This is a genomic window from Phytomonospora sp. NPDC050363 (assembly GCF_040655735.1).
Classification (GTDB): Bacteria; Actinomycetota; Actinomycetes; order Mycobacteriales; family Micromonosporaceae; genus Phytomonospora.
On record NZ_JBFAKK010000002.1, the window covers coordinates 295,734 to 350,581 of the forward strand.

The 54,848-nt window shown below is 72.0% G+C and carries 56 protein-coding genes and 1 pseudogene (1 of these 57 only partly in view); 38 read left to right on the plus strand and 19 right to left on the minus strand.

Translation table 11 applies throughout. From position 1 onward, the window contains the following. Window positions 1-706: pseudogene (locus AB0I28_RS05815) on the minus strand (hypothetical protein); the annotation flags it as partial. Between the two features lie 67 nt (window positions 707-773). Here AB0I28_RS05815 and AB0I28_RS05820 point away from each other — a divergent pair. After that, the gene (locus AB0I28_RS05820; RefSeq protein ID WP_357489894.1) at window positions 774-1,382 is read left to right on the plus strand and encodes a CGNR zinc finger domain-containing protein; all 609 of its coding nucleotides are present in this window, start codon (window positions 774-776) and stop codon (window positions 1,380-1,382) included. A gap of 24 nt (window positions 1,383-1,406) precedes the next feature. On the opposite strand, the gene AB0I28_RS05825 is transcribed toward AB0I28_RS05820, so the two are convergent. Further along, window positions 1,407-2,531 (minus strand): hypothetical protein, encoded by a 1,125-nt coding sequence (locus tag AB0I28_RS05825; protein ID WP_357489896.1) that lies wholly within the window; start codon window positions 2,529-2,531, stop codon window positions 1,407-1,409. Window positions 2,532-2,792: 261 nt separating this feature from the next. Beyond that, window positions 2,793-3,557, minus strand: a complete 765-nt coding sequence (locus AB0I28_RS05830) for a VTT domain-containing protein (protein WP_357489898.1) — start codon at window positions 3,555-3,557, stop codon at window positions 2,793-2,795. A gap of 115 nt (window positions 3,558-3,672) precedes the next feature. On the opposite strand from AB0I28_RS05830, the gene AB0I28_RS05835 reads away from it, so the two are divergent. Beyond that, window positions 3,673-4,551, plus strand: a complete 879-nt coding sequence (locus AB0I28_RS05835; RefSeq protein WP_357489900.1) for a 3-hydroxyacyl-CoA dehydrogenase family protein — start codon at window positions 3,673-3,675, stop codon at window positions 4,549-4,551. Further along, window positions 4,548-5,285 (plus strand): enoyl-CoA hydratase/isomerase family protein, encoded by a 738-nt coding sequence (locus AB0I28_RS05840; RefSeq protein WP_357490844.1) that lies wholly within the window; start codon window positions 4,548-4,550, stop codon window positions 5,283-5,285. The genes AB0I28_RS05835 and AB0I28_RS05840 overlap by 4 nt, the downstream gene beginning before the upstream one ends. Before the next feature lie 224 nt (window positions 5,286-5,509). On the opposite strand, the gene AB0I28_RS05845 is transcribed toward AB0I28_RS05840, so the two are convergent. Next, the gene (locus AB0I28_RS05845; RefSeq protein WP_357489902.1) at window positions 5,510-5,851 is read right to left on the minus strand and encodes a VOC family protein; all 342 of its coding nucleotides are present in this window, start codon (window positions 5,849-5,851) and stop codon (window positions 5,510-5,512) included. A 70-nt stretch (window positions 5,852-5,921) separates the two neighbouring features. Here AB0I28_RS05845 and AB0I28_RS05850 point away from each other — a divergent pair, with 70 nt between their 5' ends. From AB0I28_RS05850 to AB0I28_RS05865, 4 genes are all read left to right on the plus strand, one after another. Further along, window positions 5,922-6,704, plus strand: coding sequence for an SDR family oxidoreductase (locus AB0I28_RS05850; RefSeq protein WP_357489904.1), 783 nt, complete (start codon window positions 5,922-5,924; stop codon window positions 6,702-6,704). A gap of 84 nt (window positions 6,705-6,788) precedes the next feature. Then, entirely contained in the window at window positions 6,789-8,159 is a 1,371-nt protein-coding gene (locus AB0I28_RS05855) for an MFS transporter (RefSeq protein WP_357489906.1), read from the plus strand. 14 nt (window positions 8,160-8,173) lie between these two features. Continuing rightward, window positions 8,174-8,515, plus strand: coding sequence for a YciI family protein (locus tag AB0I28_RS05860; RefSeq protein WP_357489908.1), 342 nt, complete (start codon window positions 8,174-8,176; stop codon window positions 8,513-8,515). Beyond that, a complete protein-coding gene (locus AB0I28_RS05865) occupies window positions 8,497-9,708 on the plus strand; it encodes a DUF6596 domain-containing protein (protein ID WP_357489910.1) in 1,212 nt (403 codons plus the stop codon). Before AB0I28_RS05860 ends, AB0I28_RS05865 begins: the two co-directional genes overlap by 19 nt. On the opposite strand, the gene AB0I28_RS05870 is transcribed toward AB0I28_RS05865, so the two are convergent. The 3 genes from AB0I28_RS05870 to AB0I28_RS05880 form a co-directional block, all read right to left on the minus strand. Then, window positions 9,702-10,292, minus strand: coding sequence for a DUF1707 domain-containing protein (locus AB0I28_RS05870; protein WP_357489912.1), 591 nt, complete (start codon window positions 10,290-10,292; stop codon window positions 9,702-9,704). The genes AB0I28_RS05865 and AB0I28_RS05870 overlap by 7 nt on opposite strands. A 75-nt stretch (window positions 10,293-10,367) precedes the next feature. Beyond that, window positions 10,368-10,661, minus strand: a complete 294-nt coding sequence (locus tag AB0I28_RS05875) for a hypothetical protein (RefSeq protein WP_357489913.1) — start codon at window positions 10,659-10,661, stop codon at window positions 10,368-10,370. 129 nt (window positions 10,662-10,790) lie between these two features. After that, window positions 10,791-11,213, minus strand: coding sequence for a hypothetical protein (locus AB0I28_RS05880; protein WP_357489915.1), 423 nt, complete (start codon window positions 11,211-11,213; stop codon window positions 10,791-10,793). Between the two features lie 459 nt (window positions 11,214-11,672). On the opposite strand from AB0I28_RS05880, the gene AB0I28_RS05885 reads away from it, so the two are divergent. Further along, complete coding sequence (locus AB0I28_RS05885; RefSeq protein ID WP_357490846.1) at window positions 11,673-12,686, plus strand: magnesium and cobalt transport protein CorA; 1,014 nt, start codon at window positions 11,673-11,675, stop codon at window positions 12,684-12,686. A gap of 72 nt (window positions 12,687-12,758) precedes the next feature. Here the strand turns inward: AB0I28_RS05885 and AB0I28_RS05890 are convergent, their stop codons facing one another. After that, window positions 12,759-13,400, minus strand: a complete 642-nt coding sequence (locus AB0I28_RS05890) for an NAD(P)H-dependent oxidoreductase (protein WP_357489917.1) — start codon at window positions 13,398-13,400, stop codon at window positions 12,759-12,761. Window positions 13,401-13,529: 129 nt separating this feature from the next. Here AB0I28_RS05890 and AB0I28_RS05895 point away from each other — a divergent pair, with 129 nt between their 5' ends. Continuing rightward, the gene (locus AB0I28_RS05895) at window positions 13,530-14,042 is read left to right on the plus strand and encodes a MarR family winged helix-turn-helix transcriptional regulator (RefSeq protein ID WP_357489919.1); all 513 of its coding nucleotides are present in this window, start codon (window positions 13,530-13,532) and stop codon (window positions 14,040-14,042) included. Next, the gene (locus AB0I28_RS05900; RefSeq protein WP_357489921.1) at window positions 14,039-14,938 is read left to right on the plus strand and encodes a carbohydrate kinase family protein; all 900 of its coding nucleotides are present in this window, start codon (window positions 14,039-14,041) and stop codon (window positions 14,936-14,938) included. The genes AB0I28_RS05895 and AB0I28_RS05900 overlap by 4 nt, the downstream gene beginning before the upstream one ends. Before the next feature lie 6 nt (window positions 14,939-14,944). Here AB0I28_RS05900 and AB0I28_RS05905 read toward each other — a convergent pair whose 3' ends face one another. Continuing rightward, window positions 14,945-15,490, minus strand: coding sequence for a hypothetical protein (locus AB0I28_RS05905; protein WP_357489923.1), 546 nt, complete (start codon window positions 15,488-15,490; stop codon window positions 14,945-14,947). Between the two features lie 185 nt (window positions 15,491-15,675). Between AB0I28_RS05905 and AB0I28_RS05910 the strand changes: the two genes are divergently transcribed. The 5 genes from AB0I28_RS05910 to AB0I28_RS05930 all read left to right on the plus strand — a co-directional run bounded on the left by AB0I28_RS05910 (window position 15,676) and on the right by AB0I28_RS05930 (window position 21,291). After that, window positions 15,676-16,449, plus strand: coding sequence for a DUF4097 family beta strand repeat-containing protein (locus AB0I28_RS05910; protein ID WP_357489924.1), 774 nt, complete (start codon window positions 15,676-15,678; stop codon window positions 16,447-16,449). A gap of 144 nt (window positions 16,450-16,593) precedes the next feature. Further along, window positions 16,594-18,003: a 3' terminal RNA ribose 2'-O-methyltransferase Hen1 gene (locus AB0I28_RS05915; RefSeq protein WP_357489926.1), complete on the plus strand. Its 1,410-nt coding sequence runs from the start codon at window positions 16,594-16,596 to the stop codon at window positions 18,001-18,003. Beyond that, window positions 18,000-20,504, plus strand: a complete 2,505-nt coding sequence (locus AB0I28_RS05920) for a polynucleotide kinase-phosphatase (protein ID WP_357489928.1) — start codon at window positions 18,000-18,002, stop codon at window positions 20,502-20,504. The genes AB0I28_RS05915 and AB0I28_RS05920 overlap by 4 nt, the downstream gene beginning before the upstream one ends. Window positions 20,505-20,702: 198 nt before the next feature. Next, window positions 20,703-21,062: a hypothetical protein gene (locus AB0I28_RS05925; RefSeq protein WP_357489930.1), complete on the plus strand. Its 360-nt coding sequence runs from the start codon at window positions 20,703-20,705 to the stop codon at window positions 21,060-21,062. Between the two features lie 79 nt (window positions 21,063-21,141). Then, a complete protein-coding gene (locus tag AB0I28_RS05930) occupies window positions 21,142-21,291 on the plus strand; it encodes a hypothetical protein (RefSeq protein ID WP_357489932.1) in 150 nt (49 codons plus the stop codon). Between the two features lie 4 nt (window positions 21,292-21,295). Here the strand turns inward: AB0I28_RS05930 and AB0I28_RS05935 are convergent, their stop codons facing one another. Continuing rightward, window positions 21,296-22,087, minus strand: coding sequence for a PaaX family transcriptional regulator C-terminal domain-containing protein (locus tag AB0I28_RS05935; protein WP_357489933.1), 792 nt, complete (start codon window positions 22,085-22,087; stop codon window positions 21,296-21,298). A 181-nt stretch (window positions 22,088-22,268) separates the two neighbouring features. Between AB0I28_RS05935 and AB0I28_RS05940 the strand changes: the two genes are divergently transcribed. From AB0I28_RS05940 to AB0I28_RS05960, 5 genes are all read left to right on the plus strand, one after another. Then, window positions 22,269-23,837: an AMP-binding protein gene (locus tag AB0I28_RS05940; protein ID WP_357489935.1), complete on the plus strand. Its 1,569-nt coding sequence runs from the start codon at window positions 22,269-22,271 to the stop codon at window positions 23,835-23,837. Between the two features lie 239 nt (window positions 23,838-24,076). Continuing rightward, a complete protein-coding gene (locus AB0I28_RS05945) occupies window positions 24,077-26,122 on the plus strand; it encodes a tetratricopeptide repeat protein (protein WP_357489937.1) in 2,046 nt (681 codons plus the stop codon). A gap of 9 nt (window positions 26,123-26,131) precedes the next feature. Then, window positions 26,132-26,908 (plus strand): DUF4253 domain-containing protein, encoded by a 777-nt coding sequence (locus AB0I28_RS05950; RefSeq protein WP_357489939.1) that lies wholly within the window; start codon window positions 26,132-26,134, stop codon window positions 26,906-26,908. A 34-nt stretch (window positions 26,909-26,942) separates the two neighbouring features. Continuing rightward, complete coding sequence (locus AB0I28_RS05955; protein ID WP_357489941.1) at window positions 26,943-27,557, plus strand: TetR family transcriptional regulator C-terminal domain-containing protein; 615 nt, start codon at window positions 26,943-26,945, stop codon at window positions 27,555-27,557. A 100-nt stretch (window positions 27,558-27,657) separates the two neighbouring features. Continuing rightward, window positions 27,658-29,163, plus strand: coding sequence for a carboxylesterase family protein (locus AB0I28_RS05960; protein WP_357489943.1), 1,506 nt, complete (start codon window positions 27,658-27,660; stop codon window positions 29,161-29,163). A gap of 75 nt (window positions 29,164-29,238) precedes the next feature. Here the strand turns inward: AB0I28_RS05960 and AB0I28_RS05965 are convergent, their stop codons facing one another. Beyond that, window positions 29,239-30,204, minus strand: coding sequence for a hypothetical protein (locus AB0I28_RS05965; protein ID WP_357489945.1), 966 nt, complete (start codon window positions 30,202-30,204; stop codon window positions 29,239-29,241). Window positions 30,205-30,439: 235 nt separating this feature from the next. Here AB0I28_RS05965 and AB0I28_RS05970 point away from each other — a divergent pair, with 235 nt between their 5' ends. From AB0I28_RS05970 to AB0I28_RS05990, 5 genes are all read left to right on the plus strand, one after another. Beyond that, on the plus strand, window positions 30,440-30,778 hold the full coding sequence (locus tag AB0I28_RS05970) for a hypothetical protein (RefSeq protein ID WP_357489947.1): 339 nt from the start codon (window positions 30,440-30,442) through the stop codon (window positions 30,776-30,778). After that, window positions 30,778-31,926, plus strand: coding sequence for a hypothetical protein (locus tag AB0I28_RS05975; RefSeq protein WP_357489949.1), 1,149 nt, complete (start codon window positions 30,778-30,780; stop codon window positions 31,924-31,926). The genes AB0I28_RS05970 and AB0I28_RS05975 overlap by 1 nt, the downstream gene beginning before the upstream one ends. Further along, entirely contained in the window at window positions 31,923-32,375 is a 453-nt protein-coding gene (locus AB0I28_RS05980) for a hypothetical protein (RefSeq protein ID WP_357489951.1), read from the plus strand. The genes AB0I28_RS05975 and AB0I28_RS05980 overlap by 4 nt, the downstream gene beginning before the upstream one ends. Before the next feature lie 82 nt (window positions 32,376-32,457). Beyond that, window positions 32,458-33,273 carry an SDR family oxidoreductase gene (locus tag AB0I28_RS05985; protein ID WP_357489953.1) on the plus strand — a complete coding sequence of 272 codons (816 nt, stop codon included), beginning with the start codon at window positions 32,458-32,460 and terminating at the stop codon, window positions 33,271-33,273. Then, window positions 33,270-33,668: a RidA family protein gene (locus AB0I28_RS05990; RefSeq protein WP_357489955.1), complete on the plus strand. Its 399-nt coding sequence runs from the start codon at window positions 33,270-33,272 to the stop codon at window positions 33,666-33,668. Before AB0I28_RS05985 ends, AB0I28_RS05990 begins: the two co-directional genes overlap by 4 nt. Window positions 33,669-33,843: 175 nt before the next feature. Here AB0I28_RS05990 and AB0I28_RS05995 read toward each other — a convergent pair whose 3' ends face one another. Further along, a complete protein-coding gene (locus AB0I28_RS05995) occupies window positions 33,844-35,775 on the minus strand; it encodes a thiamine pyrophosphate-binding protein (protein ID WP_357489957.1) in 1,932 nt (643 codons plus the stop codon). 294 nt (window positions 35,776-36,069) lie between these two features. On the opposite strand from AB0I28_RS05995, the gene AB0I28_RS06000 reads away from it, so the two are divergent. Beyond that, complete coding sequence (locus AB0I28_RS06000) at window positions 36,070-36,879, plus strand: class I SAM-dependent methyltransferase (RefSeq protein WP_357489959.1); 810 nt, start codon at window positions 36,070-36,072, stop codon at window positions 36,877-36,879. On the opposite strand, the gene AB0I28_RS06005 is transcribed toward AB0I28_RS06000, so the two are convergent. The 5 genes from AB0I28_RS06005 to clpB all read right to left on the minus strand — a co-directional run bounded on the left by AB0I28_RS06005 (window position 36,869) and on the right by clpB (window position 42,449). Then, entirely contained in the window at window positions 36,869-37,363 is a 495-nt protein-coding gene (locus AB0I28_RS06005; protein WP_357489961.1) for a hypothetical protein, read from the minus strand. The genes AB0I28_RS06000 and AB0I28_RS06005 overlap by 11 nt on opposite strands. Before the next feature lie 56 nt (window positions 37,364-37,419). Further along, window positions 37,420-38,040 (minus strand): hypothetical protein, encoded by a 621-nt coding sequence (locus tag AB0I28_RS06010; RefSeq protein ID WP_357489963.1) that lies wholly within the window; start codon window positions 38,038-38,040, stop codon window positions 37,420-37,422. Between the two features lie 169 nt (window positions 38,041-38,209). Continuing rightward, complete coding sequence (locus tag AB0I28_RS06015; RefSeq protein WP_357489965.1) at window positions 38,210-38,905, minus strand: hypothetical protein; 696 nt, start codon at window positions 38,903-38,905, stop codon at window positions 38,210-38,212. A 76-nt stretch (window positions 38,906-38,981) separates the two neighbouring features. Further along, window positions 38,982-39,782: a hypothetical protein gene (locus tag AB0I28_RS06020; RefSeq protein ID WP_357489967.1), complete on the minus strand. Its 801-nt coding sequence runs from the start codon at window positions 39,780-39,782 to the stop codon at window positions 38,982-38,984. Between the two features lie 81 nt (window positions 39,783-39,863). After that, window positions 39,864-42,449, minus strand: coding sequence for an ATP-dependent chaperone ClpB (gene clpB, locus AB0I28_RS06025; RefSeq protein WP_357489968.1), 2,586 nt, complete (start codon window positions 42,447-42,449; stop codon window positions 39,864-39,866). Window positions 42,450-42,585: 136 nt separating this feature from the next. Here clpB and AB0I28_RS06030 point away from each other — a divergent pair, with 136 nt between their 5' ends. From AB0I28_RS06030 to AB0I28_RS06065, 8 genes are all read left to right on the plus strand, one after another. Then, window positions 42,586-43,113, plus strand: coding sequence for a hypothetical protein (locus AB0I28_RS06030; RefSeq protein WP_357489970.1), 528 nt, complete (start codon window positions 42,586-42,588; stop codon window positions 43,111-43,113). A 63-nt stretch (window positions 43,114-43,176) separates the two neighbouring features. Continuing rightward, window positions 43,177-43,743, plus strand: a complete 567-nt coding sequence (locus tag AB0I28_RS06035) for a hypothetical protein (protein ID WP_357489972.1) — start codon at window positions 43,177-43,179, stop codon at window positions 43,741-43,743. A gap of 54 nt (window positions 43,744-43,797) precedes the next feature. After that, window positions 43,798-44,313, plus strand: coding sequence for a hypothetical protein (locus tag AB0I28_RS06040; protein ID WP_357489974.1), 516 nt, complete (start codon window positions 43,798-43,800; stop codon window positions 44,311-44,313). 50 nt (window positions 44,314-44,363) lie between these two features. Next, window positions 44,364-44,987: a DUF4178 domain-containing protein gene (locus tag AB0I28_RS06045; RefSeq protein WP_357489976.1), complete on the plus strand. Its 624-nt coding sequence runs from the start codon at window positions 44,364-44,366 to the stop codon at window positions 44,985-44,987. Between the two features lie 11 nt (window positions 44,988-44,998). After that, a complete protein-coding gene (locus AB0I28_RS06050; RefSeq protein WP_357489978.1) occupies window positions 44,999-45,526 on the plus strand; it encodes a DUF2617 family protein in 528 nt (175 codons plus the stop codon). Next, window positions 45,523-45,984: a DUF4247 domain-containing protein gene (locus tag AB0I28_RS06055; protein ID WP_357489980.1), complete on the plus strand. Its 462-nt coding sequence runs from the start codon at window positions 45,523-45,525 to the stop codon at window positions 45,982-45,984. The genes AB0I28_RS06050 and AB0I28_RS06055 overlap by 4 nt, the downstream gene beginning before the upstream one ends. 36 nt (window positions 45,985-46,020) lie before the next feature. Beyond that, window positions 46,021-46,446 (plus strand): DUF350 domain-containing protein, encoded by a 426-nt coding sequence (locus AB0I28_RS06060; protein ID WP_357489982.1) that lies wholly within the window; start codon window positions 46,021-46,023, stop codon window positions 46,444-46,446. A gap of 71 nt (window positions 46,447-46,517) precedes the next feature. Beyond that, window positions 46,518-48,068: a polyamine aminopropyltransferase gene (locus tag AB0I28_RS06065; protein WP_357490848.1), complete on the plus strand. Its 1,551-nt coding sequence runs from the start codon at window positions 46,518-46,520 to the stop codon at window positions 48,066-48,068. A gap of 108 nt (window positions 48,069-48,176) precedes the next feature. On the opposite strand, the gene AB0I28_RS06070 is transcribed toward AB0I28_RS06065, so the two are convergent. Then, the gene (locus tag AB0I28_RS06070; protein ID WP_357489984.1) at window positions 48,177-50,975 is read right to left on the minus strand and encodes an AAA family ATPase; all 2,799 of its coding nucleotides are present in this window, start codon (window positions 50,973-50,975) and stop codon (window positions 48,177-48,179) included. A gap of 82 nt (window positions 50,976-51,057) precedes the next feature. Between AB0I28_RS06070 and AB0I28_RS06075 the strand changes: the two genes are divergently transcribed. Continuing rightward, window positions 51,058-52,191 carry an epoxide hydrolase family protein gene (locus AB0I28_RS06075; protein WP_357489986.1) on the plus strand — a complete coding sequence of 378 codons (1,134 nt, stop codon included), beginning with the start codon at window positions 51,058-51,060 and terminating at the stop codon, window positions 52,189-52,191. 49 nt (window positions 52,192-52,240) lie between these two features. On the opposite strand, the gene AB0I28_RS06080 is transcribed toward AB0I28_RS06075, so the two are convergent. Then, the gene (locus AB0I28_RS06080) at window positions 52,241-53,116 is read right to left on the minus strand and encodes an aldo/keto reductase (RefSeq protein WP_357489988.1); all 876 of its coding nucleotides are present in this window, start codon (window positions 53,114-53,116) and stop codon (window positions 52,241-52,243) included. A 41-nt stretch (window positions 53,117-53,157) separates the two neighbouring features. On the opposite strand from AB0I28_RS06080, the gene AB0I28_RS06085 reads away from it, so the two are divergent. The 3 genes from AB0I28_RS06085 to AB0I28_RS06095 form a co-directional block, all read left to right on the plus strand. After that, window positions 53,158-53,547, plus strand: a complete 390-nt coding sequence (locus AB0I28_RS06085; RefSeq protein ID WP_357489990.1) for a MerR family transcriptional regulator — start codon at window positions 53,158-53,160, stop codon at window positions 53,545-53,547. Window positions 53,548-53,609: 62 nt separating this feature from the next. After that, window positions 53,610-54,425, plus strand: coding sequence for a dihydropteroate synthase (folP, locus tag AB0I28_RS06090; RefSeq protein WP_357490850.1), 816 nt, complete (start codon window positions 53,610-53,612; stop codon window positions 54,423-54,425). Continuing rightward, window positions 54,422-54,848, plus strand: the 5' portion of a protein-coding gene (locus tag AB0I28_RS06095) for a hypothetical protein (RefSeq protein WP_357489992.1). Its footprint extends 506 nt past the window's final position; only the first 427 of its 933 coding nucleotides appear in the window; its start codon is at window positions 54,422-54,424; its stop codon lies off the right edge, out of view. Before folP ends, AB0I28_RS06095 begins: the two co-directional genes overlap by 4 nt.

A 54,848-nucleotide genomic window follows, 5' to 3' on the forward strand; every position in this document is an offset into this window, starting at 1 on the left:
AGATGGTTCGGCCGTCAGCCGCTCGCGGGATGGTGCGGGCGTCGGCCGCGCACGAGATGGTTCGGCCGTCAGCCGCTCGCGGGATGGTGCGGGCGTCGGCCGCGCACGAGATGGTTCGGCCGTCAGCCGCTCGCGGGATGGTGCGGGCGTCAGCCGCGCACGAGTCGGTTTGGCTGTCAGCCCGCGCACGAGACGGTTCCACCGTCGGCCGCGCAGCGTTGGGGTCGGTTCGAGCGGCGCGGCACACGACCCCCCCCCACACACACCACTGCGCCCAGCCCAGCAGTCGGTCCCCCCGCACCCACCCCCTTCTCACAACCCCGCCACCACCGCCCCCATGACCCCGCGCCAGTACTCCCGCTGCGTCTCCCTCTCCCCGCTCCCCGCCAGCCGCTCCTGGTGGAACCTCACCACCGCCCGTCCGTCCCCCGCCGACGTCACCGCCACTTGCACGGTCGTGTCGTGGTCCCCGCCAGGTCAGCCGTACGCGATCGTGCTCCCGGACGCTCCTCAACTCCCCGCGCACGCCCTCGTCGGTCTCGTACTCCCCGCCCTTCTCGGGCAGCTCGTCGACGCCCTTGCCGAGCCAGCAGGCGAGCCCTTCCGCCGAGGTCAGGTACTCCCAGACCTCCTCGACTCCCCGCTCGACCGTCTTCGACACGCCGATGTTCCAGCCTGCGTCCTTGGTCTTCCCGACCTCGCTCATCGTGACCTCCCAAGAGGACAACTACTAACCCTTTAAACCGGTGTCGGACACCAACTATAGTGGTTACATGACGGTGACCGCCAGACTCCTCACCAACCAGTGGGGCGAAAGCTTCCGCTTCGATCCGGGCAACTTCTGCCTTGAACTGCTCCTCACCGGCGGTCCGCCCCCGTATGACGTCTACGAGATCCTCACCGACCCCGCTCATGTGGCCGTGTGGATCACCGAGTCCCGCCTGACGGTCGGCAATCCGCTCGATCCCGCCGACGTCCTTCTCGACGAGGCCGGTCTCGACCTGATCCGCGACTTCCGCAACGTCATGTGGCGGGTGGCGCCGGCGGTCGCGAGTAGTGACCGGCCGGCCGGGGCGGACCTGGAGTTCATCAACGAGGCTGTGGGCGATCCGCCGCATACGCGCCTCGACCCTGGCAGCGGTGTGCTTCGGTGGGCTCCGCCGGTGACGGCGGCCCAGGTGGTGGCCGCGGCGGCGCGCGACGCTGTCGAGATGATCGGCACTGATGCGCGCGAGCGCGTCCGCCAGTGTCAGGGGAACAACTGCAAGCTGCTGTTCCTCGACACCTCGCGGCCGGGGAACCGTCGCTGGTGTTCGATGCAGCGGTGCGGCAACCGGCACAAGGTCAGCACCTACCGCCATCGGCGGCAGCCGCCCGGCTAGCCGGGCGCGGCCGGGGCCGTCCGGTCAGGAAGTCTGGGTGTAGATGTCGTTCACGCTGCGCTCGACCATCTCCACGACGTCGTCGTCCGACGCCTTCCCGACGACGTGCACCGTCCAGAACTCCGACGGGCGCTCCTTCGTCGCGAAGAAGTGGACCATCGAGACCTCGTAGGGTTGCGAGGGCTCCGACATCGCGTACCAGGTGTCGTAGTCGACGCGGCTGCTCTCCAGCGTGCCCATCTCCATGCGGGTCTTGTCGTCGCACTCGCCCGGGCAGCGTTCGAGGCTCACGATGAGGCTCGCGCCGCCGGCTTCGGGTTTGGCCGCGTCGGTCCCGCCGAAGAGGCAGGTGGCCTGCGCTTCGCCGCCCTCGCATTCCATCCGCTCGTCATTTCGCCAGGCGAAAGGCCATCCCGGCGGCGAGTAGGCCTTCGACTCCGCGGAGTTGGAGGCGTTCCAGTGCGCGGTGGTGTCGGGCAGCGTCTTGGGCGGCAGGTCCTCGTCGACGGTCTCCTGCTCGGTGGGCTGCGCCGCGCCGGGCTCCTGGTCCTCGTTGCCGGGCTGGCCGGTCGCGGAGTTGCCGTCGGAGCCTTCGGGGTCCTGCGCGATCCAGACGGCCAGGGCGCCGCCGCCGAACACGATCAGCGTCAGGATCGCCACGACCGACGCGATGAAGGGGGCGCTCGTCCGGCGTACCCTGCGCATCGCCGAAGGCGCCATCGCGGGGGAGACCGGGGGCGCGACGATCGGACCCGAGACGGGGGCCTGCGGGCGCATCAGGTGCGGGGGGACCTGCGCGGTGATCCGCTGCAGCGGTCCGGTCGAGGGGCCCATGCGCAGCAGCCAGTCGAGCACCCGGCCGATCCCGCGTAGCCGCTCGTCGTGCAGCGCCACGACGTAGGGCTGCTCGGCCTCCAGCTCGATCGTCACGATCGGGGCATCGGCGGGCGTATGGGTACTGTTCGCCCAGTTCACGGCGTCGGCGAGGAGACGGCGGCGGCTGGGATCCTTCGAGGACGTCGTCCCCAACGTGAGGATCTCCACGCGGCGGCCCTCGTCGTCGGTGCCGAGGCAGATCTCGTAGGCACCCTCGACACGCTCGGTGGACACGTCGGCGAAGGGGCCGAGCGCGCGTCCTGTCGATGGCATTATGGTCTCCGCGAACTCACCCGGATTTAACACGGCACAGCCAGTATCCACTGCCCGCGCCACTCGGTCGCCTTGCGCTGATCGCACCTGGCCCGGACAAGTATCCACTGCCCGCGCCATCGTCTTCTTCGGCCCAGTGTCCCGGGATCCGGGCCGATTCGGCGACCTCCGGCGCAGTACTTATGCCGGATTTAATCCCCCGTGCGCCACTCGGGCGGCGTGACGGCCTCAGCCGCCGACGCCGCCCGTCGGTGTCGGTCGCTAGCGGGGCTGGCTCCAGTGGTCGTGCACCGGGGGGCGCGCGGCCGCGGCGAGGGCGGCGTCACGTGCGGCCGCCTCCTCCGCCTTGAGGAGCTTGCGCGCCTTGAGGCCGCGGAAGACCTCGATGAAGATCGGCGTCATCGAGATCAGCACGATGAGCGCCACGACCGGCAGCAGGTACTTGTCGATCGCCGCGGCCGGGATCGAGTCGGCGAGGAAGTGACCGGCGAGGATGATCCCGTCGGTCCACAGGATCCCGCCGATGACGTTCCACAGGAAGAAGGTCCGGGCCGGCATCTCCAGCATCCCGGCGACCGGGTTGAGGAAGGTGCGCACGATCGGGATGAAGCGCGCCAGCACGACGGCCTTGGCGGGCCCGAACTTCTGGAAGTAGTACTCGGCCTTCTCGACGTACTCGCGTTTGAAGATCTTCGAGTCCGGCCGGTCGAACATCTTGGACCCGTAGCGGGCACCGAGGAAGTGTCCGAGCTGGGCACCGGCGATGGCGCAGATCGGCGCGCCGATCAGCAGGGTCCACAGGCTCAGGCGAGCGCCGATGGCGGCTTCGAGAACGTCGGTGGTGGCCACGCCCGCCATGAACAGCAGCGAGTCACCGGGCAGGAAGAACCCGATGAGCAGGCCGGTCTCGGCGAACATGATCGCGAGAACACCGATCGCCCCGAAGGTTTCGAGCCAGAACGTGGGATCGAGAGGATTGAATGAGGCGGTCTGGGACAGCGACTGCAGCTGGGTGACGGTATCCATGGCAGGGCAAGGTTACCGAACCGAGATTGGGACGCCGATCACACACCGGCGACGTCGGCGGTGCGCCGCGCGCCGGACGGGCCCGTCGCGGTCTGCCACCCGCTACCCTCACCCCGTGACTTCCGCGTCCCCTTCCTCCCGCCTGGCCGTGATCGGCGCGGGCACCATGGGTTCCGGCATCGCCTACGTCGCGGCGACCGCCGGCCACACCGTCGCCGTCGTCGAGCCCGACGAGACCCGTCGCACCGACGCCGCCGCCGACCTGCGCGCCACCTTCGACAAGGCCGTCGCGAGGGGCCGTGTCAGCGTCACCGAGGCCGACGCCGCCTACGCGCGGCTGACCTTCCTCGCCGCGATCGCCGAGGTCGCCGACGGGCTCGACCTCATCGTCGAGGCCGTTCCCGAGCGCCTCGACCTCAAGCGCGCGGTCCTCGCCGGCGCGGCGGCGAAGAACCCGCGGCTGCTGGCCAGCAACACCTCGTCGATCCCGATCGGCTCGCTCGCCGAGGGACTGCCGCGCCCGGAGGACTTCCTGGGCCTGCACTTCTTCAACCCCGTGTACGCGATGCCGCTGCTGGAGATCGTGACCGGCGCGCGCACGTCCAGCGAGTCGCACGAACTGGCGCTGGCCTTCGCGCACTCGCTCGGCAAGGACCCGATCTCGGTCGCCGACTTCCCCGGCTTCGCGACCTCCCGCCTCGGCGTCGCCCTCGGTCTTGAGGCGATCCGCATGCTGGAGGACGGCGTCGCCGACGCCGAGGACATCGACAAGGCCATGGTCCTGGGCTACCGGCACCCCATGGGGCCGCTGGAGCTGACCGACGTCGTCGGCCTCGACGTGCGTCTCGACATCGCGCGCACCCTCCAGGCCGCCTACGGTGACCGCTTCGCGCCGCCGAAGCTGCTGGAGGACCTCGTCGCGGCCGGGAAGCTCGGGAAGAAGACGCGCGAGGGCTTCCACCACTGGACCGCCGACGGGAAGAGGGTCCGCTGATGGCCGTGCGCATCGAGGAGCTCGGCGACCGGGTCGTGGCGACCCTCGACCGGCCGGAGCGGCGCAACGCGATCGACGCCGAGACCGTCGCCGAACTGCACGACCTGTGCGCCCGACTCGAACGCGATCCCCGGCTGCTGCTGCTCACCGGCGGCGCCGACGGGATCTTCGCGGCCGGCGCCGACATCGCCCAGCTGCGCGACCGCGACGCCGGCGACGCCCTGCGCGGCATCAACCAGTCGCTGTTCACGCGGATCCTCAAGCTCCCGCTGCCGACCGTCGCCGCCGTCGACGGCCCCGCCCTCGGTGGCGGCGCCGAACTCGCCTATGCCTGCGACGTGCGGATCTGCACCGACCGTGCCTTCTTCGGGCAGCCCGAGGTCCGGCTGGGCATCATCGCCGGCGCCGGCGCGACCTGGCGACTCCCGCGGCTCGTGGGGGAGTCGCTGGCCAAGGAGCTGCTGTTCACCGGCCGCCGCATGCCCGCCGAGGAGGCCCTCGCCACCCGGCTCGTCTCGCGCGTCGTGGAGCCCGCGGCGCTGCTCGACACCGCCCACGGGATCCTCGACGACATGGCGAAGGCCTCGCCGATGGCGCTGCGGCTGACGAAGCTCGCCGTCGACGCGCCGGAGGGCGCCCACCCGGGCGTCGAGCTGGCGGCGCAGGCGGTGCTGTTCGACAGCGAGGACAAGCGGGAGCGGATGACGGCGTTCCTGGAGAAGCGCGGGGGGTAGGGGAGGGTTCGCAGCCGGCGGGCCGTTGTCCACAACCGGGCGGTTGTCCACAGCGAGCGCCGCTCGCGTTCGCCGGCCACGCCTGGCGCCCCTCTACTGTCAGAAGTGGGAGGCGGCATGGGCGGCCCCGCGGTTGCGGGCCGGGCGGCGGTGTCGATCAGCTGCCCGTCGCTCCCTGGGCGCGTCTGGCCGTGACGGCGGGGCGCGGCCGACACCCACCCCGCCTACACCGGCGCTCCCCCCAGCCCGAACTCGTTCCCGTCGGGGTCGCGGTAGGTCGCCTTGCGCATTCCGTTCCCGTAGGTCTCGTTCGTCGCCGGCTCGATGCCGCGCTCGGCGATGGCCGCGACGCGCTCGTCGAAGTCGCCGACGATGATGGTGATCATCGCGTGGCCGGCGTGTTCTGGGGACAGCAGGACGTACACCGAGCGGCCGTCGGCCAGCTCCCACACGACCTCGGTCTCGTGCGCCTCGAAGCTCGGCGGCGCGCCGAAGAACCGCTCGTACCAGACCAGCGCCGCCGGATAGTCGCGCACGGGGATTCCCGCGAAAAGGTTCAATGCCATGGCTCGACCCTAGGCTCGGAAACCGACAAAACCGCGTGCCACACACCGCCGGATCGGCCAGACTCCACCGATGCGGACCAATCAGCCACGACCCCTCGCCCTTGTCACCGGTGTCGGCCGGCGCGCCGGGATCGGCGCCGCCGTCGCCGACAAGCTCGCCGCGACCGGCTACGACGTCGCCTTCACCTACTGGTCTCCCTACGACGACCGGATGGACTGGACCAGCGTCGACGCCGAGGCCCGCGACGCCATCGGCGAGCGCCTGACCTCGCACGGTGCCCGCTGGCACGCCGTCGAGGCGGACCTGTCGCGGCCGGAGGCGCCGGGGGAGGTCTTCGCCGACGTGGTCGCGGCGATGGACCGTCCGGTGACGGCGCTGGTGATGGTGCATTGCGAAGGAGTCGACTCCGGTATCCGCGACACCACCGTCGAGGCCTTCGACCGGCACTTCGCCGTCAACAGCCGCGCGATCTGGCTGCTGATCAAGGAGTACGCGCAGCGCCACGACGTCCCGCACGGCACCGGCCGGATCATCTCCTTCACCAGCGACCACGTCGCCCACAACCTCCCCTACGGCGCCAGCAAGGGCTCCCTCGACCGCATCACGCTCGCCGCCGCCGAGGAGCTCGCCGAGCTCGGCGTGACCGCCAACGTCATCAACCCCGGCCCGGTCGACACCGGGTGGATGACGCCCGAGCTGGCCGAGCGGGTCCTCGCCGCGACGCCGCTGGGCCGCGCGGGGCGGCCCGAGGACGCGGCGAACCTGGTCGGGTTCCTCTGTTCGGCCGAGGGCGGCTGGATCAACTCCCAGCTGATCACCAGCAACGGTGGATTCACCTGGAATAGGCCGTAGGGGCTGTCGAAAACGGGGGTCCCCGTTTGTCGTGTGGGTGAGAGGCCGGTCCACCCGGCCGCCGACGACATGGGAGACCCTTCGATGAATCGACGCCGAAGCTCCTTGGCGCTGCTGTGCGTGGCGAACTTCATGGTCATCCTCGACGCCCAGATCGTGCTGCTGGCCGTCCCCTCCATCACCGCCGGGCTGGGGTCGGGCCCGGCCGGCGCGCAGTGGGTGCTCAGCGGTTACATGCTCGCCTTCGGCGGGCTGCTCCTGCTGGGCGGCCGGACCGCCGACACCTTCGGCCGCCGGCGGGTGTTCATGGCCGGGACGGCGGTGTTCCTGCTGTCGTCGCTGCTGTGCGGGCTGGCGTGGAGCCTGCCGGTGCTCGTCGCCGCCCGCGTCGGGCAGGGCGTGAGCGCGGCGATGATGACGCCGAGCGCGTTGGCGCTGCTCATGGCGGCCTTCCCGGAGGGCCGCGACCGCAACCGCGCGCTGGCGGTGTGGGGGAGCACGGGCGCGTTCGGCGCGACGGCCGCGCTGCTCATCGGCGGTGGGCTGACGGGCCTGTTCGGCTGGGAGGCGATCTTCCTGCTCAACGTTCCGGTGGCGCTGCTGATGATCGTGGGCGCGGCGCGGCTGCTGCCCGCCGACGGCCCCTCGGGCGTCCGGCGCTCCTTCGACGTGGCCGGCGCCCTCACCTCCACGGGTGCCCTCACCGCGCTGATCTGGGCGGTGACCGGCGCGCCGGCGGCGGGCTGGGCGTCGCCGGCGACGCTCGTGCCGCTCACGGCGGGCGTCGTCCTCGCGGCGGCCTTCCTGGTCGTGGAGTCGCGGGCGGCCGACCCGCTCGTCCCACTGCGGCTGTTCGCCGGCCGCGCGTTCAGCGGCGGGAACCTGCTCACCCTCGCCGTGGGGCTGACGGCCTTCGGCACGTCCTTCGCCGTGAGCGAGTACGCGCAGCGGACCCTCGGCTATACGCCGCTGATCTTCGGGCTGGCCACGGCCGTGCTGCCGCTGGCGGCCGTCGGCGGCTCCTCGATCGGCCAGGCCGCGGTCACCAGGGCGGGTTCGCGGCCGGTCGGGTCGGCGGGCATGGCGCTGATGGCCGCGGGTGCGGTGTGGTTGTGGGTGGCCCCGACCGCCGGCGACTTCGTCACCGGCCTGCTGCCCGCCTTGGCGCTGTTCGGGACCGGTCTTGGCGCCACGAGCGTCGCGTCGGCCTCGGCGGCGCTGTCCGGGGTCGCCCCGGCCGACGCGGGCGTCGCCTCCGGCCTCAACACCGCCGCCTTCCAGATCGGCGGGGCGCTCGGCGTCGCCGCCGCGGCGAGCGTCATGGCCTCGGATGTGGACGCGCCGGTCACCGGCTTCGCCGCCGCGACCGCCTGCGCGCTGTTCGGTCTGGCCGTCGCCGCGTTCGCGCTCCCCGGTACGAAGCGCTCCCTCGCGCGCAGCGGTGCGCGAGGATGACCCCGGGAGGATCCATGCGCTACATGCTGCTCATCTGCGGAACCGAACCCGAGGGCCCGCCGCCCGACCGCCCCCTCGACGAGGAGACCCTCGCCTGGGCGCAAGACCTCAAGACCGAGGGCGTGCGCGTCTTCGGCTCCCGCCTGCGCCACACGTCGACCGCCTCGACCGTCCGCGTGCGCGGTGACGACGCGCTGGTCTCCGACGGACCCTTCGCCGAGACGAAGGAGCAGATCCTGGGCTTCGACATCATCGAGTGCGCCGACCTCGACGAGGCCCTCGCCGTGGCCGCGAGCCATCCGGCGGCCCGGACCGGGACGATCGAGGTGAGGCCGGTGTGGCCGACCCCGATCTGAGTGCCGTGTTCGCCGAGGAATGGGGCCGTGTCGTGGCCACCCTCATCGGTGTCACCGGCGACTGGGACCTCGCCGAGGAGGCCGCCGCCGAGGCCGTCGCGCGGGCACTGGCCGCCTGGCCGCGCGACGGCGCTCCCCGCAGTCCCGGGGCGTGGCTGACCACCGCCGCCCGCAATCATGCGTTCAACGTGCTGCGCCGCCGGCGGGCAGAGGCGGGCAAACTGCGGGAACTCGCCGCGACCCCGGTCCGCACGGACAATCCCGACGAGCGCCTGGCGCTCATGTTCACCTGCTGCCACCCGGCCCTGCCCATGGAGGGCCGGGTGGCGCTGACCCTGCGGACCCTGACCGGGATGAGCACCGCCGACATCGCCGCGGCCTTCCTGGTCGGGGAGCCGGCGCTGGCGCAGCGGATCGTGCGCGCCAAGCGCAAGATCACCGAGGCGGGCATCCCCTACCGCGTCCCGCCCGAGCACCTGATGCCCGAGCGGCTCCCGGCGGTCCTGGCCGTGCTGTACCTGCTGTTCAACGAGGGCTACTCCGCCTCCTGCGGGCCGGGTCCGCTGCGGCCCGACCTCACCGGCGAGGCCGTCCACCTCGCGCGGATGCTCGCCCGCCTGATGCCCGACGAGCCCGAGGTCCTCGGCCTGCTCGCGCTTATGCTCCTGCACGACTCCCGCCGCGACGCGCGCGTGGATGCGCGAGGCCGTCTCGTATCGCTCGAAGACCAGGACCGGTCGCGCTGGCGGGCCGGCGACATCGCCGAAGGGCTCGCGCTGGTCGAGACCGCCCTGCGCCGCCGATCGCCCGGGCCGTACCAGATCCAGGCCGCCATCGCCGCCTGTCACGCCGGGCCCGCTACGGCCGCCGGCACCGACTGGGCGCAGATCGCCGCCCTCTACGGGGTTCTGGAGGGCATGGCGCCCTCACCGGTGGTGGCGCTGAACCGGGCCGTCGCGGTGGCCATGGCCGAAGGGCCGGAGGCGGGGCTGGCGCTGCTCGGCGAGCTCGACGGCGACGAGCGGCTCGGCGGCTACCATCTGCTGCCCGCAACGCGGGCGGATCTGCTGCGCAGGCTGGGCCGTGACCGCGAGGCCGCCGACGCCTACCGTCGCGCGCTCGGCCTGGCCGCCACCCGGGCCGACCGGGAGTTCCTGCGCGCGCGTCTGTCCGAAGTGGACCCGCCTCAGTAGGTCCACCACAGGAAGCGACGCTTGTGGCGGACCGTGAGGGAGCTGCCCTTGAGTTTGCCGTGGAAGACGAAGTGCAGGGGTGTCCCGGTGCCCTCGAAGCCGTCCGCGCGGGCGTGGTTCTTGGCCGAGGAGCCGATCATGCTGATGTCGGCGTCGTCGGCGGTGGCGTGCTTGGGCAGCACCACCGAGACCGAACTGCCCCAGGTGTCGATGCCGACGTCGACGACGGTGTGCGGGATGACCGCCTCGGTCAGGTCGAGTTTGATGGAGGCGCCTTTCCCGCTGATGTTCAGCCGGCGCGGCACCAGCCAGCGTCCGCCGCGTTTGAGCGCGGAGCCGGTGGTCTTGATGTCGAGCGTTCCGGTGCTCACCGGAGTGGTGTCGGGGGTGTCGAGCCGGGGCAGGTCGGCGGTCACCGGTTCGAGGTCGCCGAAGGTGCGGGCGGCGTAGACGGCGTCGACGCGCTGGGCGAACTCGTCGAGGTCGAGGCGGCCGTCGCCGGTGCACGCCTGGAGGTGCTCGATGACGCGCTCGCGGTCGGCGTTGGAGATCCGCAGATCGCGCCGGGCCAGTTCACCGTTCACAGGGGGCTCCTCCACTCGCGCCGGGCTACTGACATCTTAGTGACGTCGCAGTGCTGGCGCCAGTGGAGGGCGGGGTCAGGAAGCGGTGAACACGGCCCGCGCGGCCTCAAGGACGGCGTCCTCGGACACCGAGGGCTCGAAGTCGCCCCCGCTCCAGGCCCAGGTGACGTGGACGTAGAGGTTGGCGTCGCGGGCGATAACACCGGTCCTGACGTCAGACTCGCCTTCGGCGCCTGCGCCCACGAGGAGGACGAACACGGCCGTCGAGGCCAGCGCGATCCACAGCCCGGTGCGGCTCTTCTTCGGCGGTAAACCCCGCGGCGGCCCGAAGGCGCCCTGCGGGTGAGGCGGAAATCCTTGCGGGGGCACGGGTCCGTACGGCTGTGGGCCGGGGTTCGCGCCGTAGGGTCCTGGGGGAGATCCTGGCTGGCTCATCCGGGCACCTCACGACTCGACGGCGATCCCGACACGTTATCCCATAAGGGATACAGCCCCGGGTCACACGATCCGCCGGGGCCTGCGGGCCAGCCCTCCGTCGCACCACTCGGAATAGTCGAACAGTTTCGGGTCGGCGATCAGCGCCTTGGTGTTGTAGACCCACAGGCTCACCCACGGGTCGCCCTTGCCCGCCGCGAGGTCGAGGAGCTTTTGCACCTTGCGCCTGGGGTGCGCGCGGAAACCGGTGCGCACGGAGTCGCCGGCATAGATGTAGAGGCAGTGCAGCGCGAAGGTCCGCTTGGGGCAGACCGGGTCGCAGGCCAGTTCGAGCAGCGCCGGGGCGATCTCGTCGTCGGCGACCATCAGGTCCCAGTCCTGGCCGACGGGGATCCCGGCGACCGGGTCGTACGCCCAGCCGACGATCTCCTCGCGGGTCGGGTTGACCGGGTCGGCGAACCCCGTGAACGCGGCACGTTCCACCATCGCGCCTCCCCATCCGGTGTCGTCACGCGTGGCGCCAAAGTAGCCGAGCGGAGTCCTCGCCCGCCAGCGCCGTGACCGAACTGCGACCGTAAGGGCGGGAGTGGGCGCGGGCGCCGATTGGCCCTCCCGACACGCGCCTTGCTACGCTTTTCGGCGGTCCGCGCAAATGGTGCGCCGACCCACAAGAACAGGAAGGCAGGTGAGCGGCACATGGCCAGTGGCAGTCTTGGTCGAACCCGTTGGCCGCTTGCCGCACCTGTTCCGGCCCTGATCTGACGAGGCCGTGACGCGCGGCGGGCGGCTGCGCGAGTGACCGAGATCTACCCAGCGGTGTGAGACCGCTTCGTGGTGTCTTTTGCATGGGTCCGGCGTTTCGCCGTGCCCTGTCCGAGCGCCGGCGAAGCCGCACACCGTGACCATTGTGTGCGCACACCCTCCCCCAAAGGAGGACGTGTGGTGATGATCGTCGACAACTGCGTGTACGAGTCGGGCCGCCCCGTGGCCCGCCCGGACTCGCTCGCGGAGACCTACCGGATGCTGCGCCGCTCGCAAGGGCTGGCGTGGATCGGGCTCTTCGAGCCCGACGTGCGCGAGCTGACCTCGCTCGCGCGCGAGTTCGAGTTGCACGACCTGGCCGTCGAGGACGCGCTCAAGGCGCATCAGCGGCCGAAGATCGAGCGCTACGGCAAGACCCTGTACGTCGTGCTGCGCCCGGCGCGGTACGTGGACGCCACCGAGAAGGTCGAGTTCAGTGAGCTGCACGTGTTCACCGGGCCCGACTTCATCCTGACCGTTCGGCACGGTGGCGCGCCGAGTCTGAAGAAGGTCCGCGCGCGGGCCGAACGCGAGCCCGAGCTGCTCGACCAGGGGCCCGAGGCGGTGCTCTACGCCATCCTCGACCAGGTCGTCGACGACTATCTACCGGTCGTCGACGGGCTGGAGCAGGACATCGACGAGATCGAGGCCGAGGTGTTCAGCGGTGAACCGCGGGTCTCGCAGCGCATCTACGAGCTGTCCCGGCAGGTCGTGGAGTTCCAGCGGGCGGCGCGTCCGCTCTCGACGGTGCTGGTGCGCCTGGCGGCCGGCTTCGCCAAGTACGGCGTCGGCGAGGAGCTTCAGCGCCGGCTGCGCGACGTCCAGGACCACCTGGTGCGCGTCATCGAGCGGCTCGACGGGTTCCGGCAGCTGCTCCAGGCCGTGCTCAACGTCAACGCCACGCTCGTGGCGCAGCAGCAGAACGAGGAGATGAAGCGGCTGACGGAGGCGAGCCTCGCGCAGAACGAGGAGGTCAAGAAGATCTCGGCCTGGGCGGCGATCCTGTTCGCCCCGACGCTGATCGGGACCGTCTACGGCATGAACTTCGACTTCATGCCCGAGACGCACTGGAAGCTGGGCTACCCGATGGCGATCGTGCTGATGCTCGCCACATGCCTGAGCCTGTTCGTGACCTTCAAGCGGCGCGACTGGCTCTAGCTCCCCTTCGCAACACAAAGGGCGGACCGCCACGGCGGTCCGCCCTTCCCCGTTCGCCTCCCCAGGCGTGCCTCAGGCGGCTGCGGTGGCCAGTTCGCGCGCGCGGCTGTGCGCCTGCTCGCTGGTGGCGTCGAAGACGTGCTTGAACTGCTCCAGCGCGGGCACCACGTGCGACAGGGTCATCTCCGTGTTGAGGAAGTGCACGTCGTCGGTGAGGCCGAGGAAGGTGAAGAAGCTGCGCAGGTAGGGCTCCTGGTGCTCGAAGGACGCGCGGGGCGTGCCGGGGGCGTAGGAGCCGCCGCGGGCGGTGGCCACGATGAGCTTCTTGTCCGACAGGGGGCTGCGGCCGTCGGCGTCGGCGGCGTACTTCTGCGTGGCGATGCGGTCCATCCACGACTTCAGGGTCGAGGGGATGGAGAAGTTGTACATCGGCACGCCGAGCAGGATCACGTCGGCGGCGTCGACCTCGGCGTGGACCCGCCCGCTGACCTTCCAGTGCTCGGCCTGCTCGGGGGTGTGCTCGGCGGGGTCGGTGTTCAGGGCGGCGTAGGCCTCGGCGGTCAGGTGCTCGATCGGTTCGGCGCCCAGGTCGCGGTAGATGTACTCGCCCTCGGGGTTCGCCTTGCGCCATTCCTCCGCGAAGGTCGCGGTGACCTTCTTCGACCAGGAGTTCGCGCCGTTGATGCTCGAGTCGACGTGCAGGAGCGTGGCCATGGTCGTGCCTCTTTCCGATGTCCGGGTCATTGATCTCGCCTCAGAACTTACGAGCTCAGATCGTCCGAGTCAAGATGTTCTCGGTTCGGAACTTATCACTCTGGAAGTGTCTGCGCTAGTCTGGGTGCCATGAGCGTCACGAGCGGCACCGCCGAGGGCACCGGGGTCTGCCCGAACCCCGACCGCAGCAGCCCCAACGGCGACCTCTCCTGGCTCCTGCACCGCGCCGCCCAGCGCATCAAGTCCGACCTCGACGAGCTCGCCCGCGACTACGGCCTCTCGGGCTTTCGCGACTGGATCGTGCTCGCGGCCCTCGTCGACGGCGAGAAGCGCACCCAGCTGGCCCTCGGCCACGAGGTCGCCCTCGACAAGACGACCCTCACCGCGCTCCTCGACCGCCTCGAACGCGACGGGTTCGTCGTGCGCACCGCCGACCCCGCCGACCGTCGCGTCCGCGTCCCCGAGGCCACCGCCAAGGGCCGCGAAGTGCAGGAGAAGCTCCAGGCCTGCCGCGACGGCGTCGAGAACCGCCTGCTCGACGAGTTCACGCCCGACCAGCGCCAGGCCTTCCAGCACGTCCTGCGCCGCCTCGCCTTCGGCGGGTCCGGCGACGGAGGCGGCATCCACGGGTCCTGCATGTGACCGGTGACCCCGGTCGTGACCTCGATCTCCTCGTCGTCGGCGGCACCGGCGTCGACACCGTCGTGCGCGTCGAGGCCCTTCCCGTTCCCTACCGCGACTCCTACCCCGTGCCGCCCATCCGCGACTGGGTCGCCCACACCGGCAACACCGTCGCCCTCGCCGCCCACGCGCTGGGCATGTCGACGGCCCTCATCGACTTCCTCGGCGAAGACCCCCAGGGCGCCATGGTGCTCGCCGAGTACGAGCGGCGCGGACTCGACTTCGCCTGGCTGCCCAACCCGGCCGGCACCTCCCGGGCCGTCAACCTCGTCGACCCCGGCGGCCGCCGCCTCTCCTTCTTCGACCCCCGCCACCCCGGCCGCGACCTGCCGCGCGAGTTCCACCTGCCCTACCTGCGGCGCGCGCGGCACGTCCACGTCACCATCACCGACCACGCCCTCGCCGTCTTCGACGACGCGAGCTCGCCCACCTCGACCGACCTGCACGACTGGGACGGGGAGAACCCCTACCACCGGCGCTTCGCGCTGCGCGCCGACCTGGTGTTCCTCTCGACGGCCTCGCTCGGCGAGCGCTTCGAGGCGGTCATGCGCGAGATCATGGCGGCGGGACGCGCCTCGACGGTCGTGGCGACCTCCGGCGCGGGCGGCTGCCACGTGCTCGACGCCGAGGGCCCGCGCCACTTCCCGGCGACGGTGCCGCCCGGTCCCGTGGTCGACACCAACGGCGCCGGCGACTCCTTCGTCGCGGCCTTCCTGTGGGCGAAGGCGCAGGGCGCGGCCGTCGACGACTGCGCGCGTGCCGGTCTGGTCGGCGGCGCTCACGCGTGCACGGTCGAAGGGACCTCGGAGGGCTTCGTGGACGCGGCGGCGCTGCGCGCGGTGCTCAAGGGGGAATAGGGCGTCTCAGCCCTTCCGGGCGGTGCGGCGGGAGTAGTCGGCGGCGACCGCGATCAGCAGCGGTCCCCAGGCCAGCATCGGCAGGTACAGGCTCATGATGTCGCCGTCGGGCTGCGGGTGGACCGTGCCGTCGCTGATCAGCGGCTCGAACGGCTGAAGGTGACCGAAGTAGTGGTTCCACAGGCCGTACCCGAGCAGCAGCATCACGGTGCCCGCGCCGGTGTAGGCGGCAAGGGCGGCGCGCTTCGCCGAGACCGGCCGGCCGGCGAGGAGGGGGATCCACCTCGGGTAGACCAGTCCCCACGGCCGGACCAGACCCAGGGCGAGCACGCTCAGGCCGAGCGAGGCGACGCTGAGCAGGACGAGGTACCAGCCCTCGTGGAGGAAGGCGCGCAGCGTGCCGTCGGCGCCGAACGCGCCGGTCACGCGCCAGAGCGCCGAGGGAAGCGGGGTCAGCGCGGCGGCCCACGCGCACACGATCGCCCAGCGGGGCGGCGGTGGCGCGGTGGCCGGGGCAGGGCCGGTGTGGACGGAGCCGTCGATCGTGGTCATGTGACCGATCCTCGTCACCGGGGCCGTCGGGTGACTCCCTCTCGTGGGGGAGCGGTCTCCCCCTCGTGGATAGAGGGGTCCTACCCCTACCAAGGATTAGGGGCATCACCCCATGTGCGCTCCGCCCCCTGCTCCATAAAGTTGGCCCGGAGACCCAAGCAGTGCCAGAGCCCCAGGAGAGAAACATGTCGGAGCCCAAGGACCAGTCGAGCAAGGCCATCATCCTGATCGGGTTGGTGGTGCTCGGCCTGCTGATCGCCGGCGGCCTCGTCGTCTGGGGCGCCACGAACGGCTTCGGGCCGCGCAAGACGGAGACCCAGAACCAGACCTACGCCCAGACCGCCACGCACATCGACGTCGACTCCGACTCCGGCGAGGTCGAGATCCGCCCCGGCAACGACGGCGAGGTCAAGGTCGAGCGGAAGCTGGAGTGGTACAGCAACAAGCCCACCGTCAACGAGTCCTGGGACGGCACGACCTTCAAGGTCGTCAGCGACTGCTCCGGCAACTGCGGCATCGACTACATCATCACGGTCCCGCCCAGCGTGAGCGTGAAGCTGCAGATCGACTCCGGCAACGCCAAGCTCCGCGACGTCACCGGTACCGTCGACGCCACCCTCGACTCCGGCGACCTGGAGTTCAGCGGGCTGAGCAACACCCTCAACGTGACGATGTCCTCGGGCAACCTCGACGCCTCCCAGATCACCTCCAAGCAGGTGACCCTGGGCGTCAGCTCCGGCGACCTGAGCATCGCCTTCGCCGAGCCGCCGACCCTGCTCGACATGGAGGTCGACTCCGGCGGCGTCGACGTCAAGCTCCCCGTCTCCCCCGACGGCTACCGGGTGATCACCGAGGTCAGCTCGGGCGACACCGAGATCGGCGTCGAGCGCAACGACGCCTCCACCCACGAGATCAAGGCCAATGTGGACTCCGGGGACGTGCAGGTCAGCAGCACGTGACCGGTTGACAGCGGCCGGCCCGGTCGGAGGGGTTCGCCGGGCCGGCCGTTCTCTGGAAAGGCGCTCCGCTTCGGCGGGGCGCCTTCTTCGCGCGCGGGCGATAACCTCTCGCCGCCGGTGGCCGTGACCGGGCACGATGTGCCGGTGCTGCTCACGATCTCGACCACCCACCGTCCGGCCACCGACCTCGGCTACCTGCTGGTGAAGCATCCCGGCCGTCTCCAGCGTTTCGAGACCTCCGCGGGTCCTGCCTACGTGGGCTACCCGGAGGCCGGTGAGGAGCGCTGCACCGCCGCGCTGGTGCTCGACGTCGACCCGATCGCGCTGACGCGCGGGCGCCACACCGTCGACGACTTCACCCTCGGCCGCTACGTCAACGAGCGCCCCTACGCGGCGTCGAGCCTGCTGTCGGTGGCGCTCGGCAAGGTCTTCCGCAGCGCCCTCGCCGGGCGCTCCAAGGACCGTCCCGAGCTGGCCGGGACCGCGATCCCGCTGGAGGTCGCCGTCCCGGTGACGCGGGGGACCGCCGAGCTCTGCGAGCGCCTGTTCGGCCCGCTCGGCTGGACGGTCGAGGCGAGGCGGATCCCGCTGGACCCGGACCGGCCCGAGTGGGGTGACTCGCCCTACGTCTCCTTGCGGCTGAGCGGTGAGCTGACCGTGTCGGCGGCCCTCAACCACCTCTACGTGCTGCTGCCGGTGCTCGACGACGCCAAGCACTACTGGATCTCCGGCGAGGAGGTCGACAAGCTCGTGCGGGCCGGCGAGGGCTGGCTGCCGGCGCACCCGGCCCGAGACCTGATCACCCGCCGCTACCTCAAGCGCAAGGCGACGCTGGTGCACGAGGCGCGGGCGCGGCTCGCCGAGGACATCGAGTCCCTTGTGGACGAGGCGGTCACGGCCGTCGACGAGGAGGCCGAGCTGCCGGTCGAGGAGGCCCGGAAGGTGCCGCTGGCCGCGCTGCGCCGCGAGGCGATCGTCGGGGTGCTCAAGGAGAAGGGCGCCGCCGAGGTCGCCGACCTCGGTTGCGGCGGCGGCGCGCTGCTGGTGGACCTGTTCGCCGAGCACGGTTTCCGGCGGATCCTGGGCGCCGACGTCTCGACGCGCGCGCTGGAGATCGCCGAGCGGCGGCTGCGGCTGGACCGTCGCGGCGACCTGGAACGCCAGCGGATCTCGCTGGTGCAGACGGCGCTGACCTACGCCGACGACCGGCTCAAGGGCTTCGACGCGGCGGTGCTGATGGAGGTCGTCGAGCACATCGACCCGCCGAGGCTGCCGGCGATGGCCTACGCGGTCTTCGGGCACGCCGCACCGTCCACGGTGGTCATGACCACGCCGAACGCCGAGTACAACGTGCGCTTCGAGGGCATGGCCGAAGGCGCCATGCGGCACCACGACCACCGCTTCGAGTGGAACCGGGCCGAGTTCGCCGCGTGGTGCGGCGAGCAGGCCCGCCGGTACGGATACGACGTGGAGATCACCGGCGTCGGCGACGACGACAGTGAAGTGGGAGCGCCGACGCAGATGGCGGTCTTCAGCAAGGGAGGGACGGCATGACCGGCGAGATCACCATCCCCGAGTTCGCCCTGGTGGCGCTCGTCGGAGTGTCCGGATCGGGCAAGAGCACCTTCGCCGCCCGCCACTTCGGGCCCGGCGCGGTGCTGTCCAGCGACCACTTCCGGCTGCTGGTCGCCGGTGACGAGAACGACCAGTCGGCCAGCGCCGACGCCTTCGACGCGCTCGGCTACGTCGCGGGCAAGCGCCTTGCGGCCGGGCGGCTCACCGTCGTCGACGCCACCAACGTCCAGGTCCACGCGCGCGCCTCGATCCTCAAGCTCGCCAAGGAGCACCACGTCCTGCCTGTCGCGATCGTGCTCGACGTCGACGAGGACGTGTGCTGGGAGCGGACCGAGGCGCGGCCCGACCGCGACTTCGGCCGGCCCGTCATCAAGCGCCAGCGCCGCGACCTCAAGCGCAGCCTGCGCTTCCTGGCCAAGGAGGGCTTCCGGCGGATCTTCGTGCTGCGCACCGCCGAGGAGATCGAGTCCGCCCGGGTCGTGCTCGAACCACTGTGGACGGACAAGACCGGGCTGACCGGGCCCTTCGACATCGTCGGCGACGTGCACGGCTGCGCCGGGGAGCTGCGCTCCCTGCTGACCGAGCTGGGCTACGAGCTGTCCTTCGACGAGGCCGGCCGGGCCGTGGGCGCCGCGCACCCCGAGGGCCGCACGGCGGTCTTCGTCGGGGACCTCGTCGACCGCGGGCCCGACTCGCCGGGAGTGCTGCGCCTGGCGATGGGCATGGTCGCGGCCGGGACGGCCTTGTGCGTGCCCGGAAACCACGAGGACAAGCTGGCGCGCAAAATGCGCGGACGCAACGTCAAGGTCGCCCACGGCCTGGCCGAGACCCTCGAACAGCTCGACGCCGAGACGCCCGAGTTCCGCGCGGAGGTGCTGCGCTTCATCGACGGCCTGGTCAGCCACGTGCGGCTGGACGGTGGGCGGCTGGTCGTCGCACACGCCGGGATCAAGGAGAAGCTTCAGGGCCGCTCCTCGGCGCGGGTGCGGGCCTTCTGCCTCTACGGGGAGACCACCGGCGAGACCGACGAGTTCGGGCTGCCGGTGCGCTACCCGTGGGCGCGCGAGTACCGGGGGCCGGCGACGGTCGTCTACGGGCACACCCCCACGCCCGTCCCGGAGTGGGTGAACAACACGATCTGCGTCGACACCGGCGTCGTCTTCGGCGGCCGGCTCACCGCGCTGCGCTATCCCGAACGCGAGCTGGTCTCGGTTCCGGCGACCGCCGTGCACTACGAGCCGGTCAAGCCCTTCCCTGTGGACAACCCTGTGGACAACCCTGTGGAAAACTCTCCCGCGGGCATGCTCACCCTGTCCGACGTGACCGGCCGGCGCACGGTCGAGACGGCCTACGGACGCATCACCATCCCCGCCGAGCAGAACGCCGCCGCCCTGGAGGTCATGAGCCGCTTCGCGCTCGACCCCGCGAAGGTGCCGTGGCTGCCGCCGACGATGGCGCCGTGCTCGACCTCGACGCGCGAGGGCTACCTGGAGTACCCGAGCGAGGCCTTCGCCGACTACCGCGCCGACGGTGTCGGCAAGGTCGTGTGCGAGGAGAAGCACATGGGCTCGCGCGCGGTCGTCTACGTCCACCGCGACGAGCCGTCGAAGGGCGCGATCTACACCCGGACCGGCCGCTCGTTCTTCGCGCCCGCCGAGACCGAGGCGCTGCTGACACGGGTCGCGGCCGCCGCCGGCGGGCTCTTCGAGGAGCTGAAGTCGGACTGGCTGCTGCTCGACTGCGAGCTGCTGCCGTGGTCGGCCAAGGCGATGGGCCTCATCCAGGGGCAGTACGCGGCCGTCGGCGCCGCCGCGACGGCCGCGCTCCCCGCCGCCGTCGACGTCGTCGCGGGCATCGCCGCGCGGGTCGAGGGCGCCGACGAACTGCTCGCCGGCCTGCGCGAGCGCCACGACAACGCCTTCGCCTACCGCGAGGCCTACCGCGCCTACGTCGGCGGCGAGGTCACGCTGGCGCCCTTCGTCGTCCTCGCCAGCGAGGGCGCCGCGCACCACACGCGCGACCACGGCTGGCACCTGGCCGCCGCCGACGCGCTCGTCGCCGCCGACCCCGCCCTGTTCACCCCCACCCGGCGGGTCGTGGTCTCGCTCGACGACGACGAGCAGGTCGAGGCCGCGACCGACTGGTGGCTCGAACTGACCGCCGCCGGCGGCGAGGGCATGGTCGTCAAACCCTGGGACGGACTCGTGCGCAACGGCCGCCGGATCGCCCAGCCGGGCGTGAAGTGCCGCGGCCGGGAGTACCTGCGGATCATCTACGGCCCCGACTACACCCGGCCCGAGCACCTGGAGCGCCTGCGCAACCGCCACCTCGGACGCAAGCGCGGGCTGGCGATCCGGGAGAACGCGCTGGGCATGGAGGCCCTCGACCGCCTCGCGGCCGGGGAGCCGCTGTGGCGGGTGCACGAGCTCGTCTTCGGCATCCTCGCCCTTGAGGCCGAGGGAGTCGACCCGAGGTTGTGAGGCCTTGACGCCGCCGGGAGACCGGCGGCGTCACGGGTGGTTCAAGGTCTGTTCGTCGTCCTGACGTGCGGCGGCGGGAATCACCGGCCGGGAGGATCTCCTTCGCCGCCTCAACACCCACGCAGCCCCGTCCGGCCAGCCATACCCAGGTGGTGGTCCCTCGAAGGGCCGGCCGGGGTAGGCAAGACCGCACTGGCGGTGCGGTGGGCGGGCCGGGTCCGCACGAAGTTCCCCGACGGGCAGCTCTTCGCCGACCTCGGCGGTCGCGCCGGGCGACGCCCGCCGGTCGAGCCGCTGGGGCGCTTCCTGCGCGTGCTGGAGGCGCCCTACGAACCATCCGAAGTGGACGAGGCGGTCGCGCTGGCCCTGCTCGCCGCGATGCTCGCCGAGCGCAGGGTCCGCGCCGAAGCCGATGCAGTCCGGGAGCTGGCCGCGCTGTGCGGTCGCTCGCCGCGCGAGCTGGGCACCGCCGCCACCCACCTCGCCTGCCGGCCGTCGCGGAGGATCACCGCGCACGTGCGGTCGCTGCGGGTCGCCGGATTGACGGTGGGTTGGTAGTCGCCCTGGCCCCGACGCGGTCGTCGAGATCGCCCGGGAGGAGGCCGCCGCCGGGTACACCTCGCCGCACCCCGACGAGGTGGACGGCGCGATCGAGGCGCAGGTCGCCGGGCTCGACGACGCGGCCTCGGAGGAGCACGGGAACGCCATGCACGACGCTCACCAGGCCTGCGTCACGGCCTACGAGCAGGTGTTCGCGGCGGCCTGTGAGCGGCCGGCGGCGGAGTGAGCCCTCAGTCCAGCATCCGTTCGACGTATCGCGCCGCCGGTCCTTCGAGCCGGCGGCGCAGCTCGTCGAAGATCGTCGTCGCCCTCGTCGCCGGCCAGTCCGGCGGGAGCAGCGAGATCGGCAGGCCGGGGTCGAGGTAGGGCAGGCGGCGCCAGTCGTTGACGGCCCGCACCCAGTGCGCGAAGGCGTCGGCGGGCCCGGTGTCGCCGGGGTCGGGGAGCATGCCGTGCACGGTGATCCAGTCGAGGTACATCCGGTGCAGCGCCTTGAGATCCCACCACCTGGCGACCTCCTCCGACAGCGGCGCCGTCCCGAGGTGCCCGGCGTGGAAGAGCGAGACGTAGGAGTCGAGGTCGTGGCGCTTGAGGGTCGCCGCGGCCGCGTCGGCGACGTGCGCGGGGGCGATCCACACCCCGGAGGTCGCGACGCCGAAACCGAGCCAGGTCAGCTTCGCGCGCAACGTGTGCCGCTTGGTGCGCTGCGACTCCGGTACCGAGAACACGCACAGCACCCAGCCGTCCTCGACGGTGCTGTCCAGCCGGCCGAAGATGCGCTCGTCGCCCTCTTCGAGCATCGCCCGGCCCCACTCGGTCAGCGCGTAACCGGCAGACTCGCCGACCCGCGCCGAGGCGACCACACCGCGTCTTTTCAGCCGCGACACCGCCGAGCGCACGGCCGGCTCGTCCACGCCGAGCGCGGCCATCAGGCGGATCAGCCCGGCGACCGGCAGCGCGCCGCCCGACTCGCGCGCGTAAAGGCCGTAGACCGTGACGATCAGAGAGCGAGGGGTCGCCATCTCGCACACATTAGCGGCATTCGGGCCCGCCGTCGCGCGTCATCGCGGGTGGGCGTGCGCCACCGCCGAGCGCGAACCCGGTGACACGGTTCCCGCCCAGCGTGAGCGCCGGGGAGCCGAAAAACCGCCATACTGCTCCCTACGAGACACCGCACCACTGAGGACCCAGTGGAGGGTTGCCATGTCAATGACGCCATCGGCACACGTCGACACGTTCGCGCGGGACAATCTCCCGCCCGTCGACCAATGGCCGCACATGCCCTACGACCTGCCCGAACTCGACTATCCCGAACGCCTCAACTGCGCCGCCGCCCTCCTGGACGCGACCATCGCGCGCCACGGCCCGGACCGCCCGTGCGTGTGGAGCCCGCGCGAGAACTGGACCTACGGCGAGCTCCTGGGGCACGCCAACCGCGTCGCGAACGTGCTGACCGCCGACCTCGGCATCGTCCCCGGCAACCGCGTCCTGCTGCGCGCCCCCAACAACGCCTACCTGGTCGCCTGCTGGTTCGCCGTCCTCAAGGCCGGCGCGATCGCGGTGACGACCATGCCGCTGCTCAAGGAGACCGAACTTCGCGCCATCGGCGACATCGCGAGAGTCGACCTGTCCCTGGTCGACGACCGCTTCGCCGCCGACCTGCTGTCGGCCGACGTCTCGCCGGTGCACACCTTCGAGGAGATCCGCGACCGCGCGAGCACCCGGTCGCCCGAGTTCTCCAATGTGGACACCGCCGCCGACGACGTCGCGCTCCTCGCCTTCACCAGCGGCACCACCGGCCGTCCGAAGGCGACCATGCACTTCCACCGCGATGTCCTGGCCAACGCCGACACCTTCTCCCGGCACATTCTTCGGCCCCGGCCGCGGGACGTCTTCGCCGGTTCCCCGCCGCTCGGCTTCACCTTCGGCCTCGGCATGGAGGTCGTCTTCCCGATGCACTCCGGCGCCTCCACCCTGCTGCTGGAGAAGGGAACCCCGGACCTCCTGCTGCCCGCGCTCGCCGAGCACGAGGTCACCGTCATGGCGACCGCGCCGACCGCCTACCGCGCGATGCTCAACCAGGGCGCGATCGAGCTGCCGCACCTGCGGCGCTGCGTCTCGGCGGGCGAACCCCTGCCGGAGCCGACCTGGCGCGACTGGGCCGAGGCGACCGGCGTGCGGCTCATCGACGGGATCGGCGCCACCGAGATGCTGCACATCTTCATCTCGGCCGCCGACGGCGACATCCGCCCCGGCTCAACCGGCAGGCCCGTCCCCGGCTTCACCGCGCGGATCGTCGACGAGGACGGAAAACCCCTGCCCGACGGCGAACTGGGCCGCCTGGCCGTCCGCGGGCCGACCGGCTGCCGCTACCTCGCCGACCCGCGCCAGACCGACTACGTGCGCGACGGCTGGAACCTCACCGGCGACATCTACTCCCGCGACTCCGACGGCTACTTCTGGTACCACTCCCGCAGCGACGACATGATCATCTCCGCCGGGTACAACATCTCCGGCGCCGAGGTCGAGTGGGCGCTGCTGTCGCACCCCGACGTCGTCGAGTGCGCCGTGGTGGGCGTACCCGACCCCGAGCGCACCATGACGGTCAAGGCCTTCATCGTCATGCGCCCCGGCGCGGCGGCGGGCGCCGAGGACCTCATCGGGCACTGCCGGGACCGGATCGCGGTCTACAAGCGCCCGCGCGAAGTGGAGTTCCTGGAGGCGCTGCCCCGCACCTCGACCGGTAAGGTGCAGCGATTCAGGCTGCGCTGAGGGAGTACGGGTGCCCCGCACCCGTACTCACCCAAAGCAATGACGCGACTACTTCAAAGCCGGTGCGTTTACCACGGGTTCGTCCGGGGTACCCCGTTCTGGCCCCCCTGTCACGTAATCCAGACGCCTGAAGAGGGTGGCATCGCCCGGACAAGTGCGGCATCCTTGAGCATTAGGGCGGTAAAGGTGTCGACTGTGGACTCATCAGCGAAGTCCCACAACCATTGGGGGCGCTGGCATTGAAACGAGTACCGGGCGCACAGTTTCACAACGGACAGTGGTTCGACCCCCACGACGCGGCACGACACCCCCACGCCTGGCGCTCGCCCATCCCGTGGCCCGCCAGAATCGGCGTCCTGCCTGCCGAAGCCCGTTGTTACCAACCACGAGAGGCCGCCAAGCCCCTCGACGAACCCCGAAACCGGCACCGCGAGACCGCCACGACCGGCCCCGTCCACCTCGTCACCGGTCCCAGCGGCGTCGGCAAGACCCAGCTCGTCGCCCACTACCTGCGCACCCTCTGGCAGGCCGAGGACGTCGACCTCATCATCTGGATCGCCGCCGCCTCAAGGGAGGCCGTCCTGTCGGCCTTCAGCGAGGCCGCCGAACTCGTCGACCGCGGCAGCGCCGCCCTCCCCGGCGCCGACGCCCGCGCCGCCCACTTCCTCACCTGGGCCCGCGACACCCACAAACGCTGGATCGTCGTCTTCGACGACCTCGCCGAGACCTCGGTCATCGAGCGGCTCTGGCCCACGGGCAACCCCAACGGCCGCGTCATCGTCACCACGACGAAGGACCTCGGCCTCCCCGAGACGCCCATCGCCATCACGCTCGGCGGCTTCCGGCCCGTCGAGGCCTACGAGTTCATCGCCACCAGCCTCCTCAACGAGCCCGAACTGCTCGACGAGGCCGCCGAACTGGCCGAGGACCTCGACCACCTGCCGCTCGCGCTCGCCCAGTCGGCCGCCTACATCCGCGACCAGCGCATCACCTGCGCCGACTACCGCAAACGCCTCAACACCGTCGAGACCTCCGTGGCCGGGACCAGCGAACTGTGCGCCGAACTCGCCGACGACCTCGTCCCCGACTCGATCGCGCGCATGCTGCGCGACCTGCTCTCCTATCTCGACGGGCGGGGCGTTCCCGTCGTGGTGTGCTCCCAGCCGGTGATACTGCACCATCTCGGCCGCTTCGCCGGCCGTCCGGTGTCCACACAGGACGTCACCGCCGCCCTCGACCAGCTGCACCGCCTGGGTCTGGTGACCCGCGACGCGGAGTTCGTGCAGATCGCCTCGCCGACGCAGGCCGCCGCCTTCGGACGGATCCCTGCGGACGCGCACTGGCTCGTCACGCATGTCGTGGCCGAGGCGCTGGCCACGGCGTGGCCGCAGAAGGACGCCGACGACGCCCTCACCAGGTCACTGCGCGACAACGCCACCGGCCTGCGCGACCGGGCCGGCGAGATGCTCTGGACGCCCGACTGCCACCTGCTCCTGCTGCGCCTCGGCGACAGCCTCGGCGCGGCCGGACTCGCCGCCGCCGCGACGGTCCACTTCGGACAGATGGCCCGGCTGGCGCTGCGCCACCTCGGCCCCGACCATCCGCGCACGCTCGTCAGCCGCCACCGCCACGCCCACTGGAGCGGGCACGCCGGCGACCACGACGCGGCCATCGAGGGCTTCGCGCTGCTGCTCAGCGACCGCCTGCGGACCCTCGGCGCCGATCACCCCGACACCCTCGACGCCTGGGCGCAGCTGGCGACCTGGCAGGGCAGGTCGGGCGATGCCGCCGAGGCCGCCGAGAACTTCACCGTGCTCTTCGAGCAGTGCGTGCGGGTCTTCGGGCCCGACCACACCGAGACCCTGCACGTCGGCGACGACCTTGCCCACTGGCTCGGCGAGGCGCAGGGACCCGACGCGGCCGTGCGCGTGCTCGCGCCGCTGGTCGAGGCCAGCTCCCGCACCCTCGGTTCCGGGCACCCCGACACCCTCGCCACCCGCCACGACCTCGCCAACTGGCACGGTCGCGGAGGGCACGCGGCCGCGGCCGTCGGGAGCCTCACGGCACTGCTCGAACTGCGTGAACGCCTCCTCGGACCCGACCACCCCGACACCCTGCTCACCCGCCACGACCTGCTGAACTGGCGCGGCGTCTCCGGCGCCGCCGCCGAGGCCGCAGCGGGGTACGAGGCGCTGGTCGGCGACGCGAAGTACGTGCTGGGGACCGGGCATCCGCAGACGGTCGCCGCGAAAGCGAGCTGGGAGTACTTTGCCGAGCGCGGCTAGCCTGTCGGCGTGGACCTCGCCGAAGTAGTGGCCCTGCATCGGGGCCTGCCGCCCGGAAGACTCGTCACCCCCGAGGACGGCGGGCCGCCGGTCCTGTGGCTGTCCGACGGGGCCGCTGAGGTGGACCAGTGGCGCTCGCTGCTCGCCGAGCACCCCCGGACCGGGCTGTACCCGCTGGTGCTCGAAGAGCTGCCCCACGGCGGCGAGGAGTTCCGTCCCTGGGAGTCCGGCGAGCTCTACCCGTTGATGATGAGCGCCGCCCGCCACTCCGACGCGGCGACGGTGCTGGAGTCGTGGTGGGGCCGCTATGCCGGGACCGTCGACGACGGCAGCTTCGTCACCGCGCCCTACGGGCCGCACTGGCCCGGTCTGGCCGAAGGCGCCTCCTTCACTCCGGAAGCCGCCGCGAAGGCCGCCGACGACCTCGCCGCCGAGATGTTCGCCAAGGGGAACCGCCGGCTCGGGCTGGTCGCGGCGCCGAGCGGAGCCGACGCGCTGGTCACCGCCGGGTGGAGCGGGCCGATGAACTACGACAACGACTTCGGGCTGTTCGCCGCCGTGCTGGCCGACTGGGGCCGCCGCTTCGGCGCGACGGTCGTGGGGGCCGGGTTCGCGCAGTTGTGGGTGAGCGTGGCGGCACCGCCGGAGAGTGTCGAGGAGGCGCTGCCGCTGGCGGCGGAGGTGTTCGCGTTCTGCCCGGACACCGTGTGGCAGGGGGCGGACATCCTGGAGATGCTGGCGGAGCGGCTGCTGGGGGAGCGAGTGTGGCGGTTCTGGTGGGACTGACGGTGCCGACACGGTATGACTGTATGGTGAAACCGTGCCACGGATCGTCGATCATCACCAGCGTCGCGCCCTGATCGCGCGCGCGTTCCAGCGCCTGCTCGCCGCCGAGGGTCTCGGCGGCGTCTCGTTCTCTCGGGTCGCGGCCGAGGCCGGGGTCTCCATCGGGCTCATCCAGCACTACTTCGCCGGGCGCGACGCGCTGCTCCGCTTCGCCTACGAGGACGCCGTCGGGCGCATGAGCGAGCGGGTCCGCGCCCGGGTCCGCAACGGCGAGGCCGCCGGCGCTCCCACCGCCGAGGTGCTGCTCGACAGCCTCGCCGAGCTGCTGCCGCTCGACGAGGAGCGGATGATCGAGTACCGCGTCCGCCAGGGGTTGCAGATCGAGGCCTCGCACGAGACCGGCCTCGCCCAGGTCGCCCGGCGCTCGGGTGCCGAGCTCCTCGGCTATGTCACCGCGATGGTGGACAACGGCGTCGAGCGCGGCGAGGTCGCGGCCGGCGTGGACGCCCCGCTCGCGTCGCGCATGATCCTGGCGACCGTGCAGGGTGTGGCCGACCAGGCGGCGATGTCCGGCCCGGACGCCTTTCCCGTGGGAGACGTCCTTCGTCCGGTGGTGGGCTTGGTGTTCACCTCACCGCCCCCGCGTTGACAATAAGATCATATTGTTACCATGGTGGTATGATCATATTGCGATCGACGCTCGACGGCCCTGCATCCGGGTCCCCGAAGGCGACCGGAGGACCCCGGCCATGACCGAGCACGTGACCCTCGACCTCGGCGACGGCACCGTCCGCGGGCTCCAGGCCGACGGATGCCTCTCCTTCCAGGGCGTCCCCTACGCCGCCCCGCCCACCGGCGAGCGGCGCTGGCGCGCACCGCTACCGGTCGAGCCGTGGGCCGGGGTGCGAGACGCGACCGTGCCGGGCAACCGGGCACCGCAGTCGGCCCAGTCCTTCGCCGAGGCCACCTCCCTCGACGAGGACTGCCTGACCCTGAAGGTCACCGTTCCGGAGACCTCGCGAGCCGGTCGTCCAGTGCTGGTGTGGCTGCACGGGGGCGGCGGGACCAACGGCGACACCTCCACCTTCGACGCGCGACGACTCGCCCTCACCGCCGACCTGATCGTCGTCGAACCGACCTTCCGGCTGGGCGTGCTCGCCTGCTTCGGCCACCCCGGCCTCGCCGACGGCGGCACCTTCGGACTGCTCGACCAGCAGGCCGCGCTGCGCTGGGTCCGCCGCGAGATCGAGCGCTTCGGCGGCGACCCGGCCACCGTGACCCTCGCCGGAAGCTCTTACGGGGCATCGATGGTCGCCGCGCACCTGGTCTCGCCGGCCTCGGCCGGACTGTTCCACCGCGCGATCATGCAAAGCCCCTTCGCGGTCGGCGGCGCGACCCCGGCGAACGCCTTCATCCCCGGCGTTCCGGCGCTCCCGCCGCGATGGCGCCCGCTCGCCGAGCTCGCCGAGTTCGGCGCGGCAACGGCGGCCGAACGCGGATGGGTCGCGCCCGGCAGCGACACCGAGTCGGCCCTCGCACAGCTGCGCCGGGTTCCGGTGGCGGACCTGCTGGAGGTCTCGGTCGACTTCATCCGGCCCGCGTTCGGCGGCCCGGTCCTGCCCGAACCGCCCGCCGAGGCCATCGCCGCCGGCCGGTTCCACCGGGTGCCCGTCCTGCTGGGCACCACCCTCGACGAGGCGCGGTTCTTCGTCGGGCTCTTCGCCGACCTCACCGGAAATCCCGTCACCGCCGAGAGCTACCCGCGGCTGCTGGCCGAGGCGTTCGGCGACGCGGCCGGCGAGGTCGCCGGGAACTATCCGCTCGACCGCTTCGCCACACCGAGCCTCGCGTGGTCGCGGATCAGCACCGACCGGGCATGGGCACGGCCCGCCTGGGAACTGGCCGGGCTGCTCGCCGCGCACACCGCGACCTGGTTCTACGAGTTCGCCGACCGTGACGCGCCGCCGATCCTGCCGATCCCCGGATTCCCCGGCGGAGCCGTGCACTCCAGCGAGCTGCCGTACCAGTTCGACATCCCGGGCGGGCCGCCGCCTTCGACGGCCCGGCGCGAACTCGGCGACGTGATGAACCGGTACTGGGGCGCCTTCGCCGAGAACGGCGACCCCGCCCGCGACGGGCTCGCGGCCTGGCCCGGTTTCGGCGCCGGGCACGTCCAGTCGCTGGCGCCGCAAGGCGTCGGGTACACCGACTACGCGACCGAACACCGCCTGGACTTCTGGGCGCGGACGCCCTGACGCGCTTGTCGGTGCCGCCCCACGCGCGGCTCCCACTCAACAGGCTGGTGGGGACGCGGTCGTGGGTGTTCCGGGTTAAGGCGGTCCGTCCGCCGGCCACGTCACGACAGGGCTGGTCAGGCCGGTCGTGTCCGGGTCTCGCCACAGGGTCGGCCAGGGCTGAACTCCGGGTTCGGCGCTGGCGGCCGCGAAGTACCGATGGCCCGGTTCGGGTCGAAGGGTCACCGGTCCGCAGGTGCTGTCCTGGTCCGGGGCGGTGAAGGCGGCCTGGCAGTGGTGGAGGGTCCCGGTCAGGCGGGTGTCGGTGGTGGCGTCGTGGAGCCAGAGGTGGATCGCGATCTCCGGGGCCGCTTCGAGCGAGGTCACGTGCACGACGATCTCCAGGCCCCCGTCCGTCGCCTTGACGCAGGGATTGACGGCGGCGAACTGTTTCCCGAACGCTCCACGGCAGTGCCCCGACTCGAGTTCGGGCGGTAGGGATGTGACCGCGGCCGGGGGACCGTCCGCGTCGGCCCCGGCGTCGTCGCCGTCGCCGGTGAGCACCACCGTGATGATCACCACCGTGAGGACGGCGACGGCGGTAGCGGTGACCGCGGCCGTCAGGGCGGTCATACGCCGGGAGAAGCGCCGCGCGGGCGGGTCCGGCAGGGCGTCCGAGGGCGCGGCGTCAGCCGGAGGTCGAGCCGGGTCGAGGATCGCGGCGAGGTCGTCGCGGCGCCGCACCCAGTCGGCGACGAGGTCGTCGGTGTCCAGGCCGAGGACGGCCGGGTCGGCGAGTTCGGTGCGGTGGTGCCGGGCGTGGCGCATGCAGGCGCGGACGAACGCGGCCGTGACCGCCGCGGTGGGCAGCAGCGCGCCGGAGGCCGCGTTGCGGAGGGTGCTGGCGGAGAAGGGGCACCCGATCTGCCGGGTGTGGCGGCCGAGGTCCTGGTAGCTGCCGGCCCCGGTTCGCCGGCGCAGGGCGCGAAGCTCATGGGCGAACCTGTGCAGGGGACTTTCCTCGGGGTCGATCTCGGACTCCCGCCTGCCGGGCCTTGTCATGTTCCTCCCCTGGGTTCGGCGGGGCGATGAACAATTGAAGACCGGCCGCTCAACGCCCTGTTGCTCATCATCATCGCGTCCATTGTCGACTCATGGACCGAGCGACTCAAGGAGCGGCGATGCGATCGGGTGAGTACGGGGAAGCGTGCCGGGTTCGGCGGGGGCAGGTCCCCGGTGCGCACATGCGGCCGGCCGCTGCGCCGGTGGAGCCGGCCTCGTGGCCGGTGGTGCGCACATGAACGACGTACGAGTGGTTCTCGCGACCTTCGGGACACTGGGGTCGGTGTTCGACGACGTGGCCGGCGAGGCCGAGGCCGCCGGTGCCGCGCTGCGGTCGGGCGTCCCGCGGAGCCTCGGGTCCGCCGGCCTCGACGGCGCCGCCGGGGATCTGGTCGACCACTTCGGTGAGGTGTTCGAGGCCGTCGCCGAGGCGGCAACGGAGATCAAGGGACTCCTGTCGACGACACTGCGGGAGTTCCAGGCCGTCGACGAACTCAACGCCGAGCGGCTCCATCCGCTCGGGGAGCCGGATCTGCCGTTCCTGGCCCGGCTCGACCCCGAGGCGGTCGCCTGATGCCCGGTCTGTTGGAGAACCTGGGCCTGCGGTACGGGTGGCCCGAGGAGTACCCCGCGCTCGGCTTCGATCCGGCTCCGGGCCGCTGCGAGCAGGTCGCGGCGCTGGCGGGTGTCCTGTCGGCGGCGGCCGGCGATGCCGGCGGCTTGGCCGCACGGTGCGCGGCGGCCGCGGGGACCAGTGACGGCTGGCACGGCGAAGCGGGGGACGCGTTCCGCGGTGCCATGGCGGCGGCCCGTTCGAAGCTGCTGCTGGTGGAGTCCGCGCTGGTCCGTGCCCGTGCGGCTCTGTCCGGATGGGCCGCCGATCTGAGCGGGATGCAGAATCGCGCCCGCGTCCACGAAAGGGACGCGGCCGAGGCGCAGCGTGCCGTCGCCGACGCGCTGTCGGCCGTGGACGGTGCGAAGACCGTCGCCGCCCAGGGTGCCTACGAGAAGGCCGTCGCCGCCGCGAGGCGCCTGTCCGTGCAGCATGAGGCACTGGCCGACGGGGTGGCCGCGGCGCTGCGCGCCGTGGTCGCGAGCGCTCCGGTGGCCGGTGAGATCGCGGATCTCATTCAGGACGCCCCCATCCCCGGCGGGGACCGCACGGGGAGCATTTTCAGCCGCAACGCGGACTCGCTGGCGAACCTCGGCGACGTACTCAGCGACATCGGCACCTTCGCGGGCCTCACCGCGCTCAGCCTGGCCGGCTTGGCGGGCGGCGCCGCGCTCACCGGGGGCGGTGTACCCGCCGCGGTGGCGTTGACGCCCGGCATCGTGATCGCCGGCCAGGTCGGCACGGTCACCGCGATCGGCGCGGCGGCCCTGCACACGCTCGGGAAGGTGGGCGGCGGCGACGTCAGCTGGACCGACCTCTTGTGGGACGGGTTCGGCATCGTGTCACTCGGCCTCGGCGGAGGCGTCGACGAGGTCGCCGACCAGTTCATCGCGGCTCCGGCGACGGTGCGGGCCGCCTGGGGGCAGCGGGAGGACACCGAGTCGCACTGGGACGACTACTGGCAACCGCGGACCTTCGAGCAGCAGGACCACGTGGACACGGCGGGCTTCGTCGGCCGCCTCGGGTACGTGTTCTCGAACGCGTGGGACCAAGGCGAAGTGGAGTACGGGGACGCCCTTCTGGACGCGGTCATGAAGGAGACGCCGTGAACACGGTGATGAGCATCCCGACCGCGTTTCGGCCCATCGCACCGGAGCCGACCGCACCACCCGGCGCGACACTGCTGTTCCACGGTGCCGCGGTGGACGACCGGGGCCGCGCTGCGGCGGTGCTGACCGTGACCGCGCATCCGCTGCCGACGGCGTACCGGGCCTCCGCCGGCATCCTCACCGAGCTCGTCGACGTGATGGGTTCGAAGGCCGGTGCTCGGGACCTGCGCCGTGTCGACCTCCCCTGCGGCCCGGCGGTCGTGGGCATCGGCGTGGACCGGCACGCCGTGGGCCTTGTGGCCACCATGACGGCGACGGTGCCCGACGCGGACGGACGCGGCGTCCTCTCGCTCGTTCTGGCGGTGCCCGGCGCACGGGACTGGGCCGGTTGGTGCGGTGTCATGACGGGGGTGATGCGAGGGCTTCGGTTCGGTCGCGGGCGGAGGTGAGGTGAAGGCGGCCGGCGCGGGTGTCACCGCGACATGGCCGTGAACATCGCCCTCGACTTGCCGCACTCAATAGGCTGTCGGCATGCCAGTCGACCCGCCCCCCACCGACCCCACCGTCGCCTACCGCCCCGGCGACCCGCATCCCGACTCGCGCACCGCCGTGGTCACCGGCGCGGGGCGCGGCATCGGCCGCGAGATCGCGCTGCGCCTGTCGCGGGCGGGACACCGGGTGGCCCTGGTCGCCCGCAGTGAGGAACAGCTGCGCGAGGTCGCCGAACTGTGCCCGAACCCGACGATGACGATCCCCCTCGACGTCACCGACCCGCAGGCCGCCGAGACGATCTTCCAGATCACCGAGCGCTGGGCGGGTCAGGTGGAGATCCTGGTCGCCAACGCCGGTTCGGCCGGTTCGGCCCCGCTGGCGCGGGTCACCGACGCCGACTGGCAGGCGTCGCTCGACCTCAACCTGACCGCGCCGTTTCGCTGCGTCCGGCGGGCGGTGCCGAACATGGCGGCGGTCGGGTTCGGCCGGATCGTGGTGATCGCGTCGATGGCGGCCAAGCGCGGGGAGCCCTACATCGCGGCGTACACGGCGGCCAAGCACGGCGTGCTGGGGCTGGTGCGGTCGGCGGCGGCCGAACTGGCGGGCAAGGGCATCACCGTCAACGCGGTGTGTCCGGCCTATGTGGACACTCCGATGACCGACGGCGCGGTCGAGACGATCGTCGCCAAGACCGGCATGAGCGCCGGCGACGCGCGGGCGCGGCTGGAGAACGTGCAGCCGATCGGGCGGCTGATCAGCGTCGACGAGGTCGCCGACGCGGTGATGTTCTGCGTCGGCAACGCCGCGATCACCGGACAGGGCATCAACATCGACGGAGGGGCGGTCCAGGGATGAGCGTCGAACGGGTCAACCCGCCGGAACTGGCCGCTCCCAAGGGATTCACGCACGCCGTGGTCGCCTCCGGCACGCACGTCTACCTCGCCGGGCAGACCGGCATGGACGCCTCCGGCGCGATCGTCGGCGGCGGGATCGTCGTGCAGTTCCGGCAGGCGCTGTCGAACCTGCTGGCGGCCCTCGCGGCGGCCGGCGGCACCCCCGACCGGCTCGCGCAGCTGCGCGTGTACATAGTGGACGTCGAGGCCTACCGGGCCGCGTCGCGCGAGATCGGCGCCGTGTGGCGGGAACTGGCCGGATCGGACTACCCGGCGATGGCCGGGATCGGCGTCGCGCGGCTGTGGGACGCCGAGGCGCTGGTCGAGGTCGAAGGCGTCGCCGTCCTCGACGGTTGAGCGCTTGCGAGGGGCTCGCCGAACGCCTCGGCGCGATCATCCCCGAGAACGCCACCGACCCGGCGCGGTGACGTGGACCGGGGCCGGGTGCGGACCCGGCCCCGGACGTCCGCCGCCTCGGTTCACGAAGAGGTGCGGCCCACTCCGAGTCGCCCGTCCGAGGCGCACCGCACTCTCACCACATCGGATGGACCAGACGTGCCAGCGGATCCTCGGTCCCGCCGGTGTTCGCGAAGTACACGTCGAGGCGCGGCGGCACGCCGTTGGAGCGCGCGCGGTCGCCGTCGAGCCGCGCGGCGCCGGCACCGTGGGCGTCGGGAACGATGGTGGCGACTTCGACCACGTACGGCCGCCGTTCCTCCGTCACCACCCGCAGCCCTTCGGCGAGCACGGCGGCGAGTTCGCCCGCGTCTTCGACGGCGGCGCCGTCCACGCCGTATCCCGCGGCCAGGGTGACGAAGCTGAGCTCGGGCGGCGGATCGATGCGCAGGTAGCCGGCGTCGCCGGTGCTCTTCCAGCCGTAGCTCTGCTCGATGAAGGTCAGCCCCTTGATGAGCGTCTGGTAGCGCCTGTTGTTCAAGACGATGTAGAGGATCGGCAGGGTGAACTTCGCCGCGGTCCACCACGCGTTCGGGTAGAACAGGGCCGAGCCGTCGCCGATCACGTTGACGACCGTCCGGGTGTCGCCGGCGGCGAGTTTGATGCCGATCGCCGCGGGCATCGAGAACCCGAGTGAGCCGCCCTGCGTGCTGAAGTAGGCGGACGGGGAGTCGAAGGCGAGGTGCCGCTGGAACATCCCCGACTCGGAGATGCTCTCGTTGGCCAGCGTCAGCGGTGCCGGGAGATCCGGCTGGAGGCGGGCGAGTTCGAGCGCCACCCGTTCGCCGGTGATACCGGTGGACTCGTCCTCGAGCACCGCCCGGCCGTGCTCGGTGATGGCCACGTTTCGGTGCTGCGACAGCCGTGTCAGTTCTTCGAGGCGCTCGGCCGTCGCGGCCGGCCGGTGGTCGGGGTGGGCTCTGGCGGCCTCGGTGATCAGGGGCAGCGTCCGTTTGATGTCGCCGAGCAGGGCGACCTCGCCGTAGCCGTTCTTGCCGATCTCCCAGGGATCGTTGTGCAGGTAGACCTGCCGCAGTTGCGACGGGATCAGCGGCCCCTCGTCCCAGTCGAAGATGACCACCTGCGCCTGTGCGTTGAAGCCGCAGAAGAAGGCGACGTCATGGACGCCCAGGACTTCGCGCATCGCCTGCTGCGTCGGGGGCAGTTCGCCCTGCCAGTGCAGGTCGGGCAGCCAGGGATGGTCGCGGTCCTTGGGGTAGTTCGCGTAGCTGCTGAGCTGTTCGCTGTAGACCGGGGCGCCGAGCAGTTCGGCGAGCGCGGCGATCTCGTCCCACGCGTCGGCGGCGCCGACTCCGTCGCCGGTGACGATGACCGGTCGCTCGGCTCCGGCCAGGGCGGCCGCCGCGCGCCCGACCTCGTCGCGGTCTCCGGTGAATCCGGCGGCGACGCGTGTGACGGCTGCCGTCGGGCGCACGGTGACCTCGCGGATGAGGAACTCCCACGGGATGGACAGGAACACCGGTCCCGCGGGCGGGGTCAGCGCGACCTTGATGGCACGCTGCATCGCCAGCGCGAGCTCGTCGGGGCCGCGGACCTCGTAGGACCACTTGGTGTACTGCCCGGCGAGCTGGACGAGGTCGGAGGCGAGCAGCGGCTCCTGGATGAGCAGGTTGCTGTGCTGCTGCCCGCACAGCACGAGCAGCGGGATGCCCGACTCGGCGGCGTTGAAGAGGTTGCCGATCGCGTGGCCGATCCCGGGTGTCACGTGCAGTTCGACGACGCCGGGCCTCCCGCTCTCCCGGGCGTGGCCCATGGCCGCGCCGAGGGCGATGTTCTCGTGCAGGCAGGGGACGTAGCCGACGCCGCTGCCGGGCACGGCGGTGCCGTCGATGAGCGGGACCTCGTTGGTGCCGGGCACGCCGAACATGCGGTCGATTCCGGCGGCGCGGAGGTAGTCGAAGATGACGTCTCGGCCGAGATAGGGCTCCTTGGTCGGCGGGTGGTCGGGAATCGCTTCGTGTGCCGGGTTCGTCTGGAGGCGTGTCATCGCGCTTGAGGCCACCTTCGGTCGCGGAGATGCGGACGCGGGCGGTTCGGGCGCCGGGGACGGGCGCGGGAGACCACCGCCCTCACACTTTCGACCCGCCGTGACGGCATGTCAGCGCAACGGGGGACGGACGGCGGCTTTCCGCCGCAAGAGGCGGAAGCCGACGGGGACGGGGCCGGCCGTCGCGGCGGGACACCGGGCGAGCGCGCGGGACGACCGCGGAACCCGAGGGCGTCGCCGAACTCGGCGGATAAGGGCTTGCGGCGGTCTCGCGCCGAGATCAGGCTGGGCGCCATGACCGACCACGTCGAGCGCATGTCCCGCGTCTACAGCCCGGTGACCTGGGACGTCTACGAGCGCCTCGATCGCGGTCTCGACCCCGCCGGTCCCGACTCGCTCCACGAGCTGGCCGCCGGGTACCTGTCTCCGGGCGCGCGGATCCTCGACGCCGGCTGCCGCGACGCCTACCACCTGATCCGCCTCCTCGAAGCCCACGATGCCACCGGTGTGGCCGCCGACCCGGTCGCGCGGCACGTCGCGATGGCGCGCGAGGCCGTCGCCGGATCCGGTCTGGGCGAACGGATCGAGGTCTTCGCCGGCGTCGCCGAGGAGCTGCCGCACCCCGACGGCCACTTCGACCTGATCTGGGCCCGCGACGTGCTGGAGCAGGTCGCCGACCTGCCCGGCTTCACCCGCGCGCTGGCCCGCCTGCTGCGGCCGGGAGGTTGCGTGATCGCCTACACCAACGTGGTCACCGGGCTGCTCGAAGCCGGTGAGGACGCGATGCTGCGCCGCCATCTCGGCAACGTCCGCGCCAACCTCGACGAGCGCGATCTCCTGGCGGCGTACGCCTCGGCGGGCCTGACCGTCGACCGGCGGATCTCGATCGGCACCGAATGGCGCGAGTGGGCCGAGGAGCGCACGCGGCCGGCCTCGGAGTCGCTGCTGCGGCTGGCGAGGTTGCGGCGGCAGCGCGAGTCGGTGGTCGCCGAGCACGGTCTCGACGTCTACGAACACGTCGAGGCGAACCTGCACTGGCTGCTCTACCAGTTCATGGGCAAGCTCGAACCGGTCGTGCACGTGCTGCGGCACGTCAGCGCCTGATGGTGAAGTACTTCCGCGCGTCGGGGTCGACGAGGGCGTGCAGGTGGCCGCCGACGACCAGGACGTCCTCGGGACGGCAGCCGACGACGGCGTCGAAGGGCTCGAAACCGGGGCCGGTCAACCGAAGCGTCACCTTGACGCCGGACTCCCCGTCGATGTCCTTGTCCTCGACGGCGATGATCTCGGCGACCGCCGGGAGCCCCGCGATGTCGAGGCGCCGCTGGCGATGCCGCGCGACCGCCGTCGACGCGCCGAACCACAGCCCCGAGGGCAAGATGATCAGGAGCACGACCATCGCGCCGATCCACGCGGGCAGCCGCTCGCCCTCGCCGGCGTTGAGGGCCAGCACCACCAGGGCCGGCCCGGCGCCGATCATGAGCAGGCAGCAGAGGTAGACGAAGAGGGAGCCGATCGGGCCGTGGCGGGCACCGAGACGCATCGAGGTCATCTCCAGCAGCCCGCCGCTTTCGACGGGGTAGGGCATGCCCGGCACGGTAACCGGCGGTGGCCACCGGACGCGGCGCTGTCGGGCGGCCGGGTTCAGCTTCGGCGGTCGACCTCGTAGATGCGCTCGACGAGGAGTTCCTCGGCCCAGTCGGCGCCGGCGTCGAGGTCCAGCCACAGCTGGCTGCGCGGCGGCCCCGCCTCGTCGAGGCCCGACATCGCGATCGTGAAGACACCCGACAGGGCGTGGAAACCGCCGTCGGGCGAGCGCACGCCCAGCCCGAAGGGGACGGCGATCGCCGCGCGGGTCAAGACCATGCGGTCACCGTCGTCGGTGCGGCGCCCACCCGTCAGGTGCCGCGGCTCGTCGGTGACCTTCAGCCACTCCACGACGGCGTCGGGCACCTGGTCGGAGAGCATCTCGGAGAGGGAGGTGCGGACGGTCGCCGCCGGATCCTCGCCCAGCCAGCCGATCCAGCTGTCGGGGGAGACCAGGCGGGAGAAGTCGTCGACAGGGGTGCCCGCGTTCGGGTTCGGCTCGAACTCGCCGGTGAGGCGGCCCTCATCGTCGACCCGCCACACGCCCCGCACCGCCTCGGAGGGGATGTAGCCGTCGGGGTCGCCCTCGAAGGCGGGGTCGATCTCGGCGACCACGCCACCGGGATTCTCCGCCGCCTCGGCGACCAACTCCGGGGTGATTTCGGGCGTCGAGGACATCACGGCTCCAGTTTCGTCACGGCGAATGGACGGTGATCTTACGGGAGGGCGGGGAGGGCGGGGGAAGGGTGGAGTCCACATTGGAGGGTAGGCGGGGTTTGGGGCGGGGAGCGGGGCGGGCGAGCGGCCCTCCCCCTGAAAACCCGCGCGCCGGTGAGGCCGCGCTCCCTCAGACCACCCAGACCCTCCCCGTCGCCACCATCCACACCCCGACCGCCGCCAGCACCGCCACGAAGCCCACCGACACCCGCGTCGTCCACACCGCCGCCGTCCTCCTGCCGGTGTCGCGCAGGTACGCGACCGCCGAGAAGTGCAGGCACACGCCGAGCACCAAGAAGCACGGCTCGTAGAACGCCAGGTCCCACCACGCCGTCGCCGTCTCGTCGATCCTCGCCCACGCGTCGGGGTAGGCGATGTCGATCACGCCGAGCAGCGCCAGCGACTTGGTGCTCACCCCGACCACCGCGTGCGCCACGGCGAAGACCGCACCGGCCACGACCGGCGTCAGGCACAGCGGCAGCAGCAGAGTCCCAGGGATCTCACGGCCACCTCCGACGGGGAACCAGCGCGGGATGCGGCGCACCGCGGGGACCCCCAGGTAGAGGCACGCGACTCCGCCCAGGAGGATCAGCAGCCCGGCGAGGTAGCTCGACATCTGGGTCGCGGCCTGGTGTTCGGGTGCCATCTCTCCGGCCATGCCGAGGCCGCCGCCGGCCGCCTGATAGAAGCGGACGAAGATCGCGTAGAAGGCGGCGAAGCCGAAGCCCCACCAGGCGATCGTGCGGCCGGCGGCCGCGCCGCGAGCCGGGCCCGAAGCCGTCTCGGGAGCGCCCGAAGGCGCGAGTGCGTGAGTTGCGATGTCCATGTGTCGAGGATCCGGCCTGACCCGCCCCGCTCTCCTCCCCTGCGCGGGGGAGCGCGTCACCCGCGTGAAGGAGAGGTCACCAGCCCTGGTTCGGCGGTCCCGACGTCGGGTTCCCCGGCCCGTACTGGTCTCCGCCGTTGTACGGCTGCTGGTTCCCCGGCCCGTACTGGTCGCCGTACGAACCCGGCCCGTACTGCGGCGGGTACTGCTGCTGCGGCGGGGGCGGTGCCTGGTAGGGCTGCGGGGGCGGCTGCTGCGGGTACCCCATGGGGCTTCCCGGCATGGGTCCGCCCGGGACGGAGAAGCCGCCGCCGGGACCCTGCGGCGGCGTGCCCTTGATCCACAGGGTCACCGAGCGCTGGGCGATCAGGATCATCGCCACGATCACGGCGACGACGGCGGTGAAGGTGAAGATCGAGGCCATCGTCAGCTCGGTGGTGGGCGCGTCGACCGGGTCGCTGCCGTCGTAGCTGGAGGTCTGCTGCGAGATGTCGCTGATCAGCGCGACGATCGCCGCGAAGCTCAGCCCGCAGCACAGGTTCACCGCGGCCAGGATGCCGCCGCCGACCCAGATCATGATCCGCCCGGCGTTCTGCTGGCGCATCGTCATGACGGCGCCGATCGCGAGCACGATGCTGATCACCGCGTAGAAGGCGATCACGATGATCATGTTCGATTCGAGCAGCCCCGCGGCCTGCTCGTCGCTGGCGCTGGCGGAGGTCTCGGCCGCCATCTGCTCGGTTACCCACTGGTACGACAAGACCAGCGCGAGCGTGGTGCCCAGGGTCAGCACGACCGTGCCGAACACGGTCATGACGCCCGCCATGAGCACAGTGGGCCGCTGCGGCTCGGCCGGGGCCTGTCCTTGGTAGTACATGCGCGCACTCTAACCGCAACGTGCGACCTTTGCACCCGGTGAACGCGCGGCCGCGCCGCCGTTCACCGGGGCAAACGTGTTCTAGGCGACCAGCAGGTGCTGCCCATCGGCGTCCACGTCGACCGTGACGGTGTCGCCGTCGCGCACGTCACCGGCCAGGAGACGCTTGGCGAGCCGGTCGCCGATCGAGGTCTGCACGAGCCGCCGCAGCGGCCTGGCACCGTAAACCGTGTCGAAACCGTTACGAGCGAGCCATTCACGGGCCGCCGGGGTCACGTCGAGCGTCAGCCGGCGGTCGGCGAGGCGCTTGGCGAGCCCGGCGAGCTGGACGTCGACGATCGAGGTCAGCTCGGCCATGGTCAGCGCGTCGAAGATCACGATGTCGTCGAGGCGGTTGAGGAACTCCGGCTTGAAGCTCGACCGGACCGCCCCCAGCGCCGCCTCGCGGCGGGCCTCGGGCGCCAGTGTCGGGTCGGCGATCGCGGTCGACCCGATGTTGGAGGTGAGGATGAGGATGACGTTGCGGAAGTCGACCGTGCGGCCGTGGCCGTCGGTGAGCCGCCCGTCGTCGAGGACCTGGAGCAGCACGTCGAAGACGGCCGGGTGGGCCTTCTCGACCTCGTCGAGCAGCACCACCGAGTACGGGCGGCGCCGCACGGCCTCGGTGAGCTGCCCGCCCTCCTCGTAGCCGACGTAGCCGGGGGGAGCCCCGACCAGCCGCGCCACCGAGTGCCGCTCGCCGTACTCGCTCATGTCGATGCGCACGATCGCGCGCTCGTCGTCGAAGAGGAACTCCGCGAGGGTCTTGGCCAGCTCGGTCTTGCCGACGCCGGTGGGCCCGAGGAACAGGAACGAACCGGTCGGCCGGTCGGGGTCGGACAGCCCGGCCCGGGCCCGCCGCACGGCGTCGGAGACGGCCGTGACGGCCGGGCGCTGCCCGATGACGCGCGCCCCCAGCTCGTCCTCCATGCGCAGCAGCTTGGCGGTCTCGCCCTCCAGGAGGCGCCCTGCGGGGATGCCAGTCCAGGAGGACACGACGCCGGCGATGTCGTCGGGCCCGACCTCCTCGTTGAGCATGGCGCCGTTGGCCTGGAGCGCGGCCAGCTCGGCCTCGGCCTTGGCCAGGTCGCCCTCCAGGGACGGGATCTTGCCGTAGCGCAGCTCCGAGGCCCGCTCCAGGTCGCCGTCGCGCTCGGAGCGGTCGGCGACGCTGCGCAGCGCCTCCAGCTCCTCCTTGATGTCCGAGATGGCGGTGATGTGCTGCTTCTCGTTGTTCCAGCGCTCCGACAGCGCCGTCAGCTCCTCGCGACGGTCGGCCAGCTCGCGGCGCAGCGACTCAAGGCGCTGCCTGGAGGCGGCGTCGTCCTCTTTGGACAGTGCCATCTCCTCGATCTCCAGGCGCCGCACGGCCCGTTCGATCTCGTCGACCTCGACCGGCCGCGAGTCGATCTCCATGCGCAGGCGCGAGGCCGCCTCGTCGATGAGGTCGATGGCCTTGTCGGGAAGGAAGCGGTCGGTGATGTAGCGGTCGGACAGGGTCACCGCCGCGACCAGCGCGGTGTCGGTGATCCGCACACCGTGGTGGACCTCGTAGCGCTCCTTGAGCCCGCGCAGGATGCCGACGGCGTCGGCGGCGGTGGGCTCGCCGACCATGATCGGCTGGAAGCGGCGCTCCAGGGCGGCGTCGGTCTCGATGTGCTTGCGGTATTCGTCGAGCGTGGTCGCGCCGACCATGCGCAGCTCGCCGCGCGCCAGCATCGGCTTGAGCATGTTCGAGGCGTCCATGGCGCCCTCGGTCTTGCCCGCGCCGACCATGGTGTGCAGCTCGTCGAGGAAGGTGATGATCTTCCCGTCGCTGTTCTTGATCTCTTCGAGGACCGACTTCAGCCGCTCCTCGAACTGCCCGCGGTACTGGGCGCCGGCGACCATCGCGCCGAGGTCGAGGGAGACCACGCGCCGGTCGCGCAGCGTCTCGGGGACGTCGCCGGCGACGACGCGCTGGGCGAGGCCCTCGACTATGGCGGTCTTGCCGACGCCGGGCTCGCCGATGAGCACGGGGTTGTTCTTCGTGCGGCGCGACAGGACCTGGATGACGCGGCGGATCTCGGTGTCGCGGCCGATGACCGGGTCGATCTTGCCGTCCCGGGCGGCGGCGGTGAGGTCGACGCCGTACTTCTCCAGGGCCTTGTACTGCTCCTCCGGGTCGGCGCTGGTGACCTTGCGGTCGCCGCCGCGGACGGTCGGGAAGGCGTCGATGAGGGCCTTGGCGGTGGCGCCGGCGCCGTTGAGCGCGGCGCCGACGGACCCGCCGACCTGCGCGAGCGCGGCCAGCAGGTGCTCGGTCGAGGTGTACTCGTCGCCCTGCGAGGAGGCGAGCTGTTCGGCGGTGTTGAGGACGTTGAGCAGTTCGCGGGCCATCGACGGCTCGCCCATGCTCGATCCCTTGGCGCTGGGCATGCGCGTGAGGGCCTGCTCGGCCTGGCGGGCCAGGGCCGCGGTGTCGGCGCCGGTGGCGCGCAGGAGGGCGACGGCGGTCGACCCCTGTAGGTCGAGGAGGGCGGTGAAGAGGTGCCAGGGCTCGACGCTTCCGTGGCCCCGCTGGCCCGCTGTGTGCACGGCTGCGGAGATGGCCTCGCGGCTCTTCGTGGTCAACCGGTCGACATTCAAGACTTCCCCCTGTCCGGGCGTGCGTATGGCGAAGTTGAGTCTATCCCGCTCAACTTTTTTATCGCGAGCCCTCGGCATGTGATCCTCGCGCGCGGCGTCGGTACCCTGGCGCGACCCCGACAGCGAGGAGGCGCCCATGCACCCCGCAGCACCGGCCCCGGACGAGCGACCCGCGAGCGTGACGCGAGGGGCCTACGCGGCGGCCGCCACCGCCCTGGGCCAACTGCTCACCACCGCCGGCGCGGTCGGGCTGGCGACCTGGACCTCGCCCGGCGAACGGCCCGGGGAGGACACCGCCGGCGCGGTGGTCATCGTCGCCTGGGGGCTGATCTCGGCGGCGCTGCTGATGGTCGCGGCCGTCACGACGCTGCGCCGGATCAACGGCGGCCGGACCCTGTTCACCGTCGTCGGCATCATCACGCTGACCAACCTCGCGCTCTGCGGGATCTACTACGGGATCGTCGGCTCCGAGATCGTGCGCCTGAGAGGCTCCGACTCGCCGCGCCCGCCGACGTGGACGGCGCTGCTCGGCATGACCGGCGCCGTCCTCGGCCTCGTCGCGGTGATCTACGGCCTGGTCCACTACGGCCGCCGCACCAGCCGCGACTGGCTCAAGCCGCCGCCCCCGCCGGTCGTCTACGTCCCCGCGCCCCCGTACCGGTAGCCGTCGGCGGACTCGTGCCCGGCCCGTAGGGTGGAGCCGTCCCCGAGCGAAGGTGAAAACGGCATGTACCAGCCCGCTCCCGCCGCCCCCGCCTCCGGTGAACGACCCCCGAGCGTCACCAGGGGCGCCGCCGCCATCGGCGTGACCTGCCTCGGCCTGCTCGTCTCCAGCTTCACGGGCGTGCTGACCTTCACCTACGAGCCGCCCGACTCGGCCAACGCCGCCATGGACGACCAGGGCGCGGCGGTCTTCCTGATCAGCTACATCGGCTGGGGCCTGCTGTCGGTCGTGCTGCTCATGCTCGGCGCGATCATCAGCCTGCGCCGGATCAACGCCGGCCGCGTCCTCATCTGGGTGGTCGGCGGGATCTCGGTGCTCACCCTGCTCAGCTGCGCAGGCGGCGGCGTCCTCGTGGAGATCCTCGGCAGCGCCGAGAGCGGCGGCCGCGACGACAGCTACCCGCCGCAGTGGATGTTCTTCCTGGCGATCTTCAGCTCCATCGTCGGCCTGGTCGCGCTCATCATGGGCATGGTCTACTACGGCCGCCGCGAGTCGGGCAACTGGTTCAAACCGCCGGTCGCGTACTTCCCGCAGCAGGGCTACCCGCAGCAGCCCTACCGGCCCTACTAGCCTGCGCGGGTTACCGTCGGCAGGACCCACCCCCTCGCACCCCAGGCAGGTCCCGTGGACGACTTCAGCGCGCGCCCCCGCGCCATCCCCCGTGCGCTCGTCGCCGCGGTCATCGGCTGGGTCGCCACCGCCGTGCACATGTCGACCTTCCTCATCGTGATCATCGGCTTCCCCGACCGGCGCAACCCCGGGGACGGCCGCCTCCTCGCCACGCTCTACGTCCTGCTGCCCCTGGCGACCCTCGTGCTCGTCCCGCTGGGCTTCCAGCGCCTGTACCGGGGACTTCCCGACGGCCGCGTGCTGGCCACCGTCGGCGGCACGGCGGTCCTGCCGGGCGCGATGTGCTGCACGGCCTTCATCGGCTTCGCCGCGATGAGCTACCAGAACGTCGAGTACCCCGAGCCCGTCCGCGACACCCTCGCGCTCGTGAGCGGCCTGGCCTCCGCGGGCGCCGCCGTGGCCATGGTCGCGGTCCTGCTCTACCTCTGGCAGACCCCCGTCACCCACCACCTCCGCTCGCCCCTGGCGAGGCGCCGCACGCCCCGCCCGTCGGGTCCCGGCCAATGGTGAGCACTTTCGGCTGATCAACACGGTTGGCACCACCCGCTACCGTGGAAGATGTGGACGCACTCCTCGTCATCCTCATCGTCGTGGTCGCTTTGGTGGCCGTTGCCGGACTCGTGGTGGTTCTGCTCGCCCGCAACGCCGCCAAGAAGCAGCGGCGGAAGGCCGAGTGGGAGGCCAACCGCCCCCGCGACCCCTTCTCCAGCGCCGACACCGACTCGCTGCGCGGTGACCCTCGTCGCATCAAGGCCGGCGACATGGTCGACGTGCGCGGCGAGAACTTCGCCGTCCGCGGCACGCTGCGCCTGACCGAGGGCAGCTACACCTGGACCGAGCAGCTGCTCGACACCGGCACCGGCCGGCGTCGCTGGCTGTCGGTCGAGGAGGACCCCGACATCGAGCTGGTCCTGTGGGACGAGCTGCGCGACGTGACCGTCACCCCCGGTCCGCGCGACCTCCACCTCGACGGCCGCGTCTACACCTCCCACGAGAACGGCCGCGCGCACTTCTCCGGCGAGGGCACCACGGGCCTGCACCCCACCGGGACGATGCGCTACCACGACTACCGCGCCGGCGACGGCACGCGCCTGTCGTTCGAGGACTTCGGCGAGACCGGCAAGTGGGAGTGCGCGCGCGGCGAGGTCCTGAGCCGCTACGACGTCACCATCTTCGCCGCGTAGCGGCACCGGGTATGCACACCGAACTCTCGGTCCCCTACGCCGACACGGCTCCCGACCAGCTCAGCTTCGCCCTCGACCTGCCCGAGCTGCCCGCGCTGGAGACCCGCGACCTGCCCGGCGCCTTCGGGTCGGGCCTGGTGACGCTGCGCCTGCTGGGCGCCAGCCACCAGGTCGTGCTGCGGACCGGGCACGGATCGCTCACCGAGACCCTTGCCTGCCTGGGCGATCGCGCCCCCCACCTGCCGTCCACAGTGGACACGCAGCTTGCGGGCGTCAAGTACCGTTTCGCCGTCCGGACCGACCCCCTGCCCGTCGGAGAGTTCGGTGACACCGTCACTGCGCTCCGTCGAGGGGTTGCGCGCAGCCCTTACGGGCTGGTAGGAGTCTTCCCCGGTGACGAGAACGCAATAACGGCACTGCTCGTGGAACCCGGCCACCACCGTGTGGCCTGGCGGACATGGCACGCCTACCCGCAGACCGGTCACCTGGTCGCCACCCGGACGACCGCGATCGCCCAAACTGAAGGGGACCCGAGATGACGTCGGCATCCGACGCCGGATCCAACAAGAAGAAGATCATCTGGTTCGTCGTCATCATCGCCATCGTCGGCGGCATCATCGCCGCCTGCGCCATCTCGGCGAGCGCCAACCAGTCGCCCGACGACTTCATCGAACGCACCTACACGCGTGCCCCGCAGCTCGACGAGGCCGAGATCGACGCCTTCACCACGACGAAGTCCCCGTCGACGGTGGCCGCCGAGATCTCCGGTCAGTCGAAGCCGGTCGACAAGCGGACCGCCTCCGACGGCTCGATCTGGCTGCAGTACAGCGACGACATCGTGGCGATCTTCCCGTACAACGGCGGATCGAAGATCATGGCCGACGACTACGACCGGGTTCACCGCCACTACTACGGTTTCGTCGGCGGCTGGTGGTCCTCCAGCCCGCCCGGAGGCGGCTGGGGTCGCGGCGGCGGTTCCGGCGGCGGCGGCAAGTGACGCGCAGGTCCTCTTACTAGCCAAGAAAGGCAACCCATGTTTCGCACGCTGGCCGAGGAGACCGTCGCGTCGCTGGCCTACAGCGGGGTCGGCATCGTCCTGATGGCCCTGGGCTATCTCCTGGTCGACGCCATCACCCCCGGCAAACTCCACGAGCTGATCTGGCTCAACCGCAACCGCAACGCCTCGATCCTGGTGGCCTCCAACATCCTGGGCGTCGGCATCATCGTCGTGGCCGCGATCGTGGCCAGTGAGGGGAAGCTGGCCCAGGGCCTGCTCTACTCCTTCGCCTACGGCGTGGTCGGCCTGATCGTCATGGCGGTGGCCTTCCTGGTCCTCGACGTGCTCACGCCGGGCAAGCTCGGCACGATCCTCGTCGACGCCGAGCCGCACCCCGCGGTGTGGGTCTCGGCGGCCGTGCACATCGCCGTGGGCGCGGTCATCGCAGCGGCCCTGTCTTGACCTCGCACGACACCGTCGAATCGGCCGCCTCCCCATCCGGGGAGGCGGCCATCGCCGCGTCTGAGCCGACGGTGCCCCCGGCGCGCGCCGCCGGCCGGCTCGCCCGCGCGGCGCTGCTGACGGTCGTGTTCATCTGCGCGGCCTGCGGTCTGGTCTACGAACTGGCGCTGGTGGCGCTGGGCAGTTACCTGATCGGCAACACCGCCGCGCAGGCCTCGATCGTGCTGGGCGTGATGGTCTTCGCGATGGGCATCGGCGCCCTTGCCGCCAAGCCCTTGCAGCGCAAGGCGGCGCTGTCGTTCGCGGTGATCGAGCTGATCTTGGCCCTGCTCGGCGGGCTTTCGGTGCTGGCGCTGTACGCGGCCTTCGCGTGGCTGCACCTGTACACCTTCGCGATGGTGGGCGTGGCGCTGGTCGTCGGCGGCCTCATCGGCGCCGAGATCCCGCTGCTGATGGTTCTGCTGCAACGGATCCGCAAGCAGGACGCGGGCAGCGCGGTCGCCGACCTGTTCGCCGCCGACTACGTCGGCGCGCTGCTCGGCGGGCTCGCCTTCCCTTTCCTGCTGCTGCCGGTGTTCGGGCAGATCAAGGGCGCCCTGGTGGTCGGCGGGGTCAACGCCGTGGCCGGGACGATCCTGGTGTTCACCTTGTTCCGCAAGGATCTGAGCGTGCGCGGGAAGATCGGCCTGGGGATCGCCTCGGGCGCGGTCGCGGTGCTGCTGGGCTTCGCCTTCGTGTTCTCCAGCTCCTTCGAGGCCGGTGCCCGGCAGGCGATGTACCGCGATCCGGTCGTCTACGCGCAGCAGACGAAGTACCAGGAGATCGTGATGACCGAGGAGTTCTCCTGGGAGGGCTCGGCCGACTTCCGGCTGTTCCTCAACGGCGATCTCCAGTTCTCCTCGGTCGACGAGTACCGCTACCACGAGTCGCTGGTGCACCCGGTCCTGGCGGGGAGCCGCTCGAACGTCCTGGTCCTCGGCGGCGGCGACGGCCTCGCGGTGCGCGAGATCCTGAAGTACCCCGACGTGTCGACGGTGACGCTGGTCGAGCTGGATCCGGCGATGACCGACCTGGCGCGCACCGACGAGCGGATCAGCACCCTCAACGGGCACGCGCTCGACGATCCGCGCGTCACGGTCGTCAACGCCGACGCCTTCACCTGGCTGCGCGAGGCCACCGCCGGCTACGACGCGATCGTCGTGGACATGCCCGATCCCGACGAGACCGCGACGGCCAAGCTCTACTCGATCGAGTTCTACGGGCTGGTGTCGAGCGTGCTCGCGCCCGGCGGCCGGATGGTCGTCCAGTCGGGCTCGCCGTACTTCGCGCCGAAGGCCTATTGGTGCATCGGCGAGACCCTCGCCGAGGCCGGTCTGGCGACGGTCGCCTACCACGTCGACGTGCCGTCCTTCGGCGACTGGGGCTACTTCCTGGCCGTACCCGGCGACACGCCGCCGACCCCGGCGCTCGACCCGCCGCCGGGGCTGAAGTTCATGGACCAGGGGCTGTTGCAGGCGTCGACGGCCTTCCCGCTCGACCGGCCGAAGCTGGATCTGCAGGCCTCGACGCTGATGGACCCGGTGATCCTGGAGTACGCGCAGGGGGAGTGGCGCGACTACTGAGGGGTTCGCCTCGGTGGATGGTGGCCAGCGCGTGGAAGAGAGAGATCGGTCGACCGGGCCGAGCTTGTGCCCGGACCCGAGCCCCGGCCGGGCCTCCCCGATCCCGCCTCAGCCGAGCAACCCCACCCTGCGGGCGACGGCGGCGGCCTCGGTGCGGCTGCCCGCGCCGAGCTTGGGCAGCATGCGCGAGACGTGGACGCTCACGGTGTTGACCGAGATGAACAGCTCGGCGGCGATCTGGCGGTTGCTGCGGCCCTCGGCGACGAGCGCGAGCACGTCCTGTTCACGCGGTGTCAGGCCGAAGGAGCCGGTGGCCGGCGCGGGTGCGCCGGGCAGTGCGACGCGCATCCTCGCGGCGAGCTCGGTGACGCGGCGGTCGAGTTCGGCGTCGCCGAAGGCGGCGGTGGCCTCGGCGGCCTCGCGGATCCGTTGTGCGGCACCGTCCCTGTCGCCTTCCTCGGCGGCCGCAGCGGCTCCGCCGAGCAGCGATTCGGCGAGGCCGTGGGGAAGCGCGAGCGCGCGCCAGAGGGCAGCCGACGCGTCCCAGCGGGCCGTTTCGGCGCCGGTGAGCCCGGCGAGTGTCAAGGCTCGCGCGGCTTCGTGCAGTGGCCCGTTCACCGGCGTGGCCTCGGCGTAGTCGCGCCAGGGACGCCGTGCGGACTCGCCGGCCTCGGCGAGGACCCGGGCGACCGAGGGCAGGAACAGCCACGGGCGCAGCACGCTCGCCGGATCGGTCGTGGCCAGGACCTCGGCCAGGACGGGGCCGGCGGTGTCGGGATCGCCGGTGGCCACGGCGATCCGGCAGGCGAGTTCGACCCGGCGGGCCAAGACGACCTCGGGCCGTCCGCCGTCGAGGGCGGCGAGGTCGGCCAGCGCGGCCGACGCGGCGGCGGGGTCGCCGTCGGCGAGGTCGAGCAGGCCGCGCAGGGCGAGCAGGACGCCCCGGTAGAGGGGGGAGGGGTCGACGGCGAAGGCGTCGTAGAGGCGGCGGCGGGCCTCGTCGCGGTCGCCGAGGGCGATCAGCGCCTCGACGGCGAAGACGGCGAGCATGGGGCCCCGGCTGCGGTCGAGTCCGTGGCGGCGCGCGGCTTCCAGGCCGTGCGCGGCGGCTGTCGCGGACAGCGCGAAGGCTCCCGACTCGGCGTGCGCGCGTGCCTCGTAGAAGCAGGCGCCGGTGAGCAGGTCGCCGTCGCCGAGTGTCTCGGCGAGGGCGCGGGCCTCGGCCAGCGCGGGGGCCCACGGGCCGGGGGCGGCGCCGAGCGCGGCGCAGATGCCGGTGTTGAGCAGGGAGACGGCGATGAGCCGGGTGTCGCCGGTGGCGCGGCCGATGTGCAGGGCCTCGGCGGCCGGTGGGAAGGCGGCGGTGGGTTCGCCTTCCGACAGGTGGGTCCCGGCCAGCGCGGCCAGGGCGTGCCCGCGCGCGGCGCCGGGGCGGTCGGCGGGAAGTAGGCGTACGGCTTCGAGCAGGTCGTCGCGCCCGTGGCCGTCGGCGCGGTACTTCAGGCGGCCCCGGCGCGACAGGAGGGCGGCGCGGGCCTCGGGGGCGGCCTCGGGGCCGAGCGCGGCCAGGGCCTGGCCTGCCAGGGCGATCCCGCGCGCGAACTCTCCGGCGCGCAGGCACACCGCGACGGCCTCGGCGAGCACGTCGCTCCGGGAGGCATCCACAAGGGACGGTGAGTCCTCCCGCCACAGCTCCAGCACGCGTTCGAGGAGCCGGAGCTGTTCGGCGTGGGCGTGCGTCTCGCCCGCCGAACGTGCCGCCCGCCAGGCCCATACCAGGGCGGCGGCCGGATCCCCGGCTGCGTGCCAGTGCGCGGCGAGCGCCGCGGAGTGGTCGCCGGGGTTCTCGGCCAGCGCGCGGGCGCAGGCGGCGTGCAGCCGGACGCGCTCGCCGGGCAGGAGCCCGTCGGCCACCGCCGAGCGGATCAGGGCGTGCCGGAAGCGGTAGCCGTGCTCGTCGGGGACCAGCAGGGCGCGGTCGGCGAGCGGGCGCAGCGCGGTGTCCAGAGTGGACTCGTCGAGGCCGGTAACGTCCGCCAGCACGGTGTGCGGGACGGCCACGCCGATGACGGAGGCGGCGCGCAAAACGGTCCGGCTGCGGTCGGGAAGGTCGGTCAGGCCACTGAGGAGCATCTCCCGCACGCCGGCCGGGATTCTGCGCGAGGAGCGGTCGAGCGTCTCGACGAACAGCGGAATGCCCTCGCTGCGCTCGTGGAGGCGGGCGACCTCGGCCGGATCGGGCGCGCGGCCGTCGATTCCGGCCAGCTGCTCGGCGACCTCGGCGACCGTGAAACGCGCGGGCTCGACACGGCGGATGCCGGCGACCCGGGACAGGCCCGCCAGCAGCGGCGCGAGGTGAGCCGACTCCTCGGCGCGCAGGGTCGCCACGACGAGAACACCCGGGGCGCCGAGGTTGCGCACCACGAACAGCAGCAGCTCGACGGTGGAGGCGTCGGCCCAGTGCAGGTCCTCGAAGACCACGACCGTCGGCCGCCGCGCGGCCAGCGCCTCGAAGAGGGCCAGCACCTCTTCGAACAGCCGTGCCCGGCCGGAGGCGCCGGAGCGTTCCGGCGGCGCGCCGAGAACGGGGAGCAGGCGCGCCAGCTCGTGGTCGGTGCCCGGCAGCATCGCCGCGACCGCGTCGGCGCCCAGCTCCCGCACCGCCGCGCGCACCACCGACACGAAAGGCGCGTAGGGGAGCCCGCCGAGTTCGAGGCACTCACCGGTCAGCACGCGCACGTCGCCGAGACCGGCGGTGAACTCGGCCAGCAGGCGCGTCTTGCCCAGACCGGCCTCCCCGGCGACCAGCGCGAAGGCCGGGCCCTCGGCGGAGTCGGCGAAGGCGGCGCGCAACTCGGCGAGTTCGCGGACGCGCCCGGCGAAGACCGGGCTCAGGGGAGCCGACACGAGGTGATTATGGCCGCCCACCTCGGGAAATAGCGAATTCTTGTGATGCGCGACCCACGGGCTTACGGCGAGGCTTCGAGACATGACACATGACACCGAGATCCGCCCCTACCGCGTTGACATCCCCCAGGTCGACCTCGACGACCTCGCCGACCGCCTCGACCGCGTCCGCTGGACCTCGACCGTCCCCGGCGCCGACGCCGAGTACGGCGTCTCCCTGGAACGCCTCCAGCGGCTCGTCGCGCACTGGCGCGACGGCTACGACTGGCGCGCCTGGGAAGCGCGGCTCAACTCCTTCCCGCAGTTCACCACCGCGATCGACGGCGAGAACATCCACTTCATCCACGTGCGCTCGCCCGAGGCGGGCGCGCTGCCGCTGCTGCTGACGCACGGGTGGCCGGGGACGGTCGCGGAGTTCCTGGACGTGATCGGCCCGCTGAGCGACCCCCGCGCGCACGGCGGGGACCCGGCGGCGGCGTTCCACGTCGTGGTGCCCTCGCTGCCGGGGATGGGCTTCTCCGGGCCCACGACCTCGCGCGGCTGGGGCACCCGGCGCACGGCGGCGGCGTGGGTCGAGCTGATGGGGCGCCTGGGATACGGCGAGCGCTACGGGGTCGGCGGCAACGACGCCGGGTCGATGATCAACCCCGAGATCGGCCGGCTCGATCCCGAGCACGTCGTCGGCGCGCACGTCACGCAGCTGTTCTCGTTCCCGACGGGCGATCCGGCGGAGTTCGAGGGCATGACGTCGGAGGAGATGGCCGCGCTGGGCGTGCTCCAGGACTTCTGGGAGAACAAGGGCTCGTTCAACATGGTCCACTCGCAGCAGCCGCAGACGCTCGCCCACGCGATCTCGGACTCGCCGGTGGGGCTGCTGGGCTGGAACACCCAGCTGTTCGGGGAGAACCTCGACGACGACTTCGTGCTCACCAACGTGGCGATCGCCTGGTTCACCGGGACGGCCGGGTCGGCGATCCGCTTCTACCGCGAGGACTCGCTGGACACCGACCGCCCGAAGGAGCCCACGACGGTGCCGATCGGGCTGTCGTCGGCGGCCAGGGGCGACTTCCTGTCGATCCGGCGCTTCGCCGAGCGCGACCACGCCGACATCCGCAGCTGGCGGGTGAACGAGGAGGTCGACGGGCACTACGCCGCCCGCACGAACCCCGACGTGATCACTCGCGACCTGCGGGACTTCTTCGCGCTGGTGCGCTGAGGGCCGCCGCCGGGTCGCGGTTCGGTCCCGCGGCCCGGCGGCCATCGCCTCACGTCGCGATCGAGCTGAGACGGCCGAACTGAGCGTCGGAAAGCTCGATGTCGGCGGCGGCGACGTTCTCCTCCAGGTGGGCGATCGAGCGGGTGCCGGGGATCGGCAGGACGGTGGGGGAGCGGCGCAGCAGCCAGGCGAGGGAGGCCTGGGCGGGCGTCACGCCGAGTTCGGCGGCGACGCTCGCGACGGGCCCGTCGGCGGCGGCCGCGGCGCCCGCGGCGACGGGGAACCAGGGGATGAAGGCGATGCCCTCGGCTGCGGCGTGGTCGACGACGGGGTCGTGGTCGCGGGAGACGAGGTTGTAGAGGTTCTGCACCGAGGCGATGGGGGTGACCGCCTGTGCCGCCCTCAACTGATCGACGTCCACTTCGGACAGTCCGATGTGGGCGACCTTGCCCTCGTCGCGCAGTCGCGCCAGGGCGCCGACCTGATCGGCGAGGGGCACCTGCGGGTCGACGCGGTGGAGCTGGAGCAGGCCGAGGCGCTCGACCCCGAGCCGGCGCAGGGACAGTTCGGCCTGCTGGCGCAGGTACTCGGGCCGGCCGAGCGGAACCCACTCGCCCGGCGAGGGCCGCGCGACACCGACCTTGGTGGCGATCACGACCTGGTCGGGATAGGGCCGCAGGGCTTCGGCGATCAGCTCCTCGCCGGCGCCCAGCGCGTAGGCGTCGGCGGTGTCGACGAGGCCGACGCCGAGCTCGACCGCCCGGCGCAGGACGGCGACGGCGTCGGCGCGGTCGGTGGGGGCGGTCCAGATCGGCGCGGTCGCTCCGGCGTGCCCGGGGGCGTCGGCCAGTCGCATGGTCCCGAAGCCGATGCGCCGGACCGGGAGTTCGCCGCCGAGGAGGAAGGTGTTCGCCGTGTTCGTCATGAAGGCGACGCTAGAATCTCACATCGATGTCAGATACAAGGGTGAGTGAGGCAGCGCACATGAAGATCGGCGAACTCGTCGAGCGGACCGGCGTCAACCACCGCCTCCTGCGCTACTACGAGGAGCAGGGCCTGCTCAGCTCCTTCCGCGCCGGCGGCGGAGGCCACCGTCACTACGGCGACGACGCCCCCGGCACCGTTCGCCGCATCCGCGCGCTCCTGTCGGCCGGACTGTCGACCTCGGTGATCCGCGACATCCTGCCCTGCGCGAGCGGAAGCGGCCTCGACTTCGACTTCGAGGCCTGCACACTGCGGAAACTCCGCGGCCACCTCGACGGCATCGACGAACGCCTCGACGAGCTCCAGCGCATGCGCACCTCCCTGGCGGGCCTCATCGCCGACACCGAGGCCGGTGCCCTCGCCACGGTCTGACACCGCGCGGCGAGTACGGTGTCGCCGTGGGTGAGCTGCCGCGGCCGGGCCGGCCGGTGATCATGGGGGTCCTGAACGTCACGCCCGACTCCTTCTCGGACGGGGGACGCTACGCCGACCTCGGCGACGCCGTCGCGCACGCGCTGCGCATGCGCGACGAGGGCGCCGACCTGATCGACGTCGGCGGCGAGTCGACGCGGCCGGGAGCCGGGCGGGTCGACGCCGAGACCGAGATCGCGCGGGTCGTGCCCGTGATCGCCGAACTCGCCGCCCACGGCCTGGCCATGACCGTCGACACCAGCCGCGCCGCCGTCGCCGAGGCCGCCCTGTCGGCCGGCGCGCTCGGCGTCAACGACGTCTCCGGCGGACTCGCCGACCCCGACATGGCGCGCGTGGTGCGCGACGCGGGGTGCCCCTGGATCCTCATGCACTGGCGCGGCCACTCCGACCGCATGGCCGACCTCGCGCACTACGACGACGTGGTCGCCGACGTGCGCGAGGAGCTGTCGGCACGGGTCGAGGAGGCTCTGGCGGCGGGCGTGGACGCGTCGAAGATCGCCATCGACCCCGGTCTCGGCTTCGCCAAGCGCGCCGAGGACAACTGGGCCCTCTCGGCACGCCTCGACGTGCTGGTGGACATGGGATGGCCGGTCCTGTTCGCCTCCTCGCGCAAGTCCTACCTGGGCAGGCTGCTCGCCGACGCCGAAGGGCACCCGCGGCCGGTGGGGGAGCGGGAGGCGGCGACGCTGGCGACGACGGTGCTCGCGGTGGCCGCCGGAGCCTGGGGAGTTCGCGTCCACGACGTGCGCGGCAACATCGACGCCGTGCGGGTCTGGCAGGCCACGTCGGGCGCCCGCCCACTATCCTCCCCGTCATGACCGACGATCTGGAACGGCTGGTGGCACTGGCGATTCGGCGCCGCGACGGTGACATCGACGAGCTGACCGCGATCACCGGGGAATCCCCCGAGCTGCTGACACCGCATTTGCCGGCGCTTCTCGCGGCCGGTGTCGACTACCCCGCCGCGCTCTACTCCGCCGCCGACGCCGAGGTCCGGCGCGAGCTGGTCGCCCGCGTCGACGCCGGTCCCGGCGATCTCCTCGCCCTCGACCACCTGCTCAAAGCCCTCGCTCTGACGAGCGGCCCGGAGTCCGGCGACGCCTTCCTCCGCTGGCGCGACGCCCCGCCGCCGGGAGCCGAGAAACTGCACGTTCCGGTGGCGTTCTACCTCAACTTCGGCGGCCGCGCTCTCGACGGCGACGCGACGCGCGACCTGTGCGGCCCGGTCGCCTACGTTCTCG

Excerpts from the sequence above, each read along its gene's own strand:
- AB0I28_RS05910 (WP_357489924.1), top strand. The coding sequence starts at position 15,676 with ATGTCGGAGCCCAAGGACCAGTCGAGCAAGGCCATCATCCTGATCGGG.
- AB0I28_RS05965 (WP_357489945.1), bottom strand. The coding sequence starts at position 30,204 with ATGACAAGGCCCGGCAGGCGGGAGTCCGAGATCGACCCCGAGGAAAGT.
- AB0I28_RS05850 (WP_357489904.1), top strand. The coding sequence starts at position 5,922 with ATGCGGACCAATCAGCCACGACCCCTCGCCCTTGTCACCGGTGTCGGC.
- AB0I28_RS05940 (WP_357489935.1), top strand. The coding sequence starts at position 22,269 with ATGTCAATGACGCCATCGGCACACGTCGACACGTTCGCGCGGGACAAT.
- AB0I28_RS05845 (WP_357489902.1), bottom strand. The coding sequence starts at position 5,851 with ATGGCATTGAACCTTTTCGCGGGAATCCCCGTGCGCGACTATCCGGCG.
- AB0I28_RS05825 (WP_357489896.1), bottom strand. The coding sequence starts at position 2,531 with ATGCCATCGACAGGACGCGCGCTCGGCCCCTTCGCCGACGTGTCCACC.
- AB0I28_RS06050 (WP_357489978.1), top strand. The coding sequence starts at position 44,999 with ATGCACACCGAACTCTCGGTCCCCTACGCCGACACGGCTCCCGACCAG.
- AB0I28_RS06055 (WP_357489980.1), top strand. The coding sequence starts at position 45,523 with ATGACGTCGGCATCCGACGCCGGATCCAACAAGAAGAAGATCATCTGG.
- AB0I28_RS05905 (WP_357489923.1), bottom strand. The coding sequence starts at position 15,490 with ATGACCACGATCGACGGCTCCGTCCACACCGGCCCTGCCCCGGCCACC.
- AB0I28_RS06035 (WP_357489972.1), top strand. The coding sequence starts at position 43,177 with ATGTACCAGCCCGCTCCCGCCGCCCCCGCCTCCGGTGAACGACCCCCG.
- AB0I28_RS05985 (WP_357489953.1), top strand. The coding sequence starts at position 32,458 with ATGCCAGTCGACCCGCCCCCCACCGACCCCACCGTCGCCTACCGCCCC.
- AB0I28_RS05935 (WP_357489933.1), bottom strand. The coding sequence starts at position 22,087 with ATGGCGACCCCTCGCTCTCTGATCGTCACGGTCTACGGCCTTTACGCG.
- AB0I28_RS06080 (WP_357489988.1), bottom strand. The coding sequence starts at position 53,116 with ATGACGAACACGGCGAACACCTTCCTCCTCGGCGGCGAACTCCCGGTC.
- AB0I28_RS05885 (WP_357490846.1), top strand. The coding sequence starts at position 11,673 with ATGATCGTCGACAACTGCGTGTACGAGTCGGGCCGCCCCGTGGCCCGC.
- AB0I28_RS06010 (WP_357489963.1), bottom strand. The coding sequence starts at position 38,040 with ATGTCCTCGACGCCCGAAATCACCCCGGAGTTGGTCGCCGAGGCGGCG.
- AB0I28_RS05820 (WP_357489894.1), top strand. The coding sequence starts at position 774 with ATGACGGTGACCGCCAGACTCCTCACCAACCAGTGGGGCGAAAGCTTC.
- AB0I28_RS05830 (WP_357489898.1), bottom strand. The coding sequence starts at position 3,557 with ATGGATACCGTCACCCAGCTGCAGTCGCTGTCCCAGACCGCCTCATTC.
- folP (WP_357490850.1), top strand. The coding sequence starts at position 53,610 with ATGGGGGTCCTGAACGTCACGCCCGACTCCTTCTCGGACGGGGGACGC.
- AB0I28_RS05975 (WP_357489949.1), top strand. The coding sequence starts at position 30,778 with ATGCCCGGTCTGTTGGAGAACCTGGGCCTGCGGTACGGGTGGCCCGAG.
- AB0I28_RS05855 (WP_357489906.1), top strand. The coding sequence starts at position 6,789 with ATGAATCGACGCCGAAGCTCCTTGGCGCTGCTGTGCGTGGCGAACTTC.
- AB0I28_RS05920 (WP_357489928.1), top strand. The coding sequence starts at position 18,000 with ATGACCGGCGAGATCACCATCCCCGAGTTCGCCCTGGTGGCGCTCGTC.
- AB0I28_RS05860 (WP_357489908.1), top strand. The coding sequence starts at position 8,174 with ATGCGCTACATGCTGCTCATCTGCGGAACCGAACCCGAGGGCCCGCCG.
- AB0I28_RS06075 (WP_357489986.1), top strand. The coding sequence starts at position 51,058 with ATGACACATGACACCGAGATCCGCCCCTACCGCGTTGACATCCCCCAG.
- AB0I28_RS05880 (WP_357489915.1), bottom strand. The coding sequence starts at position 11,213 with ATGGTGGAACGTGCCGCGTTCACGGGGTTCGCCGACCCGGTCAACCCG.
- AB0I28_RS06015 (WP_357489965.1), bottom strand. The coding sequence starts at position 38,905 with ATGGACATCGCAACTCACGCACTCGCGCCTTCGGGCGCTCCCGAGACG.
- AB0I28_RS06060 (WP_357489982.1), top strand. The coding sequence starts at position 46,021 with ATGTTTCGCACGCTGGCCGAGGAGACCGTCGCGTCGCTGGCCTACAGC.
- AB0I28_RS06020 (WP_357489967.1), bottom strand. The coding sequence starts at position 39,782 with ATGTACTACCAAGGACAGGCCCCGGCCGAGCCGCAGCGGCCCACTGTG.
- AB0I28_RS05895 (WP_357489919.1), top strand. The coding sequence starts at position 13,530 with ATGAGCGTCACGAGCGGCACCGCCGAGGGCACCGGGGTCTGCCCGAAC.
- AB0I28_RS05960 (WP_357489943.1), top strand. The coding sequence starts at position 27,658 with ATGACCGAGCACGTGACCCTCGACCTCGGCGACGGCACCGTCCGCGGG.
- AB0I28_RS05890 (WP_357489917.1), bottom strand. The coding sequence starts at position 13,400 with ATGGCCACGCTCCTGCACGTCGACTCGAGCATCAACGGCGCGAACTCC.
- AB0I28_RS06000 (WP_357489959.1), top strand. The coding sequence starts at position 36,070 with ATGACCGACCACGTCGAGCGCATGTCCCGCGTCTACAGCCCGGTGACC.
- AB0I28_RS05990 (WP_357489955.1), top strand. The coding sequence starts at position 33,270 with ATGAGCGTCGAACGGGTCAACCCGCCGGAACTGGCCGCTCCCAAGGGA.
- AB0I28_RS06005 (WP_357489961.1), bottom strand. The coding sequence starts at position 37,363 with ATGCCCTACCCCGTCGAAAGCGGCGGGCTGCTGGAGATGACCTCGATG.
- AB0I28_RS06030 (WP_357489970.1), top strand. The coding sequence starts at position 42,586 with ATGCACCCCGCAGCACCGGCCCCGGACGAGCGACCCGCGAGCGTGACG.
- AB0I28_RS05995 (WP_357489957.1), bottom strand. The coding sequence starts at position 35,775 with ATGACACGCCTCCAGACGAACCCGGCACACGAAGCGATTCCCGACCAC.
- AB0I28_RS05970 (WP_357489947.1), top strand. The coding sequence starts at position 30,440 with ATGAACGACGTACGAGTGGTTCTCGCGACCTTCGGGACACTGGGGTCG.